General features: G+C 72.3%; 46 protein-coding genes (1 of these 46 cut by a window edge). 27 read left to right on the forward strand and 19 right to left on the reverse strand.

Annotated elements, in window-relative coordinates; all coding sequences use genetic code 11:
• The 4 genes from acnA to ME121_RS07250 form a co-directional block, all read left to right on the forward strand.
• A protein-coding gene (gene acnA, locus ME121_RS07235; RefSeq protein WP_059408591.1) for an aconitate hydratase AcnA crosses the window boundary here: on the forward strand, positions 1 to 739 show its end. 1,961 nt of this gene lie to the left of the window's left edge; only the last 739 of its 2,700 coding nucleotides appear in the window; its start codon lies off the left edge, out of view; its stop codon occupies positions 737 to 739.
• 162 nt (positions 740 to 901) lie between these two features.
• The gene (locus tag ME121_RS07240) at positions 902 to 1,588 is read left to right on the forward strand and encodes a hypothetical protein (protein ID WP_012320516.1); all 687 of its coding nucleotides are present in this window, start codon (positions 902 to 904) and stop codon (positions 1,586 to 1,588) included.
• A gap of 253 nt (positions 1,589 to 1,841) precedes the next feature.
• Entirely contained in the window at positions 1,842 to 3,503 is a 1,662-nt protein-coding gene (locus tag ME121_RS07245; protein WP_059408592.1) for an OFA family MFS transporter, read from the forward strand.
• 76 nt (positions 3,504 to 3,579) lie between these two features.
• Positions 3,580 to 4,497: a LysR family transcriptional regulator gene (locus tag ME121_RS07250; protein ID WP_024829236.1), complete on the forward strand. Its 918-nt coding sequence runs from the start codon at positions 3,580 to 3,582 to the stop codon at positions 4,495 to 4,497.
• A 390-nt stretch (positions 4,498 to 4,887) separates the two neighbouring features.
• Here ME121_RS07250 and rpmG read toward each other — a convergent pair whose 3' ends face one another.
• The 6 genes from rpmG to ME121_RS07280 form a co-directional block, all read right to left on the reverse strand.
• Entirely contained in the window at positions 4,888 to 5,055 is a 168-nt protein-coding gene (gene rpmG / locus ME121_RS07255; protein WP_012320513.1) for a 50S ribosomal protein L33, read from the reverse strand.
• 106 nt (positions 5,056 to 5,161) lie between these two features.
• Entirely contained in the window at positions 5,162 to 6,349 is a 1,188-nt protein-coding gene (locus ME121_RS07260; RefSeq protein WP_491892824.1) for an MFS transporter, read from the reverse strand.
• The gene (locus tag ME121_RS07265; protein WP_059408593.1) at positions 6,346 to 7,092 is read right to left on the reverse strand and encodes an NUDIX hydrolase; all 747 of its coding nucleotides are present in this window, start codon (positions 7,090 to 7,092) and stop codon (positions 6,346 to 6,348) included. The genes ME121_RS07260 and ME121_RS07265 overlap by 4 nt, the downstream gene beginning before the upstream one ends.
• Positions 7,049 to 7,513 carry a DUF983 domain-containing protein gene (locus tag ME121_RS07270; protein WP_012320510.1) on the reverse strand — a complete coding sequence of 155 codons (465 nt, stop codon included), beginning with the start codon at positions 7,511 to 7,513 and terminating at the stop codon, positions 7,049 to 7,051. Before ME121_RS07270 ends, ME121_RS07265 begins: the two co-directional genes overlap by 44 nt.
• A 23-nt stretch (positions 7,514 to 7,536) precedes the next feature.
• Positions 7,537 to 9,858, reverse strand: coding sequence for a ribonuclease R (rnr, locus tag ME121_RS07275; protein ID WP_059408594.1), 2,322 nt, complete (start codon positions 9,856 to 9,858; stop codon positions 7,537 to 7,539).
• 137 nt (positions 9,859 to 9,995) lie between these two features.
• The gene (locus tag ME121_RS07280) at positions 9,996 to 10,334 is read right to left on the reverse strand and encodes a hypothetical protein (RefSeq protein WP_043074193.1); all 339 of its coding nucleotides are present in this window, start codon (positions 10,332 to 10,334) and stop codon (positions 9,996 to 9,998) included.
• Positions 10,335 to 10,448: 114 nt separating this feature from the next.
• Here ME121_RS07280 and ydiJ point away from each other — a divergent pair, with 114 nt between their 5' ends.
• On the forward strand, positions 10,449 to 13,532 hold the full coding sequence (gene ydiJ, locus ME121_RS07285) for a D-2-hydroxyglutarate dehydrogenase YdiJ (protein ID WP_059408595.1): 3,084 nt from the start codon (positions 10,449 to 10,451) through the stop codon (positions 13,530 to 13,532).
• Between the two features lie 8 nt (positions 13,533 to 13,540).
• Entirely contained in the window at positions 13,541 to 14,431 is an 891-nt protein-coding gene (locus ME121_RS07290) for a ketopantoate reductase family protein (RefSeq protein ID WP_029359585.1), read from the forward strand.
• 51 nt (positions 14,432 to 14,482) lie between these two features.
• On the opposite strand, the gene ME121_RS07295 is transcribed toward ME121_RS07290, so the two are convergent.
• From ME121_RS07295 to ME121_RS07310, 4 genes are all read right to left on the reverse strand, one after another.
• Positions 14,483 to 14,797, reverse strand: a complete 315-nt coding sequence (locus ME121_RS07295; protein ID WP_012320505.1) for a hypothetical protein — start codon at positions 14,795 to 14,797, stop codon at positions 14,483 to 14,485.
• Positions 14,798 to 14,814: 17 nt separating this feature from the next.
• Positions 14,815 to 16,434: a hybrid sensor histidine kinase/response regulator gene (locus tag ME121_RS07300; RefSeq protein WP_012320504.1), complete on the reverse strand. Its 1,620-nt coding sequence runs from the start codon at positions 16,432 to 16,434 to the stop codon at positions 14,815 to 14,817.
• Between the two features lie 132 nt (positions 16,435 to 16,566).
• Complete coding sequence (locus ME121_RS07305) at positions 16,567 to 18,540, reverse strand: AI-2E family transporter (protein ID WP_012320503.1); 1,974 nt, start codon at positions 18,538 to 18,540, stop codon at positions 16,567 to 16,569.
• A 56-nt stretch (positions 18,541 to 18,596) separates the two neighbouring features.
• Entirely contained in the window at positions 18,597 to 18,977 is a 381-nt protein-coding gene (locus ME121_RS07310; protein WP_012320502.1) for a response regulator, read from the reverse strand.
• Between the two features lie 196 nt (positions 18,978 to 19,173).
• Between ME121_RS07310 and ME121_RS07315 the strand changes: the two genes are divergently transcribed.
• From ME121_RS07315 to ME121_RS07325, 3 genes are all read left to right on the forward strand, one after another.
• The gene (locus tag ME121_RS07315; protein WP_029359582.1) at positions 19,174 to 19,809 is read left to right on the forward strand and encodes a glutathione S-transferase family protein; all 636 of its coding nucleotides are present in this window, start codon (positions 19,174 to 19,176) and stop codon (positions 19,807 to 19,809) included.
• Between the two features lie 119 nt (positions 19,810 to 19,928).
• Positions 19,929 to 20,834 carry an amino acid ABC transporter substrate-binding protein gene (locus tag ME121_RS07320; protein WP_012320500.1) on the forward strand — a complete coding sequence of 302 codons (906 nt, stop codon included), beginning with the start codon at positions 19,929 to 19,931 and terminating at the stop codon, positions 20,832 to 20,834.
• 81 nt (positions 20,835 to 20,915) lie between these two features.
• The gene (locus ME121_RS07325; protein ID WP_174805093.1) at positions 20,916 to 22,157 is read left to right on the forward strand and encodes an MFS transporter; all 1,242 of its coding nucleotides are present in this window, start codon (positions 20,916 to 20,918) and stop codon (positions 22,155 to 22,157) included.
• Between the two features lie 2 nt (positions 22,158 to 22,159).
• Here the strand turns inward: ME121_RS07325 and ME121_RS07330 are convergent, their stop codons facing one another.
• Positions 22,160 to 23,398 (reverse strand): NAD(P)/FAD-dependent oxidoreductase, encoded by a 1,239-nt coding sequence (locus ME121_RS07330; RefSeq protein WP_029359579.1) that lies wholly within the window; start codon positions 23,396 to 23,398, stop codon positions 22,160 to 22,162.
• Complete coding sequence (locus tag ME121_RS07335; protein WP_024829247.1) at positions 23,395 to 24,342, reverse strand: LysR family transcriptional regulator; 948 nt, start codon at positions 24,340 to 24,342, stop codon at positions 23,395 to 23,397. The genes ME121_RS07330 and ME121_RS07335 overlap by 4 nt, the downstream gene beginning before the upstream one ends.
• Before the next feature lie 194 nt (positions 24,343 to 24,536).
• Here ME121_RS07335 and ME121_RS07340 point away from each other — a divergent pair, with 194 nt between their 5' ends.
• Genes ME121_RS07340 through ME121_RS07355 form a run of 4 tightly spaced genes read left to right on the forward strand, consistent with a single transcriptional unit; the run spans position 24,537 to position 27,965 of the window.
• Positions 24,537 to 25,592 (forward strand): class 1 fructose-bisphosphatase, encoded by a 1,056-nt coding sequence (locus ME121_RS07340; protein WP_043343283.1) that lies wholly within the window; start codon positions 24,537 to 24,539, stop codon positions 25,590 to 25,592.
• 23 nt (positions 25,593 to 25,615) lie between these two features.
• Positions 25,616 to 26,476, forward strand: coding sequence for a phosphoribulokinase (locus ME121_RS07345; RefSeq protein WP_012320495.1), 861 nt, complete (start codon positions 25,616 to 25,618; stop codon positions 26,474 to 26,476).
• 20 nt (positions 26,477 to 26,496) lie between these two features.
• The gene (gene rpe, locus ME121_RS07350; RefSeq protein ID WP_012320494.1) at positions 26,497 to 27,183 is read left to right on the forward strand and encodes a ribulose-phosphate 3-epimerase; all 687 of its coding nucleotides are present in this window, start codon (positions 26,497 to 26,499) and stop codon (positions 27,181 to 27,183) included.
• On the forward strand, positions 27,177 to 27,965 hold the full coding sequence (locus ME121_RS07355) for an HAD-IA family hydrolase (RefSeq protein WP_012320493.1): 789 nt from the start codon (positions 27,177 to 27,179) through the stop codon (positions 27,963 to 27,965). The genes rpe and ME121_RS07355 overlap by 7 nt, the downstream gene beginning before the upstream one ends.
• A 332-nt stretch (positions 27,966 to 28,297) precedes the next feature.
• On the opposite strand, the gene ME121_RS07360 is transcribed toward ME121_RS07355, so the two are convergent.
• Positions 28,298 to 29,338: an SDR family oxidoreductase gene (locus ME121_RS07360; RefSeq protein WP_029359578.1), complete on the reverse strand. Its 1,041-nt coding sequence runs from the start codon at positions 29,336 to 29,338 to the stop codon at positions 28,298 to 28,300.
• A 229-nt stretch (positions 29,339 to 29,567) separates the two neighbouring features.
• Between ME121_RS07360 and ME121_RS07365 the strand changes: the two genes are divergently transcribed.
• Complete coding sequence (locus ME121_RS07365) at positions 29,568 to 30,314, forward strand: YebC/PmpR family DNA-binding transcriptional regulator (protein WP_012320491.1); 747 nt, start codon at positions 29,568 to 29,570, stop codon at positions 30,312 to 30,314.
• Positions 30,315 to 30,503: 189 nt separating this feature from the next.
• Here the strand turns inward: ME121_RS07365 and ME121_RS07370 are convergent, their stop codons facing one another.
• Complete coding sequence (locus tag ME121_RS07370) at positions 30,504 to 31,490, reverse strand: alginate O-acetyltransferase AlgX-related protein (protein ID WP_059408596.1); 987 nt, start codon at positions 31,488 to 31,490, stop codon at positions 30,504 to 30,506.
• 137 nt (positions 31,491 to 31,627) lie between these two features.
• On the opposite strand from ME121_RS07370, the gene ada reads away from it, so the two are divergent.
• On the forward strand, positions 31,628 to 32,737 hold the full coding sequence (ada, locus tag ME121_RS07375) for a bifunctional DNA-binding transcriptional regulator/O6-methylguanine-DNA methyltransferase Ada (RefSeq protein ID WP_012320489.1): 1,110 nt from the start codon (positions 31,628 to 31,630) through the stop codon (positions 32,735 to 32,737).
• A gap of 43 nt (positions 32,738 to 32,780) precedes the next feature.
• Here the strand turns inward: ada and ME121_RS07380 are convergent, their stop codons facing one another.
• Both ME121_RS07380 and ME121_RS07385 read right to left on the reverse strand, forming a co-directional pair.
• Complete coding sequence (locus tag ME121_RS07380) at positions 32,781 to 34,097, reverse strand: DUF5666 domain-containing protein (RefSeq protein ID WP_012320488.1); 1,317 nt, start codon at positions 34,095 to 34,097, stop codon at positions 32,781 to 32,783.
• An 11-nt stretch (positions 34,098 to 34,108) separates the two neighbouring features.
• Positions 34,109 to 34,954 (reverse strand): DUF6502 family protein, encoded by an 846-nt coding sequence (locus ME121_RS07385; RefSeq protein WP_012320487.1) that lies wholly within the window; start codon positions 34,952 to 34,954, stop codon positions 34,109 to 34,111.
• Between the two features lie 152 nt (positions 34,955 to 35,106).
• Between ME121_RS07385 and ME121_RS07390 the strand changes: the two genes are divergently transcribed.
• The 4 genes from ME121_RS07390 (at position 35,107) to ME121_RS07400 (ending at position 36,892) form a co-directional block, all read left to right on the forward strand.
• Complete coding sequence (locus tag ME121_RS07390; protein ID WP_012320486.1) at positions 35,107 to 35,436, forward strand: hypothetical protein; 330 nt, start codon at positions 35,107 to 35,109, stop codon at positions 35,434 to 35,436.
• Positions 35,421 to 35,561, forward strand: coding sequence for a hypothetical protein (locus ME121_RS33410; RefSeq protein WP_175654081.1), 141 nt, complete (start codon positions 35,421 to 35,423; stop codon positions 35,559 to 35,561). Before ME121_RS07390 ends, ME121_RS33410 begins: the two co-directional genes overlap by 16 nt.
• A gap of 36 nt (positions 35,562 to 35,597) precedes the next feature.
• Positions 35,598 to 36,335 (forward strand): outer membrane protein, encoded by a 738-nt coding sequence (locus ME121_RS07395; protein ID WP_059408597.1) that lies wholly within the window; start codon positions 35,598 to 35,600, stop codon positions 36,333 to 36,335.
• A gap of 179 nt (positions 36,336 to 36,514) precedes the next feature.
• Positions 36,515 to 36,892: a phospholipase A2 family protein gene (locus ME121_RS07400; protein ID WP_029360505.1), complete on the forward strand. Its 378-nt coding sequence runs from the start codon at positions 36,515 to 36,517 to the stop codon at positions 36,890 to 36,892.
• A gap of 19 nt (positions 36,893 to 36,911) precedes the next feature.
• Here ME121_RS07400 and grpE read toward each other — a convergent pair whose 3' ends face one another.
• The 3 genes from grpE to ME121_RS07415 form a co-directional block, all read right to left on the reverse strand.
• Complete coding sequence (gene grpE / locus ME121_RS07405) at positions 36,912 to 37,526, reverse strand: nucleotide exchange factor GrpE (RefSeq protein ID WP_012320482.1); 615 nt, start codon at positions 37,524 to 37,526, stop codon at positions 36,912 to 36,914.
• Between the two features lie 103 nt (positions 37,527 to 37,629).
• A complete protein-coding gene (locus ME121_RS07410; protein WP_024829253.1) occupies positions 37,630 to 40,422 on the reverse strand; it encodes a [protein-PII] uridylyltransferase in 2,793 nt (930 codons plus the stop codon).
• Between the two features lie 51 nt (positions 40,423 to 40,473).
• Positions 40,474 to 41,892 carry a TAXI family TRAP transporter solute-binding subunit gene (locus ME121_RS07415; protein WP_012320480.1) on the reverse strand — a complete coding sequence of 473 codons (1,419 nt, stop codon included), beginning with the start codon at positions 41,890 to 41,892 and terminating at the stop codon, positions 40,474 to 40,476.
• Between the two features lie 224 nt (positions 41,893 to 42,116).
• On the opposite strand from ME121_RS07415, the gene ME121_RS07420 reads away from it, so the two are divergent.
• The 8 genes from ME121_RS07420 to ME121_RS07455 form a co-directional block, all read left to right on the forward strand.
• Positions 42,117 to 42,653 (forward strand): regulatory protein RecX, encoded by a 537-nt coding sequence (locus ME121_RS07420; RefSeq protein WP_089231578.1) that lies wholly within the window; start codon positions 42,117 to 42,119, stop codon positions 42,651 to 42,653.
• Between the two features lie 76 nt (positions 42,654 to 42,729).
• The gene (locus ME121_RS07425; protein WP_012320478.1) at positions 42,730 to 43,941 is read left to right on the forward strand and encodes a putative DNA modification/repair radical SAM protein; all 1,212 of its coding nucleotides are present in this window, start codon (positions 42,730 to 42,732) and stop codon (positions 43,939 to 43,941) included.
• On the forward strand, positions 43,941 to 45,422 hold the full coding sequence (locus ME121_RS07430; protein WP_179240021.1) for a UdgX family uracil-DNA binding protein: 1,482 nt from the start codon (positions 43,941 to 43,943) through the stop codon (positions 45,420 to 45,422). Before ME121_RS07425 ends, ME121_RS07430 begins: the two co-directional genes overlap by 1 nt.
• A 60-nt stretch (positions 45,423 to 45,482) precedes the next feature.
• On the forward strand, positions 45,483 to 45,779 hold the full coding sequence (locus ME121_RS07435; RefSeq protein ID WP_012320476.1) for a nucleotidyltransferase family protein: 297 nt from the start codon (positions 45,483 to 45,485) through the stop codon (positions 45,777 to 45,779).
• A complete protein-coding gene (locus ME121_RS07440; RefSeq protein ID WP_024829257.1) occupies positions 45,760 to 46,119 on the forward strand; it encodes a HepT-like ribonuclease domain-containing protein in 360 nt (119 codons plus the stop codon). The genes ME121_RS07435 and ME121_RS07440 overlap by 20 nt, the downstream gene beginning before the upstream one ends.
• 22 nt (positions 46,120 to 46,141) lie before the next feature.
• The gene (gene polA, locus ME121_RS07445; RefSeq protein WP_059408598.1) at positions 46,142 to 49,312 is read left to right on the forward strand and encodes a DNA polymerase I; all 3,171 of its coding nucleotides are present in this window, start codon (positions 46,142 to 46,144) and stop codon (positions 49,310 to 49,312) included.
• Positions 49,313 to 49,444: 132 nt separating this feature from the next.
• A complete protein-coding gene (locus ME121_RS07450) occupies positions 49,445 to 51,532 on the forward strand; it encodes a hybrid sensor histidine kinase/response regulator (RefSeq protein WP_059408599.1) in 2,088 nt (695 codons plus the stop codon).
• 55 nt (positions 51,533 to 51,587) lie between these two features.
• On the forward strand, positions 51,588 to 52,053 hold a 466-nt coding region (locus ME121_RS07455), incomplete at its 3' end, for an alcohol dehydrogenase catalytic domain-containing protein (RefSeq protein ID WP_491892825.1).

A 52,053-nucleotide genomic window follows, 5' to 3' on the forward strand; every position in this document is an offset into this window, starting at 1 on the left:
CCCGAAGCCGGTCGAGGACATCGAGGGCGCGCGCATCCTCGGCCTGTTCCTCGACTCGATCACCACCGACCACATCTCGCCGGCGGGCAACATCCGCGCGGCGTCGCCGGCCGGCGAGTACCTGCAGTCGCACCAGGTGCGCGTGCAGGACTTCAACCAGTACGGCACGCGGCGCGGCAACCACGAGGTGATGATGCGGGGCACCTTCGCCAACATCCGCATCAAGAACCAGATGGTGAAGGACGCCTCCGGCGGCGTGGTCGAGGGCGGGTGGACGCACTTCCAGCCGTCCGGCGAGAAGATGTTCATCTACGACGCGGCGATGAAGTACGCCGAGCAGGGCACGCCGCTCGTCATCTTCGCCGGCAAGGAGTACGGCACCGGCTCGTCGCGCGACTGGGCGGCCAAGGGCACGAAGCTGCTCGGCGTCCGCGCCGTGGTGGCCGAGAGCTTCGAGCGCATCCACCGTTCGAACCTCGTCGGGATGGGCGTGGTGCCGCTGGTCTTCCAGGGCGACACGAGCTGGCAGTCGCTGGGCCTGAAGGGTGACGAGACCGTCACCATCAAGGGCCTCGCCGGGGAGCTGAAGCCCCGCCAGACGCTGACCGCGGAGATCAAGTCCGCCGACGGCTCGGTGAAGCAGGTTCCCCTGACCTGCCGCATCGATACGCTCGACGAGCTCGAGTACTTCCGCAACGGTGGCATCCTGCCCTACGTGCTCCGCTCGCTCGCGGCCTAGCCTCCTGCGGCGGCCCTCGGGCCGCCCGACCGACCCATGAGGCGGCGCTCAACCGGGCGCCGCCTTATTTGTTTCACAGGCCCGGCATTTCGCTTGCGCACAACCTTGTTTCGCGCGCGGGGCGCCCCATAACCCGGCTCCCGAAGCCAGGATGGGACCTCGATGAAGCATCTCAGCAAGACCCTCGCCGCCGCCGGCCTGACAGCCCTGCTGTCGAGCGCGGCCTTCGCCGCGCAGGTCGAGCGCGTCCGCGGGACCGTCGACAAGGCCGACGGCAGCACGCTCACGATCAAGACCGAGGACGGCAAGACCGAGACGGTCGACGTCGCCGGCGCCAAGTTCGCCTGGGTGGTCCCATCCAGCCTCGACGCGATCAAGGACGGCGTCTTCATCGGCACCGCCACCAAGGGCGAGAACCCGATGACCGCCCTGGAGGTCGTGCTCTTCCCCGAGTCCATGCGCGGCACGGGCGAGGGCCATTACGGCTGGGACTCGATCACCGACCACACCGCGGGCGCCGGCGCCAAGGTGAAGAGCGCGATGACCAACGGCACCGTGAAGGCCGAGTCGTCGAACGCCCCGAAGGTGAAGAGCGCGATGACCAACGGCACCGTGAAGGCCGACAAGGCCGCCTCGGGCGGCGAGCGCACCCTGACGGTGAGCTACGGCAAGGATGGATCCAAGGAGATCGTGGTGCCGTCCTCGGCGCCGATCGTCGCCTTCGAGCCCGCCGACAAGGCGATCCTGACGCCGGGCTCCAAGGTCTTCGCCGTGGTCGCCAAGGACGGTCCCAAGGCGGAGGGCAAGCTCGTGGCGGTCGGCAAGGACGGCCTGACCCCGCCGATGTGAGAAGGACCGCGGGGCCGGGCGCCGGACAAGACCGCTGCCCGGCCCCGCGGAGATCTCCGCGCGGTCGGCTGCACGGCGGAGCCGGTTCCCGACCGCGCCTCGCCACCCGTGCACGCGGAATATGCATACAGGCGGCGGCCAACGGGATTAAAAACGCCGGCTCAGCGTGTCGCGCGCTGGCACCCTGCACACAGATCGCGCATGGTCGCCCGCCGAGCGGCCCGCCAACGAGGCCGCGGCGGAGGAGTCCATCATGAGTGCTGGAGTGGCAGGCGCGATCGCGCCTGAGGGAACGCCGAGTCTGCTGTCGCGCGAGCGGATCGTCGCCAAGCCGGGCTTCAATCGCTGGCTGGTGCCGCCGGCGGCCCTGGCGATTCATCTCTGCATCGGGATGGCCTACGGTCTGTCGGTGTTCTGGCTGCCGCTGACCCGGGCGCTCTCCGTGGGCAAGCCGGCGCCCGCCGCCTGCCCCGACATGGGCGTGATGACGGCCCTGTTCACCACCACCTGCGATTGGCGCGTCAGCGACCTCGTCACGGTCTTCTCCATTGGCATCGTCGTGCTCGGCCTCTCGGCCGCGCTGTTCGGCGGCTGGCTGGAGCGGGCGGGCCCGCGCAAGGCCGGCATCGCGGCGGCCCTCTGCTGGGGCGGCGGCTTCCTGATCGGCGCCCTCGGCGTCTACATCCACCAGCTCTGGATCGTCTGGCTCGGCATGGGCCTGATCGGCGGCGTCGGGCTGGGCCTCGGCTACATCTCGCCGGTCTCGACGCTGATCAAGTGGTTCCCGGATCGCCGCGGCATGGCAACCGGCATGGCGATCATGGGCTTCGGCGGCGGCGCGATGATCGGCTCGCCCCTGGCCGACAGCCTGATCAAGGGCTTCCGGACCGCGGATTCGGCCGGCGTCTGGCAGACGCTGGCGGTGATGGGAGTCGGGTACATCCTGTTCATGCTGGGCGGCGCGTTCGGCTACCGGGTGCCGCCGGCCGGCTGGCGGCCGGACGGCTGGACCAGCCCGACTGCCAAGAACGCCATGATCGCCTCGGGGCACGTCCACCTGCGCGACGCCCACAAGACCTTCCAGTTCTGGATGATCTGGCTCGTCCTGTTCCTCAACGTGTCGGCCGGCATCGGCGTGCTGGCCCTGGCCTCGCCGATGCTCCAAGAGATCTTCGGCGGCGAGCTGATCGGCCTGCCCGGCACCGGCTTCTCGGCCCTCGACGCCGGCCAGAAGGCGCAGGTCGCGGCCATCGCGGCCGGCTTCGTCGGCCTGCTGTCCCTGTTCAACATCCTGGGCCGGTTCTTCTGGGCCTCGATGTCGGACCGGATCGGGCGGAAGGGCACCTACGCGATCTTCTTTGCGCTGGGCGGCCTCCTGTACGCGGCGGCGCCCTGGGCCGCCGGCATCGGCTCGCAGGCGCTGTTCGTCGCGATCTTCTGCGTGATCCTGTCCATGTACGGCGGCGGTTTCGCGACGGTGCCGGCCTACCTCGCCGACGTGTTCGGCACGCAGTTCGTGGGCGCGATCCACGGGCGCCTGCTCACCGCGTGGTCGATGGCCGGCATCGTCGGGCCCTTCGTCATCACCAAGATCCGCGAGGCGCAGGTCGCCGCGGGCGTGCAGGGGGCCGATCTCTACGGCCGGACCATGTACGTGCTGGCGAGCTTCCTGGCGGTCGGCTTCCTCTGCAACCTGCTGGTCCGGCCGCTGGCGCAGCGCTGGTTCATGTCCGATTCCGAGCGGGCCTCCCTGGACGTCCGCGCGGGCGCCACGGCCTCGGGACCGTCCGGCTCCTTCGGCATCGGCCGCGGCGGGTTCAGCGCCGGGGCCGCCGTGGCCTGGGCGGTGGTCGGCATCCCGATCGTCTGGGGCATCGGCATCACCCTGTCGAAGGCGTTCATCCTGTTCCGCTGAGCGGGCGCGCTCGGTTGTGGCGGGCACGGCGGGTCGCTAGGTTTCCGGCGCCTCGCCGTGCCGGGATGCCGTCGTCGTGATCGACAAGCTGGACTTCCTGCTCGCGCTCGCCCGCGAGCAGCATTTCGGGCACGCCGCCGAAGCCTGCGGCGTGACCCAGCAGACGCTCTCGGCCGGCGTGAAGCAGCTGGAGAACCGCTTCGGCGTGCAGCTCGTGCTGCGCGGCTCCCGCTTCCAGGGCTTCACCCCCGAGGGCGAGCGGGTCCTGGAATGGGCGCGGCGCATCGTGGCCGACGCGCGGGCCATGCACGAGGAGGTCACCGGCCTGCGCCGGGGCCTGACCGGCCACCTGCGCATCGCCGCCATCCCCACGGCGTTGCCGATGATCGTGAACCTCACGACGCCCTACCGCGAGCGGCACCCGGACGTGCGGCTGACGGTCGAATCCGCCACCTCGGCCGACATTTTCTCGTTGATCGAGAACCTGGAGGCGGATGCGGGCCTGACCTACCTCGACAATGAGCCCCTCGGGCGGGTGATCTCCGTTCCCCTCTACCGGGAGCGCTACCGCCTCGTGACGGCGATCGGCGGCCCGTTCGACGATCGCGCCAACGTCACCTGGGCCGAGACCAGCCGGCTGCCCCTCTGCCTGCTCACGCCGAACATGCAGAACCGGCGGATCATCGACCATCAGATCCGGGAGGCGGGTGCGGATCCCGCCGCGACCCTCGAATCGAACTCGATGATCGTGCTGCTGACCCATGTGCGCACCCTGCGCTGGGCCTCGATCATGCCGGAGATTCTGGTCGACGCCCTCGGCCCCATGGCGGGCGTGCGCAGCCTCCCGATCACCGCGCCGGACCTGGAGCACACGATCGGCCTCGTCGCCCCGCGGCGCGAGCCGTCCACGCCGATGGTCACGGCCCTCGTCTCTATCGCGCGGTCCCTGGCGCGGACGCTCGATCCGGATCTGGCAGCGTCGGGGCCCGCGTGAGCGATCGGCTCCGCGCCCGGACCGGGGCGCGGCGTGCCGGGAGCAATCCGCGGGTCGCACGGAGCGCGTGCACCGGCAGCGTCAGGAGGAGCCAGAGCGCGAGTACCGCCGCGGTGATGAGAAGCGCCAGCAGGATCCGCTGCATCGAACCCGCCCTCCACCTGTCGGGCTGGCCGAACCCGCGGGCCGGTGATCGGCCGGCGAATCGAGCAGCCTCCGGGACGAGCGACGGTTAACGATTCGTGCTGGCGCCAAGCTGTCGGCCGTTCGGGCCGCAGCGCTCCGAGTTCGCCCGGCCGCGGGCGGGATCGCGGTGTCGGGCAAAGAAAAAGCCGCCCCGTGTCGGAGCGGCTTCCCGTCGGCCGTGGGGCCGCGATGCGGCCCGCGGGCTTACTTGATCTTGGTTTCCTTGAACTCGACGTGCTTGCGCGCGACCGGATCGTACTTGCGCATCGTCAGCTTCTCGGTCTGCGTGCGGGAGTTTTTCTTGGTGACGTAGAAGTAGCCCGTGTCGGCGGTGGAGACGAGCTTGATCTTGACGGTGACGGCCTTGGCCATGGCGCGGCGCTCCTGCAGGGTGCGGCATTCCGCGTGAGCGAAACGCAAATGGCCGGGAGGGCCCGGCCGAATACGGGCGGGTGAATGCCCGATCGGGCCCGGCAGGTCAAGAGCGGGCGCGTCGGCGCTCCGTCGCGGCGAGCCAGCCGGCGAAGGCCAGGAACAGGGCGAGCAGCGCCAGCGCGAACCCGTTCGGCGGCACGAGGTCGAGCCCGCCGCCGATCACCGGCGGTCCCAGCATCAGGCCGACATTGTAGAGCACCACGAAGGCCGCGTTGGCGCCCGCGAGGTCGTTCAGCGGCGTGCGGTCGCCCAGCATCGCGAGGCCGACCGTGTAGAGGGTGCCGGCGATGCCGCCCCAGACGAGGAGGAGCAGACCGAACGCCGCCGGATGGCCGGCCGCGAGGGGGATCAGGGTCGAGCCCGCGGCGCCCGCGAGGCCCGCGCCGAGGAGCACCGCGCCCCGGTCGAGGCGGTCGGCGAGCCAGCCGAACGGGATCTGGAACAGGACGTTGCCCAGCGCGATCAGGCTGACGAGGCCGGCCGCCCCCTGCGCGTCGTAGCCGAGGCGCAGGCCGTAGAGCGGCAGGATGGCGAAGATGCCGGTCTCCACCGCCCCGTAGGCCAGGGCCGCCGCCAGGGCGCCGGGGGCGAGCCGGACGTAGCCGAGGATGCCGCGGCCGGAGCCCGTCTCGATCGTTGGGGACAGGCCGCGGGCCAGGGCGATGGGCAGGCCGCCGGCCAGCATGAGGGCGGCCCCCGTCGCGTAGGGCGCCAGCCCCTCGGTGCCGACCAGGGCCAGCAGCAGCGGTCCGACCGCGAAGCCCGCCGCCAGGACGGTGGCGTAGATGCCCATCACCAGACCGCGCCGCTCCGGCGGGGCGGCGGCGTTGATCCAGTACTCGGAGAGGACGAACAGCGCGCCGAGCGTCGCCGAGAAGACGAAGCGCAGGGGGAACCACAGGGCGATGCCCGGAAGGAGCGGGAACAGCGCGAGGCTGACCGCCCCGACGAGGAGCGCCAGCCCGAGCAGCGGAGCGACGCCGACCCGCGCGGCGAGGCGCGGCACGAACGGCACCGTGCAGATGCTGGCGATGCCCGCCACCGCGGTGTTGAGCCCGATCAGCGTGCTCGAGGCGCCGCGACGCTCCATCTCGATCGAGAGGAGCGGTATCGAGAGGCTGAGGCCGATGCCGACGACGGTGACGCAGGTCACGGCCGCCGAGATCGCCGCCACCTCCTCCGATCTGATCCCGCGCCGCTGCTCCTGCTCCAATCCGTTGGAACCGCTCACAAGGCCACCCGCTCGCGCCGCCCGTAGCGCTCGTAGTGGAAGGGGATCATCCGGTAGGGCGCGAAATCGGCAGCGATCTGCGCCTCCAGATCGTCCAGGATCGCGCGGGTTATGGTGGGCAGGTCGAGCTTGCGGGCGGCGTCGAGCCTGACCCAGGCGAGCTCGGTGAACTCGGCGTCGGCCTGGACCCGCCCCGGCTCCTCGGCCGCCACCATGCGGCGGTCGACGGTGAAGAAGCGCGTGTCGAAGCGGCGCACCCGCTTCGGCGGGGTGATCGCGCGGGCGACGAGGTGCAGCGCCTCGAGGTCCGGCAGGACGCCGTGCCGCGCGAAGCCTTCCCAGCCGGCCGGAACGTCCTCGGGCGCACCGTGCTCGGTCGTGCCCAGCAGCAGGCCTGTCTCCTCGTAGGTCTCGCGGATGGCGGCGAGCGCCAGGGCCCGGCCGAGATGGTGCGGGGGCCGGGAGACCTGCCGGGTCAGCGCCGCCTCGGTGTAGTCGGGCAGCGCCCCAGCCACCGGCATGTGGCGGTCGCCGAGCTCGATCCGGCCGCCCGGGAAGACGAACTTGCCCGGCATGAAGGCGAGGTTCGGGTTGCGCCGGCCCATCAGGACCTTCGGGCTGCCCCGTCCGCGCCGGTCGATCACGATCATGGTCGCGGCGTCCCGCGGCCGCAGGCGCGCGGCAGCGGCGGGCTTCCGCTCAGGAGCTGTGGCGATCTGGGGCTCCTGCTGCGGCAGCGGCAAGGCGTGTCTCCTCCGGTCCCGGGGCGGGGCGGCTCCGCGGTAGCGTGGCGAAGCCGTGCATGCCAAGGGCGTATTGCAGCCCGACGACGGAGCCCTTCACGGGCTGGAGCAGGACCAGCGCGAAGACCAGGGTGAAGACCGGCCAGACGCCCATCTCGACCCAGAGCGGCACGTCGTAGGCGCTCTCAGTCTCGAGGATCAGGTAGCCGACGATGTGGGCGACGATGAAGATCACCACGTAGGGCGGCAGGTCGTCGGCCCGGTGGTGGTGCAGCTCCAGGCCGCAGACGTCGCATTCCGGCCGCACCTTGAGGAAGCGCCCGAAGATCCGGCCCTGGCCGCAATGCGGGCAGCGGCCGATGAAGCCCCGGGCCATCGCGGGGATCAGGCGGGTGCGCTCGGGTATCGCGTCGGCGGCCATGTCCAGGGTCTACACCGCCCGGGTCAGCGGCGCGAGCCGCGGTGGCGCGACCCGGTGTTGCGGATGCCGGGGGGACGTCCCGGCGGCGCGGCCTTGAAGGCCCGGCCGCCGGCCTTCTTGCCGGCCCCGGCAGTCCGGCCACCGGAGCGGGTCCGGCCCTCGCTGAGCAGCTCGAAGCGCAGGGCCCCGGCCACCGGTGCGGCCTCCACGAGCCGCACTTCGAGCCGGTCGCCGAGGCGGAACGTCTCCCCGGTGCGCTCGCCCACCAGGGCGTGGCGGCCCTCCTCGTGGCGGAAATAGTCGGCGCCGAGCTGCGAGACCGGCACGAAGCCGTCCGCGCCGGTCTCGTCGAGCTTGATGAACAGGCCGGCCCGGGTCACGCCGGCGATCTGGCCCGCGAAGGTCGCGCCGACCTGGTCGGCGAGGTGGTGGGCGATGAGCCGATCGATCGTCTCGCGCTCGGCCGCCATGGCTCGGCGCTCGGCCGCCGAGATCTGCTCGCCGATCTGCGCCAGCTCGCCGAGGGAGACGTCGCTCGCGAGCCCGTCCGATCCGAGCCGGCAGGCGGTGATCAGCGTCCGGTGCACGATCAGGTCGGCGTAGCGCCGGATCGGCGAGGTGAAGTGCGCGTAGCGGCGCAGGTTCAGGCCGAAATGCCCGAGATTCTCGGGGGCGTAGACGGCCTGGGCCTGGCTGCGCAGGATCACCTCGTTGAGGAAGACGCCGTGCTCGGTCTCGGCCGCCGTGGCGAGGATCCGGTTGAACAGGGCGGGGCGCAGCGCCCCTTCCTTGGGCAGCTTGATGCCCACCGAGGCCAGGACCTCGCCGAGCGCCCGCATCTTCTCCAGGGCGGGCTCGTCGTGGACGCGGTAGATCAGGGGCTGTCGGGCCTGCTCCAGGGTCTCGGCGGCGGCGACGTTCGCCTGGATCATGAACTCCTCGATCAGCCGGTGGGCGTCGAGGCGCTCCGGCACGATCACCCGGTCGACCGCGCCCTCGGGCGAGAGCAGGACCTTGCGCTCGGGCAGGTCGAGGGCCAGCGGCCCCCGGCGGTCGCGGGCCGCGCGCAGGGCCGCGTAGGCCGCCCAGAGGGGGCGAAGGGCCGTCTCCAGAAGCGGCCCGGTCGCATCGTCCGGGCGCCCGTCGATGGCGGCCTGCGCCTGCGCGTAGGCGAGCTTCGCGCGGGAGCGCATCATCACCCGGTGGAAGCCGTGGCGGCGCTTCTCGCCGTCGGCGGCGATGACCATCCGCACCGCCAGCGCCGGCCGGTCCTCGCCCTCGCGGAGCGAGCAGAGATCGTTCGAGATCCGCTCGGGCAGCATCGGCACGACCCGGTCGGGGAAGTAGACCGAGTTGCCCCGTTCCAGGGCCTCGCGGTCGAGGCTGGAGCCCGGCCGGACATAGGCGGCCACGTCCGCGATGGCGACGGTGAGGATGAAGCCGCCGGGATTGGCCGGGTCGGGATCGGCCTCGGCCATGACGGCATCGTCGTGGTCCTTGGCGTCCGGCGGGTCGATGGTCAGGAGGGGCCGGTCGCGCCAGTCCTCGCGGCCCTTCAGCGTGGCGGGCCTGGCGGCGTCGGCCTCCGCCAGGGTCGCGTCGGCGAAGACGTGCGGGATGTTGTGGAGGTGCAGCGCGATCAGGCTCACCGCCTTCTCGGAACCGAGCGAGCCCAATCGCTCGCGCACACGCCCCTTCGGCAGGCCGAACCGGGTCTCGCGCTCCAGCGAGACGCTGACGAGGTCGCCGTCGCGGGCCTGCCCCTCCTCGCCGGGCGGGATCAGGATCTCGCGGCCCTGCGCGCGCTTCTCGACGGGCACGATCCGGCCGCCCTGCGCGCCGGCCCGGTAGACGCCGATGATCTCGGCCTTGTTCTTCCCGATGACCTTGACGACCCGGCCGGCGTAGCCACCCTCCGCGTCGCGCTCGACCCGGATCAGGGCGCGGTCGCCGATGCCCGGGGCCGGACGGTTGCCCTTCCGGGGGCCGCGCGGCTGCACCAGAACGATGGCGGGCGGCTTGCCGGTCCCGGTCCACTCCACCGGGATCGCCAGGAAGTCGCCGTGGCGGTCGCGGGAGCGGATGTCGGCCAGCACGACCGGCGGTAGGTGGCCCGCCGGGGCGAGGCCGCCGCGGCCGCGGTCGAGGGCGCCGTCCTCTTCGATCTCCTTCAGGACGCGCTTCAGGTCGATCTTGGCGGCCCCCTTGATGCCGAAGGCCTTGGCGATCTCCCGCTTGCCGACGCGCTCCTTCGACTCGGCGACGAAGGCGAGGATCTGCTCACGGGTGGGGAAGGGCTGCGGAGCGGCGGGCTCGGCCGCCGGGGCGGTGGTGCGTCGTGCCAAAAGGGGGGTGCCGGACAGTTCTGCGATAGACGGGACCCGCGTGCGGGCGCGGGACCGAGGCGTCGGTCCTGTGCGTGTAACATGGGTGTCCCGCCCGCGCGCGGCAACGTTGTCCCGGCAATCCTCAACAGGCGCGATCAGCCCGTCGACGCGCTCTTCCGGATGCGCGCCACGGCCAGGTCCACGTTGAGGCCGGGCGCTAGGAGTTCGTCCAGGGTGAAGGGGCAGGCGCGCGGCAGGGTCAGGTTCACCCGTCCCTCGAGCGGCGCGAGTTCCGGTCTCTCCGCCTCCTGCACGGCGAGCGTCCAGGCGCCGTCCATCCGCACGCTCTCCGGCCCGGGCGGGTCGCCCGCGAGGTCGGCGAGCTTGGCGCGACCCGCGTCGCGGCAGGCGCGGCTCAGGCCGTCATCGGAGAGAAGTGCGGCCTTGATCAGCTCGGCCAGGGCATCCCTGACCCGTTCGACGCTCGCGTTCATGGGCATCCGTCTCGAAGGCCGCGGCCGGTCGCAGGTGCGTGGCAAGCCGGATGCCAGCGCGCCTCGTCCCGTCGCCGATGGTCTCCCGCGATCCGTCGGGTGTAGAAGGCGCGGATGATCCCGGTCCTGACCCGCCACACCGAGGCCGTGCCGCTCTACGCCGCGGCCTGCGCCGAGCTGCGCCTGCGCGGCTTCGAGGGCGACCTGACGCTGTCGGATGCCGACCGCACGGTCTTCTCCACGGACAACTCGATCTACCAAGTGGCGCCCGGGGGCGTGGCGTTTCCGCGCACCCGCGACGACCTCGTGCGCATCGCCAAGCTCCTCGACGACCCGCGCTTTTCCGAGATCGTGATCCGGCCCCGGGGCGGCGCGACCGGCACCAACGGTCAGTCGCTGGGCCACGGCCTCGTGGTCGACACCTCCCGGCACATGAACCGCATCCTGGAGATCGACGTCGGCAACCGCGTCGTCCGGGTCGAGCCGGGGGTGGTGAAGGACCAGCTCAACCGGGAGCTGGCCAAGCACGGCCTGTTCTTCGCGCCCGAACTCTCCACGTCGAACCGCGCCACGATCGGCGGCATGATCTCCACCGATGCCTGCGGGCAGGGCTCATGCCTCTACGGGAAGACCCGGGACCACGTCCTGGCCCTGACCTGCGTGCTCGCCGACGGCACGGTCTGGACCGCCGAGCCCCTGGACGCGGAGGGCCTCGCCGCCGCCAAGGGCCGCGACGACCGCGTCGGCGAGATCCACCGCACCGTCGACGCCGTCGTCACCGAGAACGCGGCGCTCATCGCCGAGCGCTTTCCCAAGCTCAACCGCTGCCTCACCGGGTACGACCTCGCGCATCTGCGCGACGCGGCCGGCCGGTTCGACCTCAAGAGCGTGATCTGCGGCTCCGAGGGGACGCTGGCGCTGATCGCCGAGGCGCGGCTCAACGTTCTGCCGATCCCGAAGGCCGCGGTCCTGGTCGCGCTGTCCTACGTGGATTTCGACGCGGCGCTCCGCGACGCGCAGGCGCTGCTGCCCTTCGGCGCCGCCTCGGTCGAGACCATCGACTCGACCGTGCTGGCGCTCGCCCGCAAGGATCCGATCTGGGCCGAGGTCCGGGCCTTCTTCCCCGACGACCCGGCCGGGCGACCGGTGGACGGCATCAACCTCGTGGAGTTCGTCGGCGACGACGAGACCGTCGTGGAGGCCGCCCTCGCGCGGCTCACCGGGATGCTGGAGGCCGAGCGCGGCACCGACACCAAGCGCCTCGGCTTCACCATCGCCCGGGGCGAGGCGATCGAGCGGCTCTGGACCATGCGCAAGAAGGCGGTGGGCCTGCTCGGCGCCGCCAAGGGCGACGCGCGCCCGATCCCGTTCGTCGAGGACACGGCGGTCCCGCCGGAGCGGCTCGCCGACTTCATCGCGGAGTTCCGCGCGCTGCTCGACGGCAAGGGGCTCCGCTACGGCATGTTCGGCCACGTCGATGCCGGCGTGCTGCACGTCCGGCCGGCCATCGACCTGAAGGATCCGGCCCAGAACGGCCTGATCCGCGAGGTCACGGAGGGCGTGGTCGCCCTGACCGCCAAGTACGGCGGCCTGCTCTGGGGCGAGCATGGCAAGGGGTTCCGCTCGGAATTCGTGCCGGCGACGTTCGGGCCGCTGATGCCGGCGCTGGAGGCGGTCAAGCGCGCCTTCGACCCGGGCGACCGGATGAACCCGGGCAAGATCGCCTCGGCCAGGGGCGCGGGCCTCACCCGGATCGACGGCGTGCCGCGGCGGGGCGAGCAGGACCGCGCCATACCGGCGCCGGTCCGGGAGGATTTCGACGCGGCGCTCCACTGCAACGGCAACGGCGCCTGCTTCAGCTTCGACGCGGACGAGGCCATGTGCCCGTCCTGGAAGGCGACGCGGGAGCGGCGACACTCGCCCAAGGGTCGCGCCTCGCTGATGCGCGAGTGGCTGCGCCGCGCCGCGGAGGCCGGGATCGACCCGGCCGCCGAGCTGGCGCGGCAGCCCGCCGGGTGGCTCTCCGACGTGGCGGCGACCCTGCGGAGTCGCCTCCGCGGCCGGTCCGAGGCCGACGACTTCTCCCACGCCGTCAAGGAGGCGATGGACGGCTGCCTCGCCTGCAAGTCCTGCACGGGATCCTGCCCGATCAAGGTCGACGTGCCGACCTTCCGGGCGAAGTTCCTGGCGCTCTACCACACGCGCTACGCCCGGCCGCTGAAGGACCATCTCGTGGCGGCGCTGGAGCCGCTGCTGCCGCTGGCGGCGCGGGCGCCGCGCCTGAGCAACGCGGTCCTGGCCAACCCGCTGGCCCGGCTGATCCTGGCCCGGGCCGGGCTGGTCGCGATCCCGGCCCTGTCGCCGGTCGCGCTCGCGGCGCGGCTGGCGGAAAGCGGCGTCGCCGTCGCGACCTCGGACGCCCTGGCCCGACTGGATGCGCAGGAGCGCGCGCGGTCCGTGCTGGTGGTGCAGGACGCCTTCACCAGTTACTTCGACGCGGCGGTCGTGGCCGACAGCTGCGACCTCCTCGCCGCCCTCGGCTTCCGGCCCTGGCTCGTGCCCTACCGGCCGAACGGCAAGCCGCTGCACGTGCACGGCTTCCTGGCGCGGTTCGCCGCCGTCGCCCGGTCCAACGTCGCGATGCTGCGCGACCTCGCCGGGCACGGCGTGCCCCTGGTCGGGATCGATCCGTCGATGACGCTGACCTACCGGTCCGAGTACGCGCAGGCGCTCGGCGGCGACCTTCCGAAAGTCCACCTCCTGCAGGAATGGCTCGCCGGCCGCCTCGACCGGATCGCGCCGGGGCAGGGCGGGCGCACGCTGCGGCTGCTGCCGCACTGCACCGAGCGCACCAACGCGCCGGGCGCGGTGCGGGACTGGCAGGCCGTGTTCGCCCATCTCGGCCTGCGGCTCGAAGTGCCGGCCGCCGGCTGCTGCGGCATGGCGGGGACCTACGGGCACGAGGCGCGCCACCGCGCCACCTCAGAGGCGATCTACGGCCTGAGCTGGGCCCGCCACGTCGCCGAGGCGCCCGGCTGCACGCTGCTGGCGGACGGCTATTCCTGCCGCTCGCAGGCCAAGCTGGTCGACGGCGTGCGGCTGCGGCACCCGGCCCAGGCGCTGCTCGAGCATGTCCGTGCGGCCGCGGCGGCCGCCGCGCCGTTCCATCCCGAGCGCGCCGCGGCGGTGGCGCCGTGAGCCCCGCCATGAACGTCGCGGTCGTGGGGGCCGGCGCGGTCGGCTGTTACTACGGATTTCTCCTGGCGCGGGCCGGCCACGCGGTGACGCTGATCGGCCGTCCCGCCCTGGTCGAGGCGGTTGAGAAGGACGGTCTCGTGCTGGAGAGCGCGGCCGGGACGGCCTCGGTGCCCGTCCGGGCGACCGATGCGGGGGCGGGCGTGTCGGGCGCCGACCTCGTGCTGGTCTGCGTGAAGTCGGGCGACACCGAGGCGGCGGGCGCGATGATCGCCCCCCACCTCGATCCGGCCGCCACGGTCCTCAGCCTCCAGAACGGCGTCGACAACGCCGAGCGGCTCGCCGCCGTGCTGGGCCGCCCGGTCGTGCCGGTGGCGGTCTACGTCGCCACCGCGATGGCGGGCCCCGGCCACGTCCGGCACAACGGACGCGGCGACCTGATCCTCGGCGCGTCCGAGACGAGCGCGCGCGTCGCCGCCGCGTTCGCGGCGGCCGGCATCCCGACCACCGTCTCGGCGAAGGCCGTCGACGCGCTCTGGGCGAAGCTGATCATCAACTGCGCCTACAACGCCCTGTCGGCCCTGACGCAGCTGCCCTACGGCCGCCTGGTGGAGGGCGATGGCGTGGCCGCGGTCATCGCCGACGTCGTCCAGGAATGCGCGCGCGTCGCCGAGGCCGAGGGCGTGTCGGTGTCGCCCCGCATCCTCGACGACGTGATGGCGCTCAGCGCCGCCATGGCCGGCCAGCGCTCGTCCACCGCCCAGGACCTGGCCCGCGGCCGGCCGAGCGAGATCGACCACCTCAACGGCACGATCGTGCGCAGGGGCGCGGCGCACGGGATCCCGACGCCGGTCAACCGGCTGCTGCACGCGCTGGTCAAGCTCGCCGAGCGGCGGGACTGAGGCCGTCCTTGCACGGGCATGGACGTCGGCGGCCCGGTCCGCGGCGGGCGGTCACGCCCGCGCGGCGGCGTTGGCCTTGCGGGTCGCGGCGGCCTTCCGGGCGGAGGCGGAGCGCTCCGCGGCCGTCCGCCCGGCCGAGGCCTTGCCGCCGGACGCGCCGCCCTTGTGGGCGGCCGGGTGGCCGGTGGCCTTGCCGCGGCCCGATCCGCCCGGCTTCTTGCCGCCGCCGTCGTCCTTGTTGACGGTGGCCCAGGCCCGGGCCTCCGCCTCCTTCTCCGGCACGCCGCGGGACTCGTACGACTCGGCGATGTGCTCGGCCTTGCGCTTCTGCTTGTCGGTGTATTTCGACTTGTCGCCCTGGGACATGGGCCGTCTCCCGAAGCTCAGCCCACCCCGGTCGGACCGTCGAGGATCGCGCGGACGCGGCGGACTAGCTCCGTGCGCCGGTAGGGCTTGTTCAGGAGATCAAACTCCGAGCCGCCGATATCGGTTCGTTCCAGGCTCGCCTCCGCGTAGCCCGTGGCGAGCAGCACCTTGAGCTTGGGCTGGCGGCGCCGGGCCTCGCGGGCCAGGAGCACCCCGTTCATGCCCCCCGGCATGATCAGATCGGTGAACAGCAGGTCGACCTTCCCGCTCGAATCCAGGATCTCCAGGGCCTCGCGGGCGTTGCTCGCCACCAGCGTCGTGTAGCCGAAGTCCCGCAGGATCGTGCGGGCGAGTTCGGCCACGTCCTCGCGGTCGTCGACGATCAGGATCGTCTCGGTGCCCTGGCGGTCCACGGCCCGCAGCGAGATCTTCGCGGGCGCGTTGACGTCGCCGTCGGTCGCGGGGAACGACAGGCGCACCGTCGTGCCGGCCCCCACCGCCGACTCGATCTGCGCGGCGCCCCCCGACTGCTTGGCGAATCCGTAGACCATCGACAGGCCGAGGCCCGTGCCCTTGCCCTCCTCCTTGGTGGTGAAGAACGGGTCCATCACCCGGGCGAGCACGGCGGGCGGGATGCCGGTGCCGGTGTCCTTGATGGCGATGCTGACGTAGCGGCCGTCGCGCAGCGGCCCGATCTCGCGACCGCGCGAGGCGACCTCGCTGTTCTCGGTGGAGATCCGGACGGTGCCGCCCTCCGGCATCGCGTCGCGGGCGTTGATCAGGACGTTCAGGATCGCGACCTCGGCCTGGGTCGGGTCGACGCGGCAGTTCCAGAGATCCGGCGCGAGATCGAGTTCGACCTTCACGGCCTCGCCCACCGAGCGGGCGACCATCTCGCCCATACCCTCGATCAGGGTGTTGAGGTTGACCGCGCGTCCGTCCAGCCGCTGCTTGCGGGCGAAGGCCAGCAATTGCTGCGTCAGCGTCGTGGCGCGCTCGGCCGCCTGCCGGATGTTCTCGGTGGCGCGGCCGAGCCGCGCGCGGTCGGCGTCGGGCTTCTCCAGGCCGGCCGCCAGGATGTCGACGTAGCCGACGATCACCTGCAGCAGGTTGTTGAAATCGTGCGCGATGCCGCCGGTGAGCTGGCCGAGCGCCTCCATCTTCTGGGCCTGACCCAGCGCCTCCTCGGCGTCGCGGCGGCGCGAGACGTCGAGCTGCGAACCGAAGTAGTACACGAGCTCGCCGTCGGCATTGTAGACCGGAGAGACGAACAGGGCGTTCCAGAACGTCGAGCCGTTCTTGCGGTAGTTCAGGATCTCGGTGGCGAATTCCCGCTTCTCGGCGATCGCCGCGCGGACCTGCGCGACGCTGTCGCGATCGGTGTCGGGACCCTGGAGGAAGCGGCAGTTGCGCCCGATCAGCTCTTCCGGCGTGTAGCCGGTCATCGCCAGGAATGCCCGGTTGGCGAAGATGATCGGGTTGTCGGGCTGGCGCGGATCGGTGACGATCATCGGCATCCGCGTCGTCTCGACGGCCGCGAAGAAGATGTCGCTCTTGCGGTCGCTGATGTCGCTCGGGGCGCTGTCCCGGATCGGCGGACTCGGCCCGGAGGGCGGCGTTTCTGGCGTCTCAGACATGCGAGGCGGTCGTCACCTTCCAGGCCGGGAAAGACCTCTGCGCGCGGTCGATCACGAAATGCGTGCGCGAGATTAGCGGCCGGACGGCCGAAGTCGACCTTGTATCCCCAGCGGCGGTGTCGCGCGACGAGCTCATGCCGCGGCGGGCCGCGCCGCCTCGGAGGGCGTGCCCACGGGCGCCGGGACGAGCCGGGGCGGCGCGGGTTCACGGCAGGCGCCCAGCACCGCCGACAGCGCCTCGTTGAGCGACGTCACGAGAAAATCCGCCGAGGTCGCTCGGCGCAGCCGCTCCAGCGTCGCCGGATCGCGCTCCCGCCAGAAGCCGACCATGATGCGGACGCCCGGCACCGCGGCCCGGGCCTGCCGGACGGTGAACCGGATCTGCGACAGGCTCACCGGCTCCAGGTAGGAGAAGCAGATCAGCGCGAGGCCGTCCGGGTTCTCGGGCCGCTCCCCGGCGCGGATCGCCGCCATGGACAGGATCTGCGAGGCCAGCCCGTGGCGCGCGAGGATCTGGCTCAGCATCAGCGTCGCCGCCTCGTCGAACGGGCCGCGGCTCGACACGCACAGGACCGGCGTCGCGCTGCGCCAGTTCGGCGCGAGGTCCTCGCGCTCGAGGACGATGCCGGCCACCTTCCGGTCGGGTCCGACGGCCGCCAGTGCCGCCGCGGTCTCGGTGTCGGGCCCCCGGCCGGATCCCCGCCGGGAACGGCGGCCGACCGGCGCCGTGCCGAGGCGGTCCACCACCGTCCGGATCGCCGCGCCGACCTCCTCCTGCCGCGCGCGGTCCAGGGTGCCGCGCGACAGATCCTCCTGCGCCAGCAGCAGGCCCGCGAGGGCGACCTCGTCGTAGTAGGTGACGAGGGCGCGTTCCTTCAGGAACTGCCAGCCCTGGTCGATCGCCTCCACCGGGTCGCCGGCCAGCATGCGCTGGTAGAAGATCTCGGGCGGCGACAGCGCGGGCTGATCGCCGAGCAGCACGTCGAGATACCAGAGTCGCTCCACGTGCCGGCCCAGCACCACCAGGCACACGGTGAGCGGCGTGGCCAGCACGAGGCCGATCGGCCCCCAAAGGAACGTCCAGATCGTCGCTGCCAGGATGACGGCGACCGGCGAGAGGCCGGTGGAGTGCCCGTAGAGCAGCGGCTCGACCACGTGGCCGCAGATCGGCTCGACCACGAGGAACAGGGCCGCGGTGGCGATCACCATGCTCCAGCCGGGATCGACGGCGGCGGCCAGGATCAGCGGCAGCAGGGCGCTGATCGCCGCGCCGATGTAGGGCACGAAGCGGAGGATCGCCGCGAGGACGCCGAACAGGGTCGGGCTCGGGACGCCGATCACCCAGAGTCCGAGGCCGATGACGAGGCCGAAGGCGATGTTGAGGGCGAGCTGGGCCAGGAAGAAGCGGCTCAGCCGGCTCGTGGCGTCGTCGATCGCCGCCGTCGTGCGCCGCAGATCGCCCGAGCCGCCGGCGAGCCGGATCGCCCGGTTCCGCAGGTCCTCGCGCTGGAGCAGGATGAAGATCGTGAAGATCAGGATCAGGCCCGTCGTGGCCAGCGGGTGCAGGATCGGGCCCGCGAAGGTCTGAAGCGTGTCGACGACGCTGGCGCGGGCGGGGGTGAGCTCGACCGTCAGGGGATGCGTGCGCGATCCGGGCTCGCCGCGGACCTCCGCGGCCGGCGGCGGCTGCAGGGTGGCGCTGAGATCCTGCACCATGTCGACGATCCGCGAGAGCGTGCCGGTCCCGGCCGTCGCCCCGCGCAGATCCTTGATCTTGGTGCGCATCACCTGGGTGTAGCGCGGCAGGTCGGAGGCGAGCTGGGACGCCTCGCTGGCGATCAGGCTGCCGATGCCGAACAGGGCGCCGAAGACGATCACCACCACCAGCAGGACCGCCGGGGCGCGGGGCACGCGCAGCCGCCGCAGCACGCGCACCGCCGGCACGAGGACGAAGCTCAGAAGGATCGCCAGCGTCACCGGCACGAGGATCTCGCGCGCCAGGTACAGGGCCGCCATCGTGGCGACGACGAGGAGGATCGACGCCAGCGCAACGAAGATCGGCAGGCCCTGCCGCAGGCGCTGGGCAGTGACGGGATCCTCGCTCACGGACACGCTCCACTCACATCGGGTCTCGGGGCCACAGGTCGCGCGTCCGTCGCGGGTCAGCTCGCCTGCGCGGTCTCGCCCAGGGCGGCGCTGATCTGGCTCAGCAGCTTCGAGAAATCGACGGGCTTCGGGTGGTAGTCGTCGCAGCCCGCCTGGATCGCCTTGTCGCGGTCGCCCGACATGGCGTGGGCCGTCAGCGCGATGATCGGGATCGCCCGCGTGTCGGTGCCGGATTTCAGCGTCCGGGCGACCGACCAGCCGTCGAGGACCGGCAGGTTCATGTCGAGGAGGATCACGTCGGGCTGGCCCGAGCGGGCCTGCCGGACGCCGGCCTCGCCGTCATGCGCGAGGATCACCTCGTAGCCGCGCCGCTTGAGGCGCCGGGAGAGGAAATCCCAGATCTCTTCGTGGTCCTCGACCAGCAGAATCTTCGCCATCAGAACTCGTAACCCCCGGCTCGCGTCGTGCCGGCCGGATGCCCAACGCGCGGCAACGCACAATCGCCCAACGTTCCTGCCGCGATTCCGGTCCCTGGAGAAGTGGCGCTCCGGTCCGCGGTTGACCCGTCGGTTCGCCGGTAAGAGCGTGCACGCCCACGAATCGACAATCCTCGGACGGGACGGAACGGCCAGTATGCCTGACATCGAGCTCTATCATTCGCCCAATACCCGCTCGTCGGGCGTGCGCGTGCTGCTCGAGGAACTCGGCGTCCCGTACCGGCTGCACGCGCTCAACATGCGCGCCGGCGAGCATCTCCAGGACGCCTACCGCGCCGTCAACCCGATGGCGAAGGTGCCGGCGATCCGCCACGGCGACGCCCTGGTGACCGAGCAGGCGGCCGTCTACCTCTACCTCGCCGACCTGTTCCCCGAGGCGGGGCTCGCCCCGGCGCCGACCGAGCCCGACCGGGCCACCTACCTGCGCTGGATGGTGTTCTACGGCTCCTGCTTCGAGCCCGCGGTGATCGACCAGTACCTGAAGCGGGAGCCGGGCCCGCGCGCCATGTCGGCCTACGCCGATTACGACAGCGTCATCGCCCGGGTGAAGGAGGCCCTGACGCCCGGCCCGTACCTGCTCGGCGCGCGCTTCAGCGCCGCCGACGTGCTGTGGGGCGGCGCCCTCGGCTGGACGACGGGCTTCGGCCTCGTCGCGCCCGACCCGGTGCTGACGGCCTACGTGGAGCGCATCCGGTCCCGCCCGGCCTCCCGGAAGGTCGCGGCCGCGGACGCGCAGCTCGCCGAGGCGCACCAGGCGGCCGCGCCCGCCTGAGCGCGGCCGGACTCTTGCTGGGGCTCCGGCCGGGGGCCGGCCCCGGCGCGCGGTCCGGTCTCCCGCCGCCGGCTCACTCCGCCGGGCGGCCCCCTCGCGCGTCCGGAACCCGTCGGCCCATGCGTCTGCTCGCTCCCCTCCTCGCCGCGCTCCTTCTCGCCGCCCCTGCCGAGTCCGCCGAGCTCACCGGCACGCTCAAGAAGATCCACGACAACAACAGGCTGGTCCTCGGCGTGCGCGATACCGCCACGCCGTTCAGCTACCTGGACCAGAACCAGAAGGTCGTCGGCTTCGCGGTCGACATCTGCCTGAGGATCGCCGACGCGGTGAAGCGCGAGCTGAAGATGCCGGGCCTCGAGGTCGGGATGGAGTTCGTCAACTCGTCGTCCCGCATCCCGCTGATGACCAACGGCACGGTCGATCTCGAGTGCGGGACGACCACCAACAACGCCGAGCGCAAGAAGCAGGTCGACTTCACCAACACGCACTTCCTGACGGCGACCCGCTTCGTGTCCCGCAAGGACCAGCACATCGCCGGCCTGGACGACCTGCGCGGCAAGACGGTCTCGTCGGTCGCCGGCTCGACCAACATCCTGATGCTGATCAAGGCCAACAACGAGCGCAAGCTCGGCATCACGGTGATCGCCGCCAAGGACGTCCCGGAGGGATTCCTCATGGTCGAGACCGGCCGGGCGGCGGCCTTCGTCATGGACGACGTGCAACTCAGCGTGATCGCGGCCCAGTCCAAAGAGCCCGCCGCCTACGTGGTCAGCGAGGAGACCCTGTCCAACCCGGAGCCCTACGGGATCATGCTGCGCAAGGACGACCCGGCCTTCAAGGCGGTGGTCGACCGGGCGACGGCCGATCTCTACCGGAGCCCCGAGATCACGGCGCTGTACGACCGCTGGTTCCTGAGGCCCGTGCCGCCGCGCGGCCTCAACTACAACGTGCCGCTGTCGTCGGCCCTGCGCTGGGCCTTCGCGCACCCGACCGACAATTCGGATCCCGCGTTCTACGCGCACTGATCTGTCGCGCGGCGGGGTTCCGCTCCGGCGAGGGAGATGCGATGCCGCGAGTCTGATCCCGCCCGCGTCGCGAAGCGTGCCATGACCGACAGCACAGAGCCGGCTCTCTCGTCCCGTGCGGCCGTCTCCGCGCCGCCGGCCACGTCGATCCCGCGGCTGATCCTCGTGCTGGCCTGCGCGGGGTTCGGAAGCACCTTCGCGCTCCGCTCGGTCGAGCCCCTGGTCGGCGTGCTCGCGCGGGATCTCGCGAGCGACGCCCACACGGTGGCGCTCCTCTCCACCGCCTTCGCGCTGCCCTACGCCTTCATCCAGCCGGTGCTCGGCCCGATCGGCGACGCGCTCGGCAAGGAGCGGGTGATGAGCACCTGCCTCGCGGTGCTCGCCGTCGCGCTGACGCTGTGCAGCGTCGCGCCGGATATCGGCAGCCTGTTCGGCCTGCGCATGCTGGCGGGGGCGGCCGCGGGCGGCTGCATCCCGCTCTCGCTGGCGCTCCTGGGCGACCGGGTGCCGATGGAGAGCCGTCAGGTGGCGATCGGGCGCTTCCTCGTGGCGGTGATCCTCGGCCAGCTCTCGGGCTCGACCTTCGCGGGCCTGATCGAGGCGGCGATCGGCTGGCGCGGCGTCTTCGCGGTCACCGCCGCGGTGGCGGCCCTGGCCTGTGCGGCGACCGTCTTCGGCTTCGACCGGGCCGGCCGGGCCCCGGCCCGCCGCCCCGCCTTCGGCGAGGCGGTGACGCGCTACCGGACGATCCTGCGCAATCCGCGGGCGCGGGTGCTGTTCGCGGCGGTGTTCATCGAGGCGATCGCGATCTTCGGCGTGTTCCCGCATCTCGCGCCGCTGATCGAGGCGCGGGGGGAGGGTGGCCCGCGCGAGGCCGGTCTGGTCCTGGCGGGGTTCGCGGTCGGCGGCCTGCTCTACTCGGCGCTCGTCGGGCTGCTGGTGCGGCTGCTCGGCCTGCCGCGGATGCTGATCGGCGGCGGGCTGATCTGCGGCGCATCGCTCACCGTGGTCGGGCTCGCGGGCTCCTGGCAGGTCGACTGCGCCGCGCTCACCGCCATGGGCCTCGGCTTCTACATGCTGCACAACACCTACCAGACGCAGGTCACCGAGGTCGCGCCCAAGGCCCGCGCCTCCGCGGTGGCGCTCCACGCCTTCTCGTTCTTCTGCGGTCAGGCGCTCGGCGTCGCGGTGATCGGGCAGGCGCTGCTCCGGCTCGGCCAGCTCGGGGCGCTCCTGGGGTGCGCCGTCACCATCCTGGCGCTCGGGATCGCCACGGCCATCGCCCTGCGGCAGAAGCCGGCGCCGGTGGCGTTCCCCAGCTGAGGTCAGGGCCGCCGCAGCGCCAGACCTTTCAGGTCGAAGTCCGGATCGGCCGCCTGGTCGGGCGTCAGCGGCGTTCCGGCCGTGAGCAGGCGCCGCGCGATCATGTGGTCGCCCGCCCGGTCGACGGATTCCACCGCGCTCAGGTGCCCGTCGCGGAAGCGGAAGACCGAGAAGGCGTCGCCGGTCCCGCGGACGACGCTGGCATCGCCGGGCCCCGACAGGCCGGCGATCTGCAGCTTGTGGGGACCCTGGTCGCTCCAGAACCACGGCAGCGCGCCGTAGGAGGCCGGCTTGCCGGTGAGCCGCGCCGCGAGGCAGCGGCCCTGGTCGATGGCGTTCTGCACGGACTCGATCCGCACCGTCCCGTCCGGCGTCAGCCCGCGGGCGAAGGGGATGGGGAAGCGGGCGCAGTCGCCGATCGCCGAGATGGCCGGGTCGGGCGTCGCCAGGAACGCGTCGACCCGCACGCCGTCCTCGGCCGGCAGGCCGGCCTCCGCGGCGAGTTCCCGGTTCGGCAGGACGCCGATCCCCACGAGGATCAGGTCGGCCGCGAGTTCCCGTCCGTCCGCCAGGGCGACGCCGGCGGCGCGGCCGTCCCGCCCGACGATCGCCGTCACGCCGGCCCCGAAGGCGAAGCGCACGCCCATCGCCGCGTGGGCGCGGCGGAAGAACGCGCCCATCTCGGACGAGACCGCCCGGGCCATGGGCCGCTCGGCCGCCTCGATCACCGTCACCGGGAGGCCGCGCGCGGCCGCGACGGCGGCGAATTCGAGCCCGATGAAGCCGGCCCCGACGACCACGATGGCCCGGGCCGTCGCGAGCGATTCCTTGAGGGCGTCGGCATCCGCGAGGCCGCGCAGCTGGCGCACGCCCGCGAGTTCGGCGCCCGGGACCGGCAGGGGGCGGTTGCGCGCGCCGGTGGCGAGCACGAGGTGGTCGTAAGGGAGGTCGGTGCCGTCCGAGAGCTGCAGGCGGCGCGCGTCCCGGTCGATCGCGACGGCGCGGAGCCCCGGACGGTGCGCGACGGCGTGCTCGGCGAAGAAGCCGGGCGGGCGCAGGAACAGGCCCTCCTGGTCGGTCTTGCCGGCGAGGTAGGCCTTCGAGAGGGGCGGCCGCTGGTAGGGCAGGGCGGCCTCGTCGCCCACCAGGGTGATCGGGTTCCGGAACCCGCCCTCCCGCAGGGAGGCGGCGAGCTGGAAGCCGGCCTGCCCGGCCCCGGCCACGACGACGCCGGCGCTCACGCCCTGGCTCCCGCCGGCACGAGACCGCTCTGGGCGACGCCCGGGAGGCTGCGCGCGCCCTCCGACATCAGGTAGGACCAGACCGCGGAGGCGGCCGGACCCAGCACCTTGTCGGCGCGCCGGACCGCGTACCAGTCGCGCCGGATCGGAAGGCCCCTGACGTTGAGGAGGACGAGGCGCCCGCTCTCCAGCTCGGCCGCCACGGAATGCACCGAGAGCAGCGCGATCCCAAGCCCGGCCATCACCGCCTGCTTGATGGTCTCGTTCGACCCGGTGTCGATGTCCAGCGGCGCCCGCTTGACCAGGACGCCGCTCATGAACTCCTCGAAGACCATGCGGGTGCCCGAGCCCTCCTCGCGCAGGAAGAACGGCTGGTCGGCGAGGTCCTCGCGGTTCAGGTCGGTCCTGCCCGCCAGGGGATGGCCCGGCGGCGCGATCAGCACGATCGGGTGCGGCCCGAACGTGGCGGCCTCGATCGGGAAATCCCGGGGCGGGCGGCCCATCAGGGCGAAGTCGATCTCGTAGCCGCGGAGCGCCTCCACGGTCTGGCCGCGGTTGCGCACCGACAGGCTGATCTCGACGCCGGGGTGCTTCTTGACGAAGCCCGCGATCACCTGCGGGGCGAAGTACTTGGCGGTGGAGACGACGCCCAGTGCCACGCGCCCGCCCTCCGCGCCGCGCAGGGTGCGCAGGCGGTCGGTGCAGGTCTCCAGCACCGTGTTGATGCTGTCGATCGCCCAGAGCATCTCGCGGCCGGCATCGGTCGGCTTGAGGCCGCCCGGCGTCCGGTCGAACAGCAGCAGACCGGCCTCCTCCTCGAGCTGGCGGATGCGCGCGTAGAGGGCGGCCGAGGTGACGTTCAGCTCCTGCGCAGCCCGGGTCATGGTGCCGAGGCGGGCCACGGCAGCGACCGCCTGAAGCTGCTTGAGGGAGAGGTTGCGCATGGCGGATTTCTCGGCGGACATCTCGTTTTTTTCGTCCTATGGCACAAGATCGCACAGAAATCTTGAAGGCCCGGCCGCGGGTTCCTGTCGATCCGGCGGCAGAGACCGCTATCCTGGCAGCGAGGCGGCCGCTACAGAGCCGGCGCGGAACGCGCGATCCCGGCGGACGGGATCCGAGCAGGAGGAGTAGGCCGATGGCAATTTCAGCGGCGATCGGGACCCCCCTCGAGACCTGCCTGGCGCAGGCCGTGGACGCCAATCCGGCGCTGAAGGACGCCGCCGCGGTGGTCGCGGCCGTGGCGCGGTCGGCGGTGGAGATCAGCGAGCGCATCGGGCGCGGCGCGCTCGGCGGCGACCTCGCGGCGGCCGGCGATCACAACAGCGACGGCGACGTCCAGAAGGCCCTCGACGTCATCGCCCACGAGAGCGTGACCGCGGCGCTGCGGGGCGCCCCGGTCGCCGAGGTCGCCTCCGAGGAGGCCGAGGAGGTGATGCGCCTGAACCCGGACGCGCCTCTGGCCGTCGCCATCGACCCGCTCGACGGCTCCTCCAACATCGGCGTGAACATGGCCGTCGGGATGATCTTCGGCATCCGGCCGTCGATCAAGGATCCCGCGAACCCGCTGGCCTCGTTCACGACCCCCGGCTCGACGCAGATCGCCGCGGGCTTCGTCACCTACGGCCCGGCCACCGCGCTGATCCTGACGCTCGGCGAGGGCACCCAGTCCTACGTGCTCGACCGTGCCGAGGGCCGGTTCAAGCTGACGAGCCCGGCCATGTCGGTGCCGCCCTCCACCAAGGAGTTCGCCATCAACGCCTCGAACGCCCGGCACTGGGACGCCCCGGTGAAGGCCTATATCGAGGATTGCCAGCGCGGCACCGAGGGGCCGCGCGACAAGGACTACAACATGCGCTGGCTCGCCTCCCTGGTGGCCGACATCCAGCGCGTTCTGACCCGCGGCGGCGTGTTCCTCTATCCGGGCGATGCCCGGAAGAACTACGCCCGCGGCCGCCTGCGGCTGCTCTACGAGGTCGCCCCCGTGGCGATGCTGGTCGAGCAGGCCGGGGGCGCCGCCACCGACGGCCAGACCCGCATCCTCGACATCGTGGCCAACGGCATCCACGAGCGGGCGCCGCTGGTCTGCGGCTCCACCGAGGAGGTGACGTGCGTCGCCACCTACTATGCCGGCGGCAAGCCCGATGCCGGCCGCTCGCCGCTCTTCGGCCAGCGCGGCCTGATGCGGTCATAACCGCACCGTGAAGTCGTAAAGGCATGTCGGCGCGGCACCCCATCATCTCGGTGACCGGCTCCTCCGGGGCCGGGACCACCTCGGTGCGCAACACCTTCGAGCAGATCTTCCGCCGCGAGGACGTGCGGGCGGTCTTCATCGAGGGGGACGGCTTCCACGCCTTCGACCGCGACACGATGCGGGCGATGATGGCGAACGAGCCGACACTGTCCCACTTCGCGCCGCGGGCCAACCTCCTGCCCGAGCTGGAGGCGGTATTCCGCAGCTACGCCGAGTCCGGGACGGGCCGGACCCGTCACTACGCCCACGATCAGCACGACGCGCAGGCCTACGGCATCCCGGAGGGCAGTTTCTCGGACTGGGAGACGTTCCCACCCGATTCCGACCTGCTGTTCTACGAGGGCCTGCACGGCTGCGTCGCCGATCAGGACGTCGACATCGCCCGCTACGCCGACCTGAAGATCGGCGTCGTGCCGGTGATCAACCTCGAATGGATCCAGAAGCTGCACCGGGACCGCTCGTTCCGCGGCTACTCCACCGAGGCGGTGACCGACGTGATCCTGCGGCGCATGCCCGACTACGTGCAGACCATCTGCCCGCAATTCTCGTTCACCGACATCAACTTCCAGCGGGTGCCGACGGTCGACACGTCGAACCCGTTCATCGCCCGCTGGATTCCCACCGCCGACGAATCGATGGTCGTGATCCGCTTCAAGGACCCGAAGGGGATCGACTTCTCGTATCTCGTCTCCATGATTCACGACAGTTTCATGAGCCGGGCCAACTCCATCGTGATCCCCGGCGGCAAGCTCGACCTGGCGATGCAGCTGATCCTGACACCGATGATCATGCAGCTCGTCGAGCGCCGCCGCCGGCTGGCCTGAGCCGATCCCGAAAGCCTCCCATGCTCGCACCCGTCATCGCCCCGTCGATCCTGTCCGCCGACTTCTCGAAGCTCGCCGAGGAGACGCGCGCCGTGGACGCGGCCGGGGCCGACTGGATCCACCTCGACGTGATGGACGGCCATTTCGTGCCCAACATCACCTTCGGGCCGCCGGTGGTGAAGGCGCTCCGGCCCCACACCCAGAAATACTTCGACGTGCACCTGATGATCGCGCCAGCGGATCCGTACCTGGCGGCGTTCGCGCAGGCCGGCGCCGACGGCATCACGGTCCACGCCGAGGCCGGGCCGCACATCCACCGCTCGCTTCAGACCATCCGCGACCTCGGCAAGCGCGCCGGCGTGGCGATCAACCCGGGCACGCCGGCCGCCATGGTCGAGCCGGTGCTCGACCTCGTGGATCTCGTGCTGGTGATGACCGTCAATCCCGGCTTCGGCGGCCAGAGCTTCGTCAAGGGCGCGATGGAATCGGTGGCGCGGGTGCGCGCCATGGTGGCGGGCCGGGACATCCGCATCCAGGTCGACGGCGGGATCGATCCCGAGACCGTGAAGGTCGCGAGCCGCGCCGGGGCCGACACGTTCGTTGCCGGCAACGCCGTGTTCAGCGGCGGCCCGGACGCCTACGCCGAGCGCATCGCGGCGATCCGCGAGGGCGCGGAGGGCGCCTCCGGTCGCGACCTGTCGTGCTGAGGGCGCTGATCTTCGACGTCGACGGGACCCTCGCCGAGACGGAGGATCTGCACCGGCAGGCGTTCAACCGCGCCTTCGCGGAGCTCGGCCTGCCCTGGCGGTGGGACGAGGCGCTCTACGCCGACCTGCTGGCCGTCATGGGCGGCAAGGAGCGGCTCGCCCACTTCATCGACAGCGCGCACCCGGCGGACGCGGAGGCGCTCCACGCGCGCGCGCCGGAGATCCACGCCCGCAAGACGCGCGCCTACGGCGACCTCGTCGCGCAGCACGGCCTGCCGCTGCGTCCCGGGATCGCCCGGCTGATCGCCGAGGCCCGGGCGGCGGGAATCCGGCTCGCCGTGGCCACCACGACGAGCCGCCCGAACGTCGACCGGCTGCTCGCCGCCAACTTCCCGCCGGGCGCCGCGCCCTTCGACGTGATCGCGGCCGGCGACGAGGCGAGCCGCAAGAAGCCCGCACCCGACGTCTTCCTGCTGGCGCTCGCCGGTCTGGGCATCCCGGCCTCCGAGGCGGTGGCCTTCGAGGATTCGGCCGCCGGCATCAGCTCGGCCCGTTCCGCCGGTCTGCCGGTCCTCGCGACCCGGAGCCGCTACACCGAGAGCCACCGGCTCGACGGCGCCTTCTCGGCTGTCTCGGATCTCGGCGAGCCGGAGCGGCCGCATCGGCACCTCGCGGGCGTCGCGTGGCCCGGCGGGGTCGTGGATCTGGCCGCCCTGATCCGGTGGCACGAAGCGCCGGACGGTCAGAGCGCGCCGTTCGAGGCGATGGGCACCGGCCGGTAGCCCGACCCGTCGCCTGCGCCTGATCGGCATCGCGATCGTACATCACGTGCCAGTCCGGGTGCTTCAGGAAGAGGGTCGGGATGTCGGTCACGTCGGACCGGGCCAGAGGGCGTCCGTCCCCGATGCGATCGCGACTGCCGTGTGGCCCGGCCTTCGGCCGGGCGCCGCTGCCGAGACCCAGGGCAGCCCCGCCGGCGAGCGCGCCGCGCACCGGATCGCGACGGTCCGTGACCGGCACCGGATCCTCCCAGAGGCCCGCGCCCACGGGGCGCGACGTGGCCCCGTGGGCGAGGCCCTCGCGGCGGCGCGACGGGCCCGCGAAGGCCCGGGTCCTAGCGTCGGCCCAGCCGGCGGTCGGCGCGGGCATCCGCACGTCCGTGCGCCTCGGTGGCGAACAGCATCGTGCCGGCGACGACACCGAGCGCGGCCGCGAGCCCGAACTTGAGCCAGCGGGGATCGGCCGCCGCGACGTCGCCGGTCGCGCGGGCGTCGAAGCGGCCGTGGGCGCCGGGATCGGTGTCCACCGGGTCGTAGAGGTTGTCGGGGCGGTTCTTCTGTGCCTGCACGCCGGTCATCTCCCCGCGATAGCCGTGCCGGGCGAGGTAGCCGTCGATCCAGCCCGGAATCAGCATGTTCCCGATGATCGCCTTCCAGGCCGAGGCCCCGATCCACATTTCCCGCGGCGCGTCGTGCGCCGCTCGGAAGACGTGCCGGGCGATGGCCTCGGGCTGGTAGATCGGCGGCACCGGCTCGAGCTTGCGCGGCAGCCGCGAGCGGGCCCAGTCGAACTGCGGCGTGTTCACGGCCGGAAGCTGCACCATCGTCAGGCGTACCCGGCTGCGATCGTGCAGCAGCTCGCTGCGCAGGGAATCGACGAAGCCCCGCACGGCGGCCTTCGCGGCGCAGTAGCTCGCCTGGAGCGGGATCGACCGGTAGGCGAGCGCCGAGCCGACATGCACGATCGTGCCCCGGTCGCGCGGCACCATGTGGCGGAGCGCCGCCAGCGTGCCGTGCACCTGGCCGAGATAGGTCACCGCGGTGGCGCGGTGGAACTCCTCCGGGCTCGTCTCCTGAACGGGCGCGTAGACCGTCACCATCGCGTTGTTGACCCAGACGTCGATGCCGCCGAACGCCTCGGCCAGCTCGTCGGCCGCCTGGGCGACGGCCTCCGCGTCGGCGACGTCGGCCGCGAAGGCCAGGGCCCGGCCTCCGGCCCGCTCGACGTCGCGGATCGTGCCCCGCAGCCCCGCCTCGCCGCGCGCGATCAGCCCCACGTTCCACCCGTGCCGGGCGAACTCGTGGGCGACAGCGCGGCCGACGCCGGCGCTCGCACCCGTGACCATGACCGTGCTGCGTCCGTTCCGGCTCGACATCGGGTTCCCAGCTGCGCGTGAAGTCCAGCGCCAACGCCCGAGGCGGCCGTTCTTTCCGCGGTCACGGGATTGCGAAGTCCGGGCGAGCCTGTCCGCCGACGCTGTATCGGACGGCGGCGGGCGCGTTGCTTCGTCCGAAGGCGGCGGCCTATATACGGCGCGACCTCACAGCCGCGACGGCGGGGTCCCGCACGCCCGCCCTCGCCAACGAACAAAAGTCTGAACCGTCATGGCAGGCCATTCGCAGTTCAAGAACATCATGCACCGGAAGGGCCGGGTGGACGCCGTCCGCTCGAAGGTGTTCGGCAAGCTCGCCCGCGAGATCACGGTGGCGGCCAAGCTCGGCACGCCCGACCCGGCGATGAACCCGCGCCTGCGTGCCGCGATCCTGGCGGCCCGCGCCGAGAACATGCCCAAGGACAATATCGAGCGCGCCATCAAGAAGGCCGCCGGCGCCGACGGCGAGAACTACGAGGATATCCGCTACGAGGGCTACGGGCCCGGCGGCGCCGCGCTGATCGTCGAGGCGCAGACCGACAACCGCAACCGCACCGCCTCGGACGTGCGCTCGGCCTTCACCAAGTCCGGCGGCAGCCTCGCCGAGACCGGGGCCGTCGCCTTCATGTTCGACCGCGTCGGCGTGATCGCCTATCCCGCCTCCGTGGCCGATGCCGACACGATGCTGGAGGCGGCGATCGAGGCCGGCGCCGACGACGTCAGTTCCGGCGAGGACGGCCACGAGGTCATCTGCGCCCAGGATTCCTACGGCGAGGTCACGAAGGCCCTCGAGGCGCGGTTCGGTGAGCCCGCCCGCACGGGCCTGATCTGGAAGGCGCAGAATACCATCAACGTCGACGACGAGACCGGCGAGAAGCTGATCCGCCTCGTCGAGGTGATCGAGGATCAGGACGACGTCCAGCACGTCTACGTCAACTTCGCCCTTTCGGACGCGCTGGTCGCGAAGCTGCAGGCCTGAGAGGCGTCGCCGCCCGGCCGGGTCTCGCTACCCGTGAGACGAACGCACCGCCATTCCGGTGCGCCGCAGGCGAGCCCCGGCTCGAAGGGGCCCGCCGAGGTTCTGAATGCCGGCCGCTGCCACGCAGTCCCGGAATGACGGAGCTCCCGCTCCGGGACGCGAGACGGTCTTGAAGCCCACGTCCGTTCCTCAGGTGCCGGCCGCCGCGAGCTCGGCCCCGAAGCGGTCCTGCGCGTAGCGCTCCACCGAGAAGGTGTCGTCGGGCAGCTGAACCATGAAGCGCTCGGCCACCTCGGTCAGCACGATGTCGGGGCGGACGCGCTCGATGTACGACCAGTCCAGCGAGGTGCTCCAGACGAAGTGCACCTCGCGGAACGTCTCGGCCAGCATGATCGTCAGCATGTACGGCATGACGTGAGAGAAGGAATCGCCGAACAGCGCCAATCGGCGCGGGTCGGTGGCCTTCGTGTTCCCGTAGATCACGTGCGCGCCGACATGCAGCGTGTGCAGCAGGCCGGCCTTCTCCCGGGCTTCGACGATCGGGCTGCCGTAGATCCGGACCGCGTCCTGCTGCATCTGGACGGTGCGCGAGCGCGCCCGCCGGGGCGGATCGAAGGCGCTGCCCAGATCGCCGTCGTGGTCGGTCTCGAAGGACGGCCGCTCCCGCAGATCCTGCCGGGGCTCGGCGCCCAGCGCCCGGCAGATCTCCGCGTAGGCGAGATAGCAGCCGTCGGCGGACCAGTGGGTGTCGGTCCGGCAGTAGAGGTCGGCCGCGTCGCGCTGCGCCCGCATCGGCGTGACCAGGTCGATGCAGGTCTGCCGCCAGCGCTTCCGTCGGCGCCAAGCCGCGTACAGACCGACCGGACCCGGGAAACGGCCCGCCGGGGGCTCGCTGTGGAGGAGCCGGTAGGCCGGCGACGCGCTCGGCCGGATGGCGAGCCCGTCGAGCCGGTGATCGTAGATCATCAGCTTCTCCGGGGCGACGACGTGGCGGTACAGGATCCCCTGGGCGCGCAGGCGCCGCTCTCGCGTCGTCACGAGGCTGCGCCACTGCCAGATCAGCTCGGTCGTCTCCTCCGGCCGCTCGTACTGGCCGAGCACGTCGTTCGTTCCCGTCTTCAGGAACAGCCAACCGTCCTGGCCGACATGGATGTGGTCGGGCGTAGTCGAAGCCATGGCGCACTCGTGGGGGCGAAACGCCCGTCCCGGCGGCCGCCGCGGATATCGAATTCGGCCGCAAGGAGCGGGATGCCGGCGCGGCAGCGGACCGACACAGTCCTGCGCGCGTCATCCACCACCCGGCAGGCCCCGTCATGCCCCTCCTCAACGCCTACGCCAAGCCGCATAGTGCCGCCGCCATGAGCCCTGTACCCGCGACAGACCCCGACGATGCCGCGCGCTGGGCAGCCCTCGCCGCCCGCGACGCGCGGGCCGACGGCACCTTCGTGTACGCGGTCCGCACCACCGGGGTGTACTGCCGGCCGAGTTGCGCCGCGCGCGCGGCGCGCCCCGAGAATGTCAGCTTCCACCGGACCTGCGCCGAGGCCGAGGCGGCCGGCTTCCGGCCGTGCCGGCGCTGTCGTCCGGACGAGCCCGCCCTCGCCGAGCGCCGGGCCGAGGCGGTCGCCCGCGCCTGCCGCTCGATCGAGACAGCCGAGACGATGCCGTCCCTCGCCGCGCTCGCGCGCGCCGCCGGCCTGAGCGCCTACCACTTCCACCGGGTTTTCAAGGACGTCACCGGCGTGACCCCCAAGGCCTACGCGGCCGCCCACCGCGCCGCCGCGGTGGCGCGGCGGCTGCCCGGCGCCGCGTCGGTGACGGAGGCGCTCTACGAGGCCGGCTACGGCGCGGCGAGCCGGTTCTACGCGGGTGGCGCGCCGCGCCTCGGCATGGCGCCCGCCGCCTACCGGACGGGCGGCGCGGGCCTGCGCATCCGGTTCGGCATCGGCGCCTGCAGCCTCGGGGCGATCCTCGTCGCCGCCACCGAGGCGGGCGTCTGCGCGATCCTCCTCGGGGACGCGCCCGAGCCGCTCCTGCACGATCTCCAGGACCGCTTCCCCGCCGCGGAGATCGAGGGCGGCGACCCGGCCTTCGAGGGCTGGATGGCGCAGGTCATCGGGTTCGTGGAGGCCCCGGGCACCGGCCTCGACCTGCCGCTCGACATTCGCGGCACGGCGTTCCAGCAGCGGGTCTGGGCGGCGCTGCGCGAGATCCCGGTCGGCTCCACCGCGACCTACGCGGAGATCGCCCGGGCGATCGGCCTTCCGACGGCGACGCGCGCCGTCGCGCAGGCCTGCGGGGCGAACCCGGTCGCGGTGGCCATTCCGTGCCACCGCGTCGTGCGCTCGGACGGCGCCCTGTCGGGCTATCGCTGGGGCGTCGCGCGCAAGCGCGCGCTGCTCGATCGGGAGGCGGAGGCCTGAAGCGTCCCTGTCCCGCGCGCTCCGGTGCTCAGCACACGCTGCCCTAGCGTCGACCACCGCCGGGACCGCCAGGACCGCCGAAGCCGCCGCCGAAGCCGCCTCCGCCCGGGGCCGGGCCGGGTCCGCCGGGCGGGCCGCCGAAGCCCCCGGGTCCGACCGGGAACGCCCCGGGGCCTGCGGACGGCGCGCCGCCGAAGCCGCCGCGGGGCGCCCCGAAGCCGCCGGGGCCCTCCGATCCGGGGACGACCGCACCGCCCGGCCGGGTGTCGATCGCGGGGCCGCGCGGCTCGCCGATGCCGCCCAGGCCACCCTGGCGGCCGCCGGACCCGGCGCCGAAGCGGCCGGGCAACTCGTCGGGGAGGTTGCGCAGGTCGAGCCGGTCGCGCTCCCGCTCGAACCGCGGGGCGTCCGGTTGCTGCGGCTCGGGCGCGACGCGGTTCTCGATCCGCAGCCGCTCCACCGTCAGGTCCCCGTCCCGCGCGATCGCCGCGGTCAGCACCGCCCGCACGCTCCCGTCGCGCGGAACCCGCGCGACCGGACGGCCCGCCACGGCGTAGCCCGCGCCGATGTCGAGCCCGCTGCCGGCCCGGCCGATATAGGCCTCGATCGACACCCGCTTCAGACCCGGCGGGAAGGGCAGGCCGACCTGCGCGGCGCTGGTCACGGTGAGGACTCCGTTCGCAGCACGGCCCGTCACCAGGGCGCGCTTGCCCGGCGGCAGGGCGTCGGCGCCCGCGAGCCGGAGGCCGCCGATCCCGAGGCCGCCCGCGAGACGCCGCACCGGGCCGGCGACGCGGTCGGGACCGGAATCCCGCGGCTCGATCAGGCTCGCCACGATCACGCCGTCGGGCCGGCGCAGCCCGCTCACCGCGACCCGCGCGCCCGGCTGCCACGCGCCGCTGAGACCGGCGGTCGAGACCCGTTGCCCGAGCACCACGAGCCGCCCCGGCGCGACCGATTCCACCGGCCCGACCACCTCGCTGGTGACGTCGATCCGCCGCGTGGCGAGCCCGCCGCCCTCGGGCCGCGCCACCACGTGGACGACCTGCCCGATCTTCAGGTCGGCGGCTCTCGCGGCCGTGCCGTCGATGCGCACCTCCACCTCGGGTGGGTAGGCGATGCGCAGGTCGTTGACGACGATCGAGCCGAAGCGGCGGATCGTGCCGATCACGCCGGTGCCGCCGATGCCGCGGTCGCCCTCGCCGAGGGACCCGTTCCGCGGCTCGTCGGTCCGCATCATGCCGGTGCCGCCGATGCCCTGGTCGCGCGGCGATTCCTGCGACCGGATCGTGCCGGGCAGCAGGGTCGCGGCGCCAGCGAGCAGGCGCAGGACGAACCGGCGGTTGAGCGAGGCGCGCACCGGCCGGCCTCTCACCGCTCGTCCGCTTGCCGCGCCGGCGGCGCCGCCTCGGTGTAGACGTAGAGGCCGAAGTTCCAGCGATGCGTGCCGCCGGGATCGGTCTGGCAGGCGGCGTGCGCCTCCCGGTTGGCCTGCTGCAGCGCCTCCATGGCGATCTCGCGGGCGCGTTCCTCGAGCCTGATCGCGAGGTCCTCGGACAATCCGTCGTAGTGGACCGCCCGCTCCAGGAAGCGGGGCGCGTCGCCGACGATGTTGGCGACCGCGGCCGCGATGTGGTCGTGCAGGTTGCGGCCGAAATAGTAGAGCTGCGGCCCCTCGGCGCCGTCGCCACGGGGGACGTAGGCGGCCTCCGCCAGCACGATCCGGTCCTGCGGATCGGTGAAGGCCAGCCCGCGGTCGAGCCACTCGTCGAGGACAGCGCGGGGCCGGAGATCCCGCGTCACGCCCGCGACCAGCGACTCGAACGAGGGCGCGCCGCCCTCGGCCGTGCGCGGGAGCTTCAGGGGCTGGCCCTGCGGATCGGTGAAGGTCGGGTCGGCGATCCAGCGGGCGATGATCCGACTGGTGCGGGAGACGACCGCCGGCACGGCGCTGACCGGAGCACCGGCGCCCCGCAGGCGCCGAACTTCCTTGCGGTGGATGCCGGTGAGGAGGGAGACGCGGCTGTCGGTCTGCTCCTTGCCGGTGAGAGCGAAGTCGTACTCGGCGACGTTCACGTAGAGCTCGCGCAGCAGGTCCGTGAGCGCCGGGAAAGTGATGCCGCGGGCGACGAGCAGGCGCACGAGAGGGCGCAGCAGCCGCGCCAGCGGCGCGTGCAGGCTGGCGCCCTCCCGCGGTGTATCGGCAGTCTCAGACATCGGCGCATCGTGACGGCTCGCGTCGTGGGATACAATCCCACCGGGTGTGGCGGCGCACACGCGAGCGCGCTTTTCGCGTTGACGTGGGATTTTTGCACACGTACACCGATCTCGTGGTCAAATTTCCCACGCCAGTCCGGAGGCACCGGCCGATGACGGTTGAAACGCGCATCCTCGTGGCGAAGTCCCTGCCGCCGCTCACGCTGCCCGTGGCCCCGGCGGGCCGCCCGCGCCCGAGCGACACCCTTCCGCGGCTCCGGCGCCTCGTCTGCGTCGTCGCCGCGCTCTCGCTGCCCGTCCTCGGTGTCGCTGTCGCGGAAACGGTCCACCGCGCCAGTTCATCGCGGGCGCCGCAGGCCGCCGCTCCCGCCTTCCCCTCAGGCGGGGCGGCGGCATCCTCGAACGCCGTCGTGCCCGGGCGCGCCGCGCGGACCGCGAGGATCGCGGCCCGTTCCGACGAGAACCAGTGGGTCCGGTCGTGAACGCCCTGTTCGTCTCCGGGAGCGCCCGCGCTGTGCCGACCTGCGGCGGAGCGGCCATCCTCGATCTCGCCCTCTGCCTGATCCTGTCCGTGACCGTCGTCGGCCTGCTCCTCCTGGCCCTCTGATCCTGCGGCGCCGCCGCGTTCCAGAACGAGACACCCATGAACGCTCGAATTCACGCAGCCCTCGCGGGCGCCGCTTTCGGCTGCCTGGCCCTCGCCGCCCAGGCGGCGGATCTGCCCCGCCGCGCGCCGCCGCCGCCGCCGCCGTCGCTGCCGGTCTTCACCTGGACCGGCTTCTACGCCGGCGTGAACGCCGGGTACGCGTTCCCGACCGGCAGCGGCGGCTTCACCGACCCCACCTACGGCACCGTCACGGGCGGCGGCCGGTCCGGCGGCTTCGCCGGCGGCGGCCAGGTCGGCTACAACTATCAGTTCACGCCGGGTTCCGGCGTCGTCGTCGGCGTCGAGACCGACATCCAGGGGACGGCCTTCGCCAAGGCGGACGCCGCCTATCTCGGCACCGCGCCGTACTACAGCGTCCGACCGAGCCTCGACTATTCCGGCACGGTCCGCGCCCGGCTCGGCTACGCGTTCGACCGGGTCCTCGTCTACGGCACCGGCGGCTTCGCGTACGGCGGCGGGGCGCGCTCGACCTACGCGGCCTCCTACCCCTACACCCTGCCGTCGACCGACCGGACCGGCTACGCGGCCGGCGGCGGCATCGAGTACGCCTTCACCGAGAAGCTCTCCGCCAAGGTGGAGGCCCTCTACCTCCATCTCGGCCGCGGAACGACCGCCGCCACGTACTACAACGCCAGTGTTCCGGCATTTTATGGCGCCGGCAAACAGGATTCCGGCCTCGCGTTGGTCCGGGCCGGTGTGAATTACCGATTCTGAGTAGTATTCGCAGGCCGAGAGCTTGACGGGACGGTCGAGCTGGGCCGCAATGCCCGGCGTTCGGCTTCGCGAATCCGTCGGCCGCGCGAGCCTGTCCACGGCCGAGGGCTGTCGGTGAAGCCGGATACCGCGCGGGTCGCACCCCGCGGGACCAGGGTCTCTCTCCGAGAGGATCGGCCGTGAGCATTCCCAGCACGACCTCCCTCACGACAAGGCTGCTCGCCGTCGCGCTCGCCGCCTGCGCCGTCCCGGCGCGGGCCCAGGAGATCGTCCCGCCCGGGCCCGCCGGGCGGGGCGCCATCCTGATCTACGGGAACTTCTGCGGCCCCGGCAGCCGCGGCCCCGGCTACCCGCCGATCGACGCGCTGGACCTCGCCTGCGCGCACCACGACGCCTGCTCCCCCGAGCCGACCGCGGGAACGCTGCCGACCTGCGCCTGCAACCACCGCCTCCGCGTCGAGGCGGGGCTCGTCGCCCGGGATCCGGCCGCGCCGGCCCAGACCCGCCAGACCGCGCAGTTCATCTCGGATTTCGCCGCGGCGCTGCCCTGTCAGTAGGGCACGCCGCGGTGACCGCTCAGGCGGCGTCGGCCGGGTTGGCGGCCGCCTTCGGGCCACCCTTGGCGACGCCGACCAGGGCCGGGCGCAGCACGCGCTCGCCGATGACGTAGCCCGCCTGCACGACCTGCACGACGGTGCCGGCCGGAACCTCCGCGTTCGGCACCTCGAACATCGCCTGATGGCGGTTCGGGTCGAACTTCTGGCCCTGCGGCTCGACGATCTTGACGCCGTGGCGCTCGAGGGTCTTGGCGAGGTCGCGCTCGGTGAGCTCGATCCCGTCGATCAGCCCCTTCAGGGCGCCGTCGGCCGTGGCCTTCGCGTCGGCCGGGACGCTATCGAGGGCGCGGCGGATGTTGTCGGCGACGTTGAGCACGTCCCGGGCGAAGTTGGTCACCGCGTAGGCGCGCGCGTCGGCGACCTCGCGCTCCGTCCGGCGGCGCAGGTTCTCCATCTCGGCGAGGGTGCGCAGCGTCCGGTCCTTGAGCTCGTCGCGCTCGGCGGTCAGCAGGGCCAGGGCCTCCGCGACCGGATCGACGGTGGCCGACTCGCTGCCCTGACCCGCGGGCGCGGGATCCTGGGCCGCGCCGGCACCGGCTTCGACCGTGGTCTGGCGCTGGTCATCCTGGGGCATGTCGTTGCTCGTCATCACGTTTCAGTCGTGGGCGGGAATCGGTGAGGGATGATGGAATCGGCGCTGATATCTGGCCACGGGGCCGCGAAATCAACCCGCACGCTCACGCCTCGCGCGGCGGCGGCGCCGCCACGAGCGCCTCCAGACCCTCGGCCTTGAGGGTCGCGACGTCGTGCGCGAACACGTCCATCACGGCGGCCCGGATCGCGGCCTGCCGGTCGGGCTGCGTCACCCGCGTGCCGGTCAGGTCGGTGACGTAGAAGACGTCCACGGCGCGCTCGCCGAAGGTCGCCACGTGCGCCGACGTGATGTTGAGCGACAGCCGGCTGAAGGCGGTGGTCAGCTCGTAGAGCAGGCCCGGCCGGTCGAGGCCGGTGATCTCCACCACGGTCTCCCGGCTCGACAGGGCGTTGTCGATGATGACGTCCGGCGGGACCGGGAAGGTCTTGGCGCGGGTGCTCGTCGGCGGGTGCTTGTCGGCCACGAGGTCGGCGATCTTGATCTCCCCCTTGAGCGCCCGCTCGATCGCCGCGGTGATGCGCTTGGTCCGCCGCAGCTCGTCGTCGTCGCGCTCGAAGGCGCGGGAGATGAAGATCGTGTCGAGGGCGAACCCGTCCGTGGTGGTGAAGATCTGCGCGTCGACGATGTTGCTGCCGGCCGCCGCGCAGGCGCCGGTGACGATGGCGAGCAGGCGGGGATGGTCCGGCGAGTAGACCGTGATCTCGGTCACGCCCCGGACGGGATCGAGGGCCACGTCGGTCGCGCTGGTCCGCCCGTCGCGCACGACGTCGCGCAGGAAGATCGCGTTCTTGAGCTGGCGCGTGCCGTCGACCTTGAGCCAGTAGGCCTGGCTGTGGCGGGCCGCGTAGGTGTCGAACTCCTCCGAGCCCCAGCCGGGCAGCTGCTCCCGCAGGCCCATCTGGACGAGGCGCACCCGGTCGGTGCGGGCGATCTCGGAATGGCCACCCGACAGGTAGACCTCGGTCTCGTCGTAGAGCGTGCGGAGCAGCGTGCCCTTCCAGGCTGTCCAGACGCCGGGTCCGACGGCGGTGATGTCGGCCACCGTCAGGATGGTCAGGAGCTTCAGCCGCTCCAGGCTCTGCACGCTCGCGGCGAAACGCTCGATGGTCTTGGCATCCGAGAGGTCGCGGCTCTGCGCGGTCATCGACATCAGCAGGTGGTGTTCGACGAGCCAGCGCACCGTCTCGGTCTCGGCCTGATTCAGGCCGAAGCGCGGGCAGAGCTTCTCGGCGATGGCGGCGCCCGCGATCGAGTGATCCTCCGGCCGGCCCTTGGCGATGTCGTGCAGCAGGATCGCCACGTAGAGCGCGGTGCGGTTGTGGATCGAGTGCACGAGGCGCGAGACCAGCGGGTAGGTCTCCTGGGCCCGGCCCGACTCGATGTCCGCCAGCACGCCGACCGAGCGCAGCAGGTGCTCGTCCACCGTGAAGTGGTGATACATGTTGAACTGCATCATCGCGACGATGCGGCCGAAATCCGGGATGAACCGGCCGAGCACGCCCGCCTCGTTCATCTCGCGCAGCGCCTCCTCCGGCGCGTTCCGCGAGGTCAGGATCTCGACGAACAGCCGGTTCGCCTCGGGGTCCACGCGCAGCGACGGGTTGACGAGGCGCAGGGACCGGTTGGCCAGCCGCTTGGCATCCGGGTGGATCGCGAGGTTGTGCCGGTCGGCGAGCCAGAACAGCCGGATCAGGTTGACCGGGTCGCGCTCGAAGGCGTCCTCCGCGCGCAGGTTCACCCGGCCGTGGTCGATCCAGAAATCCTCCGCCTCCATGGCGGTCGCCCGGAAGCGGTCGCGGAACCGGCCGATCCAGCGGTCGAGCACCGGCGTGCGCTTGGCGTGGCGCGCCTCCAGCTCCGCGCAGACGATGGCGGTGAGATCGCCGACATCCTTGGCGATGCGGAAATAGGCCTTCATGAAGCGCTCGACGCCGGAGAGGCCGCCGCGGGCCTCGTAGCCGAAGCGCTCGGCGATCCGCGGCTGCAGGCCGAAGGACAGGCGCTCCTCGGCGCGCTTCGTGGCGAAGTGCATGTGGCAGCGCACCCGCCACAGGAACTCCTCGCAGCGCTCGAACAGCGCGTACTCCTCCGGGGTGAACAGGCCGGCGCTCACGAGCTCGATCTGGTCGCGGACCCGGTAGGTGTACTTGGCGATCCAGAACAGCGTGTTCAGGTCGCGCAGGCCGCCCTTGCCGTCCTTGACGTTGGGCTCGACGAGGTAGCGCGAGGTGCCGGCCTTGGACACGCGCATGTCGCGCTCGCGCAGCTTCGCCTCCACGAACTCGGCGGCGGAGCCGACCACGAGTTCGGCGTCGAAGCGCGTCACGAGCTCCTCGTAGAGGACACGGGTGCCGAACAGGAACCGCGCCTCCAGGAGGGCGGTGCGGATCGTCATGTCGGCCCGCGCCTCGCGCAGGCACTCCTCGACCGAGCGGGTGGCGTGACCGACCTTCAGCTTCAGGTCCCACAGGACGTAGAGCATCCCCTCGACGACGCTCTCGGACCACGCGGTCTGCTTGTAGGGCAGCAGGAACAGCAGATCGATGTCCGAGCCCGGCGCCATCGTGCCCCGGCCGTAGCCGCCGGTGGCGACCACGGCGAGCTGCTCGCCGGTCGACGGGTTGTCGTTGGGGTAGAGCCGCCAGACCACGGCGTCGTGGATCGCCCGGACCACCGCGTCGGTGAGGTTCGACAGCGTCTGCGCGCAGAGCAGCCCGTTGCGATCCTCGAGGAGCTGCGCCTCGGCGGCCCGGTGGCCCTCCTCGATCACCCGGCGCAGCTGCGGCACCAGCGCGGCCCGGAGCTTGGTGGGCTCGCGGGCCTCGCGGTCGAGGTTCTCAAGGACCGTATCGAGGGCGGCGACGGGATCGAACATGGTTCCCGTTAGCATGATATCCCTACGCCGCCAGCCATGCGGCGCCCGCCGCTATTCCGCGGCCGGCAGGTCGAGGGCGAGCAGCCGCGCCGTGCGGTTGCGGGTCGCGGCCCGGGGCTCGGTCTCGCTCGTCTGACGCCGCGCGTCGGCGATGGCCGCGTGCACGCCGTCGACCGCCAGGATCAGGGCGCTGACCGTCCGCGCGTCGATGCTGCGCTCGCGGGCGTAGCAGACGACGTCGGCCACCAGCCCATCGGTCTCGATCGCGATCGCGTCGAGTTCGGCGGCGCTGGTCGCCGCGCGCACCTCGCGCATGATGTCGAGCAGCCGGTCGAGGACGAAATCGACGCGCTCCCGGCGCTTGCGGGCGAGGCGCTGGCCGATCCAGGCGAAGCCGGAGCCGATCGTGCCGCCGAAGAAGGCGAACAGGTAGATGTAGTCCTCGTAGCGGTCGAGGAAGGTCTGCTGCTCGCGCTCGAAATAGTCGACGGCGCCGGGGTGGTTCGGCAGGCGGGCCGAGGTCGCCGCCACCGTCGTGTCGAAGTCCGGCGCCTTCATCAGCTTGGCCACCGGCGCGGTCGAGGCGAGCCGCGAGCGCCACTCGAACAGGTGCTGCGTCGCCGAGGCGACCGCGACGCGGCTGACCGTGCCCCGGGCCATCAGCCGATAGGAGGCGCCGACGGTCTTGATCTCCTCGTCGGGCCGCTTCGGACGGCCGCCGAAGGTGCCGGCCGGGATCGTCACCGATTGCAGCTCGGGGAAGCGCTGCAGGATCGCGTCGCCGTCAGGGATCGAGACGAACCCGACCTTCCGGTCCGGCGAGCCCAGCTCGACGGCGCGGACCACCGCGGCGGCCGGTTTGGAGGCCGGGCTCGCGATCACCGCCACGGCGTCGACGCGCTTCTCGGCGAGCGCGGCCGTGACGTCGCCGACCTTCAGGGGCACCACGACCACGTGACCGGGCTCCGCCTCGGCGGCGTGGCCGGCCTCCGCCGCGTCCTCGCCCGCGCTGTCCGGCACGAGGTCGTAGAAGGAGAGCAGGTTCGTGAGGAACGACAGGTCGGCGCTGTGGCGGACCACGATGCCGAGCCGCTTGCGCGCCAGGGCGGGCACGTCGTCGATATCGGCCGCCTCGGGCGCCGCGATGACCAGGGCCTCGTCGTGCAGGATCGCCAGGGTCAGCCCGTTCTCGGGCAGGAACACGTCCGGCCGCACCACCGCGAGGTCGGCCTTGTTCCGCTGCAGCGCGAGGGCGCTGTCGCGCACGTCGCCGTAGCGCACCACCTTGAGCCGGACATCCTCCCGCGCCCGGTCGAGGGCGCCGGCGTAGGCCTCGATCAGCGCGGCCTCGGGCCCGTCCTGCGGGCCCACCGCCACCGTGAGGGTGTTCGGGCGTGACAGGTAGACGATCGCGGCGGCGGCCGCGGCGAGCCCCAGGGCCACGAGGACCAGGAGCCACTCGCGCCGCATCAGAATAGCCGCCGCGCCGTGCAGCCGCCGGTGCCATCGGCCCTGCGGCGTGCCGGGCGAAGAACGGTGGTTCGGGCCATGGCCGAGCCTGTCGCGTTGCGCGCGTTCCATACCCGAGTCATGGAACGCAAACCTGTCAAGATCGTGAAGAACCGGTGAAATCTCCATTCGTTGCAGGATCTGCGCCAGAACGTCGCGACCGGGAGATCAAGCCGCCCGGCCCCGTGAGCCCGGCCTGGCTCGAGCGGGCGGCGCTCCATTACCTGGAGCGCTACAGCGCCTCGACCGAGATGCTGCGCCGGACGCTCGCGCGCCGCGTGCAGAAGCGGGCGCGGGCCCGGGGCGAGGATCCCGAACGCTTCGCCGACCTCGTGACGGCGACCGTGGCGCGGGCGGTGTCGGCCGGCCTCGTGGACGACGCGCGCTTCGCCGATACCCGCCTCGCCACCCTGCGCCGCCGCGGCACGTCGAGCCGCGGCGTCTCGGCCAAGCTCGCCGCCAAGGGGGTCCCGCGCGACGTCGTCGAGGCCGCCATGCTGGCGGAGCGCGACGCCCTGCCGGTCGGGGAGGCGGACGCGGTCGAGGAGCAGGCCGCGCAGGCCTACGCCAAGCGGCGACGCCTCGGCCCGTATCGCCGCCCGGACCAGCGGGCGGCGCACCGCGACCGGGACCTCGCCGCCCTGGCCCGGGCCGGCTTCGCCTACGGCCTCGCCCGCCGGGTGGTCGACCGGGAGACCGAAGAACCCGACGAGCCTGCGTGACGGGTGCGGCATCGCGGCCCGGGGCGAGGGCCGCGCCGGCCTTGCACCTTCCGCCGCGTTGTTCATTGTCTGTTCGATGGACGAGACCCTGGCCAAGAAGCTGCGCATCCTCGCGGACGCGGCCAAGTACGACGCCTCCTGCGCCTCCTCGGCCGCGCCGAAGCGGGCGGCCGGCAAGGACGGGCTCGGGTCGACCACCGGCGCCGGGATCTGCCACGCCTACACGCCGGACGGACGGTGCGTCTCGCTCCTCAAGATCCTGCTGACCAACTGGTGCCTGTTCGACTGCGCCTACTGCGTGAACCGGCGCTCCTCGAACGTGCGGCGGGCGAAGTTCACCGTGGAGGAGGTCGTGAACCTCACCCTGAACTTCTACCGGCGCAACTACATCGAGGGCCTGTTCCTCTCCTCCGGCATCATCAAGTCGCCGGATCACACGATGGAACTCCTGACCCGCGTGGCGAAGTCGCTGCGGCGCGACCACGGCTTCGCCGGCTACATCCACCTCAAGTCGATCCCGGAGGCGAGCCCCTGGCTGATCGAGGAGGCCGGCCTCTACGCCGACCGCCTCTCGATCAACGTCGAGCTGCCGACCGAGGCGAGCCTGGAGCGGCTCGCGCCCGAGAAGGACGGCGCCGCGATCCAGGGGGCGATGGCGCAGATCGGCGAGCGCATCGTGCAGGCCAAGGCGGAGAAGCGCCGCTTCTCGCCGGCCGGCCACTCGACGCAGGTGATCGTCGGGGCGGATGCCACCACCGACGAGGCGCTGATCCGCAAGAGCGCGCTCCTCTACGGCAGCGTCGGCCTGAAGCGGGTCTACTACTCCGCCTTCAGCCCAATCCCGGACGGGTCCGCGATCCTGCCGCCGAAGCCGCCGCCGCTGCAGCGCGAGCACCGCCTGTACCAGGCCGACTGGCTGCTCCGGTACTACGAGTTCACCCCCGACGAGGTGGCCGACGCCTCCGAGGGCGGGATGCTGGCCCTCGACATCGACCCGAAGCTCGCCTGGGCGCTCAAGCACCGGGACAAGTTCCCCGTGGACGTGAACCGCGCCGACCGGGAATGGCTGCTGCGGGTGCCGGGGCTCGGGGCGCGGGCGGTCGACAAGATCATCCGGGCGCGCCGCCACGCGACCTTGCGCCTCGACGACGTCGCCCGGCTGACCTCCGGATTGAAGCGGGCGCGGCCGTTCCTCGTGGCCGCCGATCATCGCCCCGTCGCGCTCACGGACCGGCTCGACCTCCGGGCGCGGCTGGTCGAGCCCGCGGCGCAGCTGAGCCTGTTCTGATGGGGGTGGGGCACGCGCCGCGTCCCTCGCCCCGCGGTGACGGGGCGGATCCACGGTCGCCGCGCGCCGTCACGCTGCGCCCCGGCGCCGATCTCGACGGTTTCCGCAAGGCCGTCCGGAGCCTCGTCGCGCAGGGCGTCGCGCCCGGAGCCGTGACGTGGTCGGTGACGGACTCGCCCGGCCTGTTCGGCGGCGACGGGGAGCCGGCCGCCGGAGCGCCGCTCGTCCTGCCGAAGGCCGTCGCCAGCCTGATCCCGCAGGTGATCCCTCACCGCGATCCGGAGCGCTACGGCCTGCTCTACGCGCTGGTCTGGCGGGTCTGCCGCGGCGAGCGCCACCTGATGGAGGTCGGCAGCGACCCGCTGGTCCACCGCCTGCACCGGATGGCGAAGGCGATCGGGCGCGACCTCCACAAGATGCACGCCTTCCTGCGCTTCCGCCGGGCGGAGGGACCGGACGGCGAGCGCTACGTCGCGTGGTTCGAGCCGGACCACCACATCCTCGAGGCGGCGGCGCCGTTCTTCGTGAACCGCTTCCGCGGGATGCGCTGGTCGATCCTGACCCCCGACGGATCCGCCCACTGGGACACCGAGACCCTGACCTTCGGGCCGGCCGGGGACCGGGCGCAGCTCCCCGAGGGCGACGGCTTCGAGGCGGGCTGGCAGACCTACTACGAGAGCACGTTCAACCCGGCCCGCACCAACCTGAAGGCCATGCGGGCGGAGATGCCCAAGAAGTACTGGCACAACATGCCCGAGACGGCCGCGATCCCCGCCCTGGTCCGGGCGGCGGCCGGGCGCACCGTAGCCATGATCGAGAGGGAGCCGACCATGCCCACACGCCGCGAACCCGCCCGGGCCGTCGCCGCCATGGCCGACCAGGATCCGAAGACCCTGGAGGAGCTGAACGCGATCATCCGCCGGACCGAGCCGCTGGTCCCCGGCGCCACCCAGGCCGTGCTCGGCGAGGGCCCGGTCGGCGCAACGGTGGCTTTCGTGGGCGAGCAGCCCGGCGACCAGGAGGACCGGCAGGGCCGCCCCTTCGTCGGGCCCGCCGGCCAGCTGCTCTCCCGCGCCATGGCGGAGGCCGGGATCGACCGGGGCGCGAGCTACCTGACGAACGCGGTCAAGCACTTCAAGTTCGAGGAGCGCGGCAAGCGCCGCATCCACCAGAAGCCGACCGCCGGCGAGGTCAGCCACTATCGGTGGTGGCTCGACCGGGAACTCGAATTCGTCGGCCCGATGCTCGTGGTGGCGCTCGGCGCGACCGCCGTCCTGGCGCTGACCGGCAAGGCGATCCCGATCACGCGGGCGCGCGGCCCGTTCCGCTTCGACCGGCACGACAACCGCTTCCAGGGCTTCATCACGGTCCACCCCTCCTACCTGCTCCGGCTGCCGGACGAGGCGAAGGCGGAGGCCTACGCGGCCTTCGTGGACGACCTGCGCCGGGTGGAGGCGCTCGGGCGCGAGCTCGCGGCCTGATCCACCGCTGCCGCGGTTCTGCTATGCTGGCGGCCGCCGATTCCCTCCGGTCCCGCCGCCATGGACAAGCTCGCCGCCCTCGACATCCTGCGCGCCAACGAGGCGGAACTGCGCCGCCGCGGCGTGCTGCACGCGGCCTTGTTCGGTTCGGTTGCCCGGGGGGAGGCGCGGGCCGACAGCGATCTCGACGTGATGATCGAGATCGATGTGTCGGTCGTGGGCGGTCTCTTCGGCTATGTCGGTCTGTGCCACTTCATCGATGATCTCTTTCCGATCCGGGTCGACGTGGCGGATCGGGCGGCCCTGAAGGATCGGGTTCGCACGCACGCGGAGCGCGATGCCGTTTCCGCCTTCTGAACGCGAGCGGGCCGCCTGCGCCGACATGATCGCCAACGCGGAGCGCGTCGCGCGCTTCGTGGCGGGATTCACGCTCGAGACGTTCGAGGCAGACGAGCGCACCCACTTCGCGGTCGTGCGCTGCCTGGAGATCATCTCGGAGGCGAGCCGCCGATTGAGCGCCGAGACGAGAGCCCGATATCCCGACGTGCCGTGGCGTCAGATCGCGGATGCGGGGAACGTCTATCGCCACAGCTATCATCGGGTGACGCTGGACATCGTCTGGCTCACCGTCCACCACGAGTTGCCCGTTCTCGTCGCGGCCTGCCGCGCCGAGCTGGACCGCGCGCCCGACTCCTGATCGCCCCGAGCCGCCTGAGCCCATGACCGACTCGAAGCCCGACGCGAAGCCCGACTCGAGCCCCGAGACCAAGCCCGTCGGACCCGGCGATCAGGTGATCCTGGTCGACGGCTCGTCCTTCATCTTCCGGGCCTATTTCCAGTCGATCAATCAGGACCAGAAGTACAACTCGCGCCCCTCCGACGGGCTACCCACCGGCGCCGTGCGGCTGTTCTGCACCAAGATCGCGCAGTTCCTGCAGGACGGGGCCGCCGGCACGATGCCGACCCATCTCGGCATCGTCTTCGACAAGTCCGAGGGCTCGTTCCGCAAGGAGATGTTCCCCGACTACAAGGGCCACCGCCCGGACGCGCCCGACGACCTGAAGCGGCAGATGCCGCTGATGCGCGACGCGGTGCGCGCCTTCGGCCTGCACGCGGTGGAGCTGGAGCGCTACGAGGCCGACGATCTCATCGCCACCTACACCCGCCAGGCCGAGGCGCGGGGGGCCGGCGTCATCATCGTCTCGTCCGACAAGGACCTGATGCAGCTCGTCGGGCCGCAGGTCCGGTTCTACGACTTCGAGTCGGGCGCCAAGGGCAAGCCCGGCTACCGGCCCGAGCGCAACCTCGACGTCGAGGCGATCGTCGCCAAGTGGGAGGGGCTGCAGCCGAACCAGATCGGCGACGCGCTGGCGCTCATCGGCGACACCTCCGACAACGTGCCGGGCGTGCCCGGCATCGGCCTGAAGACGGCCGCGGCGCTGATCAAGGAGTTCGGCAGCCTCGAGGCCCTGCTGGAGCGGGCGGGCGAGATCAAGCAGCCCAAGCGGCGGGAGACGCTGCTCGCCAACGTCGATCAGGCCAAGCTGTCGCGCAGGCTCGTGGCGCTGATGGAGGACGTGCCCGTCCCGGTGCCGCTGGACGATCTCGGCGTGCCCCAGCCCAATCCCGAGAAGCTGGTCGGCTTCCTGAAGGCGATGGAGTTCAACACCCTGACGCGCCGCATCGCCCAGATGCTGCACGTCGACCCCGAGGCGGTGAAGCCCGATCCGCGGCTCCTGCCGGGCGCCCGGCCGCACGGCTACGGCAACGCCGCCGGCGGCAGCGACGCGGTGCCGTTCTTCGGCGATTCCGTGCCGCCGGATCCCGAGACCGCGGCCGCCGGGGCCGAGCGCCCGCCGGGCGCCGCCCCGCCGGAGGGCGGCGAGATCGATCCCTTCGCCGATCTCGACCTGCCGGACGCGCCCGCCAAGCCCCGGGCGCCCGTCGAGGCGACACCCGGCAACGTGGTGGCGGCCCGGGCCGCGGAATCCGTGGCGCCGTTCGACACCGCCGCCTACGAGACGGTCTCGTCGCTGGAGCAGCTCGACGCCTGGATCGCCGAGGCCGAGGAGGCCGGCGTGATCGCGGTCGACACCGAGACCGACAGCCTCGACGCCCACAGGGCCGGCCTCGTCGGCGTCTCGCTGGCGGTCGCCACCGGCCGGGCCTGCTACATCCCGCTGGCCCACGTCCAGGCCGCCAAGGTGCAGGCCGACGCCACCGACCTGTTCGGCGAGGGCGCCGCGCCGTCCGACGTGGTCGAGCCGGTGCCGGGCCAGATCCCCCTGAAGGAGGCCGTCGCCAGGCTGAAGCCGCTCCTCGAGAACCCGGGGGTCCTGAAGGTCGGCCAGAACCTCAAGTACGACTGGGTGGTGCTCGCCCGCTACGGCATCGAGGTCGCGCCGTTCGACGACACGATGCTGATCTCGTACGTGCTCGACGCCGGCAAGGGCGGCCACGGCATGGACGAGCTGGCCCGCCGGCATCTCGGTCACCAGCCGATCACCTTCTCGGACGTGGCCGGCACCGGCCGCAACAAGGTGACCTTCGACCGGGTCGCGATCGACAAGGCCACGGCCTACGCGGCCGAGGACGCCGACGTCACCCTGCGCCTGTGGCGGATGATGAAGCCGCGCCTCGTGGCCGAGCGCCGGGTCGCCGTCTACGAGACGCTGGAGCGGCCCCTGCTGCCGGTGATCGCCCGGATGGAGCAGCGCGGCATCCGCGTCGACCGGGAGATGCTGAGCCGCCTGTCGGGGGATTTCTCGCAGATCCTCGTCCGCCTGGAGGAGGAGATCCAGGAGGATGCCGGCGAGAAGTTCTCGGTCGGCTCGCCGAAGCAGATCGGCGACATCCTGTTCGGCAAGATGGGCCTGCCGGGGGCCAAGAAGACGCCGTCCGGCCAGTGGGCGACGCCCGCGACCCTGCTCGAGGAGCTCGCCCAGGCGGGCCACGAACTCCCCAAGAAGATCCTGGAATGGCGGCAGCTGTCGAAGCTGAAATCCACCTACACGGACGCGCTCCAGGCCCACGCCGACCGCGAGACGGCGCGGGTCCACACCTCGTTCTCGCTGGCGGCCACCACCACGGGGCGGCTGTCCTCCTCCGAGCCGAACCTGCAGAACATCCCGATCCGCACCGAGGAGGGGCGGCGCATCCGCCGCGCCTTCGTGGCGGCGCCCGGCAACCGGCTGATCTCGGCCGACTACTCGCAGATCGAGCTGCGGCTGCTCGCCCACATGGCCGACATCCCGGAACTCCGGAAGGCGTTCGAGGACGGCATCGACATCCACGCGGCGACCGCCTCGGCGATGTTCGGCGTGCCGCTCAAGGAGATGACCCCCGACCTGCGGCGCCGGGCGAAGACCATCAACTTCGGCATCATCTACGGCATCTCGGCCTTCGGCCTCGCCGACCGGCTCGGCATCGGCCGCGAGGAGGCCTCGGCGTTCATCAAGCAGTATTTCGAGCAGTTCCCGGGCATCCGGGACTACATCGAGACCACCAAGAAGAGCTGCCGCGACAAGGGCTACGTCACCACCCTGTTCGGCCGGGTGTGCCACTACCCGCAGATTCGCTCCAACAACCCCTCCGAGCGGGCCAGCGTCGAGCGGCAGGCGATCAACGCGCCGATCCAGGGCTCGGCCGCCGACATCATCCGCCGGGCCATGACGCGGATGGAGGCGGCGCTCGCCGCCAAGAAGCTGAACGCCCGCATGCTGCTGCAGGTGCACGACGAGCTGGTCTTCGAGGTCGCCGAGGACGAGGTGGAGCGGACGATCCCGATCATCCGCGGCGTCATGGAAGAGGCGCCGGCGCCGGCCCTGACGCTGAAGGTGCCGCTCGTGGTCGAGGCCAACGCGGCGGGCAACTGGCAGGAGGCGCATTGACGGGTCGGGTCGGATCGAGGCCGAGCCGGTGGCGCTCTGAACCGACGTCGCTGAACCGCGACCGGGCATTCTGGACAGGCCGCCGAAGACCGTCATACGCCGTACGCCCATGACCTGCACCGCTCAGAGCCCGTGACCGACTCCTTCCCCTTCCTCTCCGGCGGCGGCGAGGCCGCGCGGATGATCCGCGCGCGCGACTGGTCGGGTCATCCCCTGGGGCTTCCGGAGACGTGGCCGGCGGAGTTCCGCGCGGCCCTGTCGCTCGTCCTCAACTCCCCGGAATCGATGATCCTGGCCTGGGGGCCCGACCTCCACTTCTTCTTCAACGACACCTACTTCCCGCTCCTCGGCCCGCGGTTGCCCTGGGCGATGGGCGAGCGGTTCGACGTGGTCTGGGCGGATGCCTGGGATCAGGCCAGGCCGATCATCGACGCCGCGATGGCGGGCCGCCCGGAGCGCTTCGTCGACCTGCCGTGGCAGCTCGACACCGACCGCGGCGCCCGCGAGACGTGGTGGACCTTCTCGTACTCGCGGGTTCTCGATGCCGACGGCCGGGTCGCCGGCCTGTTCATCCTCACCAACGAGACCACCGGCCGGGTCCTGGCGGACGCCGCCCTCAAGGAGAGCCAGGGCCGGCTCGAGGCGGCGCTGGCGGAGCTGCGCGATCTGAACGCCACCTTGGCGCAGCAGGTCGAGGAGCGCACGGCCGACCGCAACGCCCTGTGGACGCTCTCGTCCGACATGATGCTGCGCTGCCTGTTCGACGGGACGATCACCGCGGTGAACCCGGCCTGGACCGAGGTGCTGGGCTGGCGCCCGGACGAACTGATCGGAACGAAGCTCATCGCCCTCGTCCATCCGGACGATCTCGACCGCACCGTCGCGGGCGCGGGCCAGCTCTCCGCGGGGTCGAGCCTCGCGCGCTTCGACAACCGCTACCGCCACCGGGACGGCGGCTATCGCTGGATCAGCTGGGCGGCCCGGCCGGGGGAGGGGATCATCAACGCCGTCGGCCGCGATTTCACCGCGGAGCGCGAGCGCGCCGACGCCCTGGCCGCGGCCGAGGAGGCCCTGCGGCAGTCGCAGAAGATGGAGGCCGTCGGCCAGCTGACCGGCGGCATCGCCCACGACTTCAACAACCTGCTCGCCGGCATCTCCGGCTCGCTGGAGCTGATCCAGACCCGCCTCGGCCAGGGCCGCGTCATGGATGTGGACCGCTACATCAACGCGGCGCAGGGGGCCTCGAAGCGGGCCGCGGCGCTGACCCACCGGCTCCTCGCCTTCTCGCGGCGCCAGACCCTCGACCCGAAGCCCACCGACGTGAACCGGCTGGTGGCCGGCATGGAGGAGCTGATCCGGCGCACCGTGGGCCCCGCCGTAATGGTCGAGGTCGTGGCGCCGCCCGGCCTCTGGCCGGCCCTGGTCGACCCGCCGCAGCTCGAGAACGCGCTCCTCAACCTGTGCATCAACGCCCGGGACGCGATGCCCGAGGGGGGGCGCATCACGATCGAGACCGCCAATGCCTGGCTCGACGAGCGCGCCGCCCGGCGCCACGACATGCCGCCCGGCCAGTACCTCTCCCTCTGCGTCACCGACACCGGCATCGGCATGTCGCCCGAGATCGTCGGCAAGGTGTTCGAGCCGTTCTTCACCACGAAGCCCCTGGGGCAGGGCACCGGCCTCGGCCTGTCGATGATCTACGGCTTCGCGCAGCAATCGGGCGGCCAGGTGCGGATCCACTCCGAGGTCGGCAAGGGCACCACGGTCTGCCTGTACCTGCCCCGCCATCGCGGCGCGGTCGCCGAGGAGGACGCGCACGCCGCCGTCGGCGCGCCGCCGCGGGCCGCGCCGGGCGAGACCGTGCTGGTGGTCGACGACGAGCCGACCGTCCGCATGCTGGTCACCGAGGTGCTGGAGGATCTCGGCTACACGGCGATCGAGGCCGCCGACAGCGCGGCCGGCCTCAAGGTGCTGCAATCCGACGTGCGCATCGACCTGCTGGTGTCCGATGTCGGACTGCCGGGCGGCATGAACGGGCGCCAGATGGCCGAGGCCGGCCGGGTCACGCGCCCGGGCCTCAAGGTCCTGTTCGTCACCGGCTACGCCGAGAGCGCGGTCTTCGGCAACGGGCCGCTCGATGCCGGGATGCAGGTCATCACCAAGCCGTTCGTGGTGGAGGTGCTGGGCGCCCGCATCCGCGAGATGATCGGAACGGCTTGACCGCGCGGCCGGTTCGGGCCTGATCGGCCGGGAATTGCCGGGGAGGAGAGACGCCATGCGGGCGCTGCTGTGCACGAGGCTCGACGGGCCGGAGCATCTGGAGATCGTCGAGCGCCCCGACCCGGTGCCGGGTCCCGGGCAGGCGCTGGTGCGGATGCGGCTCGCGGCGCTGAACTTCTTCGACACGCTGATCACCGCCGGGCGCTACCAGGTGAAGCCGGCCCTGCCGTTCTCGCCGGGCGGCGAGGGGGTCGGCGTGGTCGAGGCGCTGGGCGAGGGCGCCGCGGGCGTGTCCGTGGGCGACCGGGTGATCGTCCATGCCGGGCACGGCTGCTGCGCGGAGCTGATCGCCCTCGACGCCGCCCGGCTCACCCCGGTGCCGGACGCCGTGCCGGACGCGCAGGCGGCCGGACTCACCATCACCTACGGCACCTCGCTCCACGCCCTGGCGAACCGCGCCCGCCTGCAGCCCGGCGAGTGGCTGGCGGTCCTCGGCGCGTCCGGGGGCGTCGGCCTCGCCG

The organism is Methylobacterium sp. ME121 (genome assembly GCF_000974725.1).
Taxonomy (GTDB): Bacteria; Pseudomonadota; Alphaproteobacteria; order Rhizobiales; family Beijerinckiaceae; genus Methylobacterium; species Methylobacterium radiotolerans.

What these genes read in the sequence shown, in the direction of transcription:
- ME121_RS07240 (WP_012320516.1), top strand. Translation starts at nt 902, where the DNA reads ATGAAGCATCTCAGCAAGACCCTCGCCGCCGCCGGCCTGACAGCCCTG.
- ME121_RS07245 (WP_059408592.1), top strand. Translation starts at nt 1,842, where the DNA reads ATGAGTGCTGGAGTGGCAGGCGCGATCGCGCCTGAGGGAACGCCGAGT.
- rpmG (WP_012320513.1), bottom strand. Translation starts at nt 5,055, where the DNA reads ATGGCCAAGGCCGTCACCGTCAAGATCAAGCTCGTCTCCACCGCCGAC.
- ME121_RS07270 (WP_012320510.1), bottom strand. Translation starts at nt 7,513, where the DNA reads ATGGCCGCCGACGCGATACCCGAGCGCACCCGCCTGATCCCCGCGATG.
- ME121_RS07280 (WP_043074193.1), bottom strand. Translation starts at nt 10,334, where the DNA reads ATGAACGCGAGCGTCGAACGGGTCAGGGATGCCCTGGCCGAGCTGATC.
- ydiJ (WP_059408595.1), top strand. Translation starts at nt 10,449, where the DNA reads ATGATCCCGGTCCTGACCCGCCACACCGAGGCCGTGCCGCTCTACGCC.
- ME121_RS07290 (WP_029359585.1), top strand. Translation starts at nt 13,541, where the DNA reads ATGAACGTCGCGGTCGTGGGGGCCGGCGCGGTCGGCTGTTACTACGGA.
- ME121_RS07295 (WP_012320505.1), bottom strand. Translation starts at nt 14,797, where the DNA reads ATGTCCCAGGGCGACAAGTCGAAATACACCGACAAGCAGAAGCGCAAG.
- ME121_RS07300 (WP_012320504.1), bottom strand. Translation starts at nt 16,434, where the DNA reads ATGTCTGAGACGCCAGAAACGCCGCCCTCCGGGCCGAGTCCGCCGATC.
- ME121_RS07310 (WP_012320502.1), bottom strand. Translation starts at nt 18,977, where the DNA reads ATGGCGAAGATTCTGCTGGTCGAGGACCACGAAGAGATCTGGGATTTC.
- ME121_RS07315 (WP_029359582.1), top strand. Translation starts at nt 19,174, where the DNA reads ATGCCTGACATCGAGCTCTATCATTCGCCCAATACCCGCTCGTCGGGC.
- ME121_RS07320 (WP_012320500.1), top strand. Translation starts at nt 19,929, where the DNA reads ATGCGTCTGCTCGCTCCCCTCCTCGCCGCGCTCCTTCTCGCCGCCCCT.
- ME121_RS07325 (WP_174805093.1), top strand. Translation starts at nt 20,916, where the DNA reads ATGACCGACAGCACAGAGCCGGCTCTCTCGTCCCGTGCGGCCGTCTCC.
- ME121_RS07335 (WP_024829247.1), bottom strand. Translation starts at nt 24,342, where the DNA reads ATGCGCAACCTCTCCCTCAAGCAGCTTCAGGCGGTCGCTGCCGTGGCC.
- ME121_RS07340 (WP_043343283.1), top strand. Translation starts at nt 24,537, where the DNA reads ATGGCAATTTCAGCGGCGATCGGGACCCCCCTCGAGACCTGCCTGGCG.
- ME121_RS07345 (WP_012320495.1), top strand. Translation starts at nt 25,616, where the DNA reads ATGTCGGCGCGGCACCCCATCATCTCGGTGACCGGCTCCTCCGGGGCC.
- rpe (WP_012320494.1), top strand. Translation starts at nt 26,497, where the DNA reads ATGCTCGCACCCGTCATCGCCCCGTCGATCCTGTCCGCCGACTTCTCG.
- ME121_RS07360 (WP_029359578.1), bottom strand. Translation starts at nt 29,338, where the DNA reads ATGTCGAGCCGGAACGGACGCAGCACGGTCATGGTCACGGGTGCGAGC.
- ME121_RS07365 (WP_012320491.1), top strand. Translation starts at nt 29,568, where the DNA reads ATGGCAGGCCATTCGCAGTTCAAGAACATCATGCACCGGAAGGGCCGG.
- ME121_RS07370 (WP_059408596.1), bottom strand. Translation starts at nt 31,490, where the DNA reads ATGGCTTCGACTACGCCCGACCACATCCATGTCGGCCAGGACGGTTGG.
- ada (WP_012320489.1), top strand. Translation starts at nt 31,628, where the DNA reads ATGCCCCTCCTCAACGCCTACGCCAAGCCGCATAGTGCCGCCGCCATG.
- ME121_RS07385 (WP_012320487.1), bottom strand. Translation starts at nt 34,954, where the DNA reads ATGTCTGAGACTGCCGATACACCGCGGGAGGGCGCCAGCCTGCACGCG.
- ME121_RS07390 (WP_012320486.1), top strand. Translation starts at nt 35,107, where the DNA reads ATGACGGTTGAAACGCGCATCCTCGTGGCGAAGTCCCTGCCGCCGCTC.
- ME121_RS07395 (WP_059408597.1), top strand. Translation starts at nt 35,598, where the DNA reads ATGAACGCTCGAATTCACGCAGCCCTCGCGGGCGCCGCTTTCGGCTGC.
- grpE (WP_012320482.1), bottom strand. Translation starts at nt 37,526, where the DNA reads ATGCCCCAGGATGACCAGCGCCAGACCACGGTCGAAGCCGGTGCCGGC.
- ME121_RS07410 (WP_024829253.1), bottom strand. Translation starts at nt 40,422, where the DNA reads ATGTTCGATCCCGTCGCCGCCCTCGATACGGTCCTTGAGAACCTCGAC.
- ME121_RS07415 (WP_012320480.1), bottom strand. Translation starts at nt 41,892, where the DNA reads ATGCGGCGCGAGTGGCTCCTGGTCCTCGTGGCCCTGGGGCTCGCCGCG.
- ME121_RS07425 (WP_012320478.1), top strand. Translation starts at nt 42,730, where the DNA reads ATGGACGAGACCCTGGCCAAGAAGCTGCGCATCCTCGCGGACGCGGCC.
- ME121_RS07430 (WP_179240021.1), top strand. Translation starts at nt 43,941, where the DNA reads ATGGGGGTGGGGCACGCGCCGCGTCCCTCGCCCCGCGGTGACGGGGCG.
- ME121_RS07435 (WP_012320476.1), top strand. Translation starts at nt 45,483, where the DNA reads ATGGACAAGCTCGCCGCCCTCGACATCCTGCGCGCCAACGAGGCGGAA.
- ME121_RS07440 (WP_024829257.1), top strand. Translation starts at nt 45,760, where the DNA reads ATGCCGTTTCCGCCTTCTGAACGCGAGCGGGCCGCCTGCGCCGACATG.
- polA (WP_059408598.1), top strand. Translation starts at nt 46,142, where the DNA reads ATGACCGACTCGAAGCCCGACGCGAAGCCCGACTCGAGCCCCGAGACC.